Below are 55,297 nucleotides of genomic sequence, written 5' to 3' on the forward strand. Positions count from 1 at the left end.
TTGCATGTGTTAAGCACGCAGCCAGCGTTCGTCCTGAGCCAGGATCAAACTCTCCATAAAAAACTTTATGTTGCGTAAGAATCCCAGCAAGACAGCCAACCCCTCACGGGGTGAGAAGGTTGACCCATAAAAAACACGACCAAACACCACAACGGCACCCACCCGGCGAGGGGTCGGCACCAAATGTTTGATCATGTGGTTGTCTTACCAGAAATAATATAATTATCTGGCATCACTAATTGTTCAAACAAACACGCTATTGGATTCTCAAACCACAAACACACACCCATCACCGAACCACACAAAAGGCGGCACGTTCACTGGGGGTATCGGTTGCGCACTTTCTGCCTTGCGGCCCGCCGTACCAGCGGATGTTCACTCTACATCGTTGTTCTGCCCTGTGCAACTCGAAGTTCATCATCGCGTTACCGGATCAGTCACTGATCAGATTGGCTGTTGCCTGTCCTTGCGGCCTGGCAACCTGGTACACATTACACACTTCTGAGGGAGCGTGCAACACGGCCTCGAATTCATCTTCGGAGACGGACGAAAGCCTCTCCGATCAGGCCACGGGGCGGGCGAGTTCGGGCCGATCATTGCGGACGTTTCCGATCTCCTTGCCCACCTTGTGACGGTCCACCCCGGCGGGATCCACCTGCCCCAGGACCGAGTCGAGCAGGGCCGGGACCTCACTGCTGGCAGTCGCGGGATCGATCCACTCGTCGATGTGCTCACGGGAGAGGAATACCGGCATCCGGTGGTGCACACCCTGCAGGTGTCCAGCCGACTCCATGGTCATGATCGTCGTCGACACCAGCCAGGACTGATCCGGCTGCTTCCAGAACTCGAACAGCCCAGCCATGAAGAGCGGGCCGTCGCCGGCGGAGGTCATCATCCACGGCTGCTTCCCGTCGTCGGTGACCTCCCATTCGTAATAGCCGGGAATCGGCAGGGCGCAGCGACGTCGTTTGATCGCCTGCCGGAACATGGGCTTCTCCAACACCGTCTCGGATCGAGCGTTGAAGGCCTTGAAGCCGATCTTCGTGTCCTTCGCCCACGCGGGCACCAGACCCCAGGACGCAGTCTCCAGACGACGGTTCAGCTGTCCGTCCTCGTCGAGTCGCTCGACGACGATAGGGACGAAGGACCCGGGCGGGACGTTGTAGCGGGGAGTGAAGTCGTATGACACGACGTCCAGGCGAAGCTCATCGGCGAGATCCGCAGGGTCGAGGGACATATTGAGTCGGCCGCACATGCGATCATCTTCTCACTTCACTACACTGTCGACAATGGCGGCGGAAAAGACAGCAGCGAACAGAATCGACCCGATCGAAGAGTCACGACGTCAGTGGCTCGCCCATGGATGGGACGATGCGGCTGAGGGCATGAATACCGTCATCTCGGTGATGCGGGTCCACCAGCTCTTCCTGGCTCGGGTCGACTCCGCGCTCAAACCCTTCGCGCTGACATTCTCGCGCTATGAGGTGCTCACTCTCCTGTCCTTCACGAAGTCAGGCACGCTGCCGATGTCGAAGATCTCCGCGCGCCTGCAGGTCCATGCCACCTCGACGACCAATTCCGTCGATCGCCTCGAGAAGGCGGGACTGGTCGAACGGCGCAGCCACCCGGACGACCGCCGCACCACACTCGTCGATCTCACCGACGCGGGCCGCGAACTCGCCGCCCGCGCGACCACCGCCCTCAATGAGCAGGTCTTCACCTCCTCAGTCTTCGCCCGCACCGACCTCGGCGGCCTCCTCCCCCATCTCGAGTCCCTGCGGACCGAGCTCGAGGGCAGCGCTTGAACCGACCGATGCCGACTCCGTTCGGCCGCGCGGCACCGCCTCGGCGAAATTAGTTGGACGTCCTAGTATTTTCTCCGTATCGTGGTGCCTGTCACCACATACGCGTCCGATTCCCTTCCTGGAGGAACCATGTCCCGCAGCACGGCCGCTGCCCTGCCATTCGGTCTGACCGAAGAACAACAGACCATCTCCGGCATGGTGCGCGAATTCGCCGATTCCGAGATCGCTCCCCATGCCCTGGAGTGGGATGCCGAGCATCACTTCCCCGTCGACGTCATCAAACGCTCGGCAGAACTCGGCATGGGCGGCATCTACGTCAGCGAGGAATCCGGCGGCACCGGCATGGGTCGCATGGATGCGGCTCTCGTCTTCGAGGCGATGTCGACCGCCTGTCCCTCCGTGGCCGCATACATCTCCATCCACAACATGGTCGCCTGGATGATCGACAAGTACGGCAATGCGGAGCAGAAGGAGAAGTACCTCGTCCCGCTGGCCGGAATGGACCACCTCGGCAGCTACTGCCTCACCGAACCCAACGCCGGGTCCGATGCCGCGGCACTGCGGACCTCCGCCCGCGAGGACGGCGATCACTATGTGCTCAACGGCGTCAAGCAGTTCATCTCCGGCGCCGGCACCTCGGAGACCTACCTCGTCATGGCCCGCACCGGCCAGGAGGGTTCCCGCGGGATCTCCGCATTCATCCTCGAGAAGGGCATGGAAGGCCTGAGCTTCGGCCCGAACGAACAGAAGATGGGCTGGCGCGCTCAGCCGACCCGGCAGGTCATCATGGAGAACGTCCGCGTGCCGAAGGAGAACCTCCTCGGCGAACCGGGGCAGGGCTTCAAGATCGCGATGTCCGGGCTCGACGGCGGACGCCTCAACATCGGCGCCTGCTCCCTCGGCGGCGGACAGGGCGCGCTGGAGAAGGCCATCGACTATATGGGCGAACGACAGGCATTCGGCTCCGAACTCTCCGGCTTCCAAGCTCTGCGCTTCGAGGTCGCCGAGATGCAGGCGAAGCTCGAAGCTGCCCGGTCGCTGCTCTGGAGGGCCGCGAACGCCTATGATGCCGGCGACCCGAACACCTCGCTGCTCTCGGCCATGGCCAAGCTCACCGCCACCGACACCGGCTTCGACGTGGCCAATCGGGCACTCCAGTTGCACGGCGGCTACGGCTATCTGACAGAGTATGGAATTGAGAAGCTGGTGCGCGACCTGCGCGTCCACCAGATTCTGGAAGGCACCAACGAAATCATGCGCGTGATCATCTCGCGCAAGAGCACAGGAGTGGGCTGATATGACGACAGACACCGCGGCGCCGCCGACGGAAGCATCCGTGATCACCTCGACCGCCGATGGCGTGGGACGGATCGAACTGAACAAGCCGAAGCTGATCAATGCGCTGGGCCTGGACATGGTGGGCGCCATCGACGACGCCCTCAGCTCCTGGCGCGAGGACGACTCGATCAGGGCCGTGCTCGTCACCGGCCGCGGAGAGCGCGGGCTGTGCGCCGGCGGCGACATCAAAGCCGTCTACAACGACATCGTGGCCGGCACGAATGAGAACGCGCGGTTCTGGAACCGCGAGTACAAGATGAACCACACCATCTCCGAATACCCCAAGCCCTACGTCGTCATCATGAATGGCATCACGATGGGCGGCGGTGTGGGCATCTCCGGACACGGCTCGCATCGCATCGTCACCGACTCGACGAAGGTCGGCATGCCCGAGACCGGCATCGGCCTGTTCCCCGACGTCGGCGGCACCTACCTGCTGGCCAACGCCCCCGGCGAGCTCGGCACCCATCTCGCCCTGACCGGGCAGCCTGTCGGTCCCGGGGCGGCCCTGGCCCTGGGCCTCGCCGACTACTATGTGCCCGACACCGAGGTGGCCGAGCTCGTCGCAGAGCTGAGCGCCGGCGGCGATGTCGAAACCGTCATCGACCGCTATGCGGCGCAGGCTCCGGCGAACGAACTCGCCGAGGCAGCTGCCTGGATCGACGAATGCTACCGCCACGATTCGGCCGAAGACATCGTCGCGGCCCTGGCCGCGCACGAGAGTCCCGAGGCGCGCGCCGCCGCCGAGCTCATCGGCACCAAGGCACCCACCTCGGTGAAGGTGACCTTGGCCGCCATCCGCAAGGCCGCGGGCATGACCCTGGCCGAAGTCCTCGAACAGGACTACCGAGTGGCCGTGGCGCTGACCCTGCGCCCGGACCTCAAGGAGGGCATCCGCGCTCAGGTCATCGACAAGGACCGCAATCCGCAGTGGACTCCGGCTACCCTGGCCGAAGTCAGCGACGAAACCGTCCAGGACATCCTCACCACCGACCGCGAAGACAAGGTTTTCTCATGAGCGAATTCGACACCATCCTCACCGACGTCGAGCAGGGCGTCGCAACCATCACGATCAACCGTCCGGACGCACTCAACGCCCTGAACATGCAGGTGCTCACGGACATCACCGATGCCGCCGCCGCGTTCGACGCCGACGACGAGATCAAGGCGATCATCATCACCGGAACCGGGAAGGCGTTCGCCGCGGGCGCCGACATCAAGGAGATGTCCTCCCTCGACTTCTCCACCGCCTTCAAGGCCGACTGGTTCGCCGGGTGGACGCGCCTGACCGACGTCCGCAAGCCGGTCATCACAGCGGTCAACGGCTTCGCCCTCGGCGGCGGCTGTGAGCTGGCGATGATGGGCGATATCCTCATCGCCTCGACGAAGGCGAAGTTCGGTCAGCCCGAGATCAACCTCGGCGTCCTGCCGGGGATGGGCGGATCTCAGCGTCTGACCCGGGCGATCGGCAAGGCCAAGTCGATGGACCTGTGCCTGACCGGGCGGATGATGGACGCAGAGGAGGCCGAACGTTCGGGTCTCGTCGCTCGCGTCGTCGAACCGGACGAGCTGCTGGCGACGGCCAAGGAGATTGCGCAGACCATCGCCGCGAAGTCGCGGATCGCCTCGGCGATGGTCAAGGAAGCCGTGAATACGGCCTTCGAGACGACCCTCGAACAGGGCCTGCGCTACGAACGCCGCCTCTTCCACTCCTCCCTCGCCACCGCCGACCAATCCGAGGGCATGGCGGCCTTCGTCGAGAAGCGGGATCCGAACTTCACGGATTCCTGATCGACTCCCCGTGCGGGAGGGAGCAGCTGCCTCCCACCGACGCGGACAGATAGCCGGAACCAGCCGATGGCGCGAACGAGACCACACTCGTTCGCGCCATCGGCGTTTTCGCCCACGACCCGACATTTAACAATCGTTCAGTTAGAGTGGAATCGTTCATCACCCAAAGGAGACACAATGAATTCTTTCGCGAACCTGCTCCCTCAGCTGCGACTGCCCGTCCTCGGCTCCCCGATGTTCATCGCTTCGGGTCCTGAGCTGGTCAAGGCCCAGTGTCAGGCAGGCGTCATCGGCTCGTTCCCCACGCTCAATGCTCGTCCTGCATCCATGCTCGGCGACTGGCTCGATGAGATCAGCGAATCCAACGCCGCTCACACGGCGGCCCATCCCGACCGACCGGCAGCGCCCTTCGCCGCCAACCTCATCGTCCACCGGTCGAACAACCGCCTCGAGGAGGACCTCACCGAGGTGGTCCGCCACCAGGTGCCCATCGTCATCACCTCGCTGGGAGCACGCGAAGAGGTCAACCAGGCGGTGCACTCCTACGGCGGCATCGTCCTTCACGACGTCATCAACAACCGCTTCGCCCACAAGGCGGTCGAGAAGGGCGCCGACGGCGTCATCGCCGTGGCGGCAGGCGCCGGCGGGCATGCGGGCGCGCTCTCCCCCTTCGCGCTCGTCCAGGAGATCCGGTCCTGGTTCGACGGTCCGCTGCTCCTCTCGGGCGCCATCGCGCACGGCCGCTCGATCCTCGCCTCCCTCGCCGCCGGTGCCGACTGCGCCTACGTCGGCTCCGCGTTCCTCTCCACTGCCGAAGCGAACATCACCGAGGACTACAGGCAGATGATCGTCGACTCCGGGGCCGAGGACGTCGTCTACTCGAACTACTTCACCGGCGTCAAGGGCAACTATCTGCGCGGATCCATCACCGCCTCGGGGCTGGATCCGGACAACCTGCCCGATGCCGATCCGACGAAGATGGACTTCAGCACCCGCGACAAGTCCGATTCCAAGGCGTGGAAGGACATCTGGGGCTCGGGTCAGGGCATCGGCGTGCTCGATGCGCAGCGGACGACCGCCGAACTCGTCGACGGCCTCGTCGAGGAGTTCCAGTCCGCCCAGCGCGATCTCGCCGCCCGGGTGGGCACCGCCGCCCACATCGGCTGAGTCCAGATCAGGAAGACGTGGGCTCAGGTCAGCAAGACCCGGGTTCAGATCAGCAAGAGCCGGGCTCAGATCAGGGCGATCGGAGCTCAGATCGTGGAGATGATGCCCCGTTCGGTCAGCCGGGAGGACAGGCCGGCGCCGTCCGGGGCATAGATCCACGGCACCCCCTGCCCACGGCCGTGGCGCTTCGACCGACCACCGGCCCAGACGGCCTCGCCGACGGTCAGCTGCCGAATCGCGACGGCGGCGACGTTGTCAGGATGGTTCTCGACGAACTCGCCGTAGACCTCCTCGTCCTTCTGCCCGTCATCGCCGATGAGCAGCCACTTCATCCACGGGAACTCCCGCGACAGCCGCTCGAGGGTGTTGCGCTTGTGCTCCTTGCCGGACCGGAAGACCCGTGTGGTCGTCGGACCCCAGTCGGTGAGCAGCAGGGGCCCCATCGGGTAGAGATTGCGGGAGAGGAAGCGCTTGATCGTCAGCGCGGAGTTCCACGCACCCGTCGACAGGTAGATCATCGGCGTGTCCGGCCGCAGGTAGGTGATGCGATCGTAGAGGACCGCCATCCCGGCCACCGGCGAACGTGCATGCTCGCTGAGCACGAAGGTGTTCCAGGCGGCGAGGAACGGCCTGGGCAGCGAGGTCACCATGACCGTGTCATCGATGTCGGAGATGATGCCGAAGGTCGAGTCCTCGCCGATGATGCGCACCGCCGCGGAATCGACCAGGGACCCATCGGTCCAGAGTTCGATCTCCGTCTCCCCCGGCTGGAAGTCACCGGGAATGACCGTGTCGATGATGCCGCCGCGGTCCGAGGTGACCATGTGCTCTTCATCATTGACCCGCACCCAGGCGGTGTCATTGGGCAGCGGAACGCTGACGAAGGACTTCCAGCCGCGGATGCTCGCATGGATGTCCGCCGCGGGCTGGCCGCTGGGGGTGAGCACCAGCCGTCCGAGCACCCGCACCCAGCCGGTGCCGCCGTAGGTGTCATAGGCGATGACCGTGCGCTGATAGCTGTGATCGGTCGCCCGGTTCTGGATCCAGCCGTTGAACCGGTCTTCCACCCTGGCCGCGGTGTGCAGCATGTCCGGGGTGAGATTGAGCGGTCCCTCATCGGGTTTCTTCTTCGCCACGGTTCGTCCTCCACACTCGTCTGACGCCATACGGACTGTATCAGGGCCGATGCCCGACCGGTGGTCGAGCGTGATTCGGCTGGGGAATCAGATGAAGCCGACCTTGTCATAGACATCGCGCAGGGTCGCCTCGGCGATCTCCGAGGCCTTCGCCGCCCCCGCATCGAGGATGGACTGCAGCTGGGCGCGATCCTCAAGCAGCTCCGCGGTGCGTTCGCGCACCGGGGTCAGGGCTTCGACGGCCACCTCGGCGAGGTCGACCTTGAGGTGACCGTACATCTTGCCCTCGTACTCGGCCACGATGTCCTCAATGGGACGGCCGGTCAGGGAGGAGTAGATCGTGAGCAGGTTCGAGACCCCGGGCTTGGCCTCGGGGTCGAGGGCGATCTGGGTGCCGTCATCGGTCACCGCGGACTTGATCTTCTTCGTCAGCGCCTTCGGCTCGTCGAGGAGGTCGATCCGGCCCTGCGGGCTGGGCTGCGACTTCGACATCTTCGCCCCAGGATTCTGCAGGTCGTAGATCTTCGCCGTGGCCTTGAGGATCTGCGCCTCGGGGACGACGAAAGTCTGCCCGAAGCGGTAGTTGAAGCGCTCGGCGAGGTTGCGGGTGAGTTCGAGGTGCTGACGCTGGTCCTCGCCGACGGGCACGAGCTGCGGGTTGTAGAGGAGGATGTCGGCGGCCATCAGCGCCGGATAGGTGAGCAGGCCGAGCGAGACGTGCTCCTGTTTGGCCGACTTGTCCTTGAACTGCGTCATCCGGCTCGCCTCACCCATCGAGGTGGTGCACTCGAGGACCCAGGACAGCTGCGGGTGCGCGGGCACCTGCGACTGGACGAAGATCGTCGACTTCTCGGGGTCGAGGCCGGCGGCGATGAACTGGGCCGCGGTGCGCAGGGTGCGCTCGCGCAGGTCCTGCGGATCCTGTTCGACGGTGATCGCATGCATGTTCGCGATGAAGAAGAACGCGTCGTGTGATTCCTGATGTGCCACGAACTGCTGCAGGGCTCCGATGTAGTTGCCCAGATGGAGGGAGTCGGAGGTGGCCTGAATGCCTGAAACTGTGCGCGGCTGAGAGGAGATCGTCATGACTCTATGATGCCACCTCGGTGCGGATCGCCTGGCCCCCGCCCACATCGCAGGCATCGCGCCTCAGCTAACGATTGGGACAAGGTGGGATGCGGGGGTGACCGGCATCATGTCCCCCCCCGCCGGCAAACGGTATAGTGACGATGCAGATCACATGATTCACCGAGGTTCCTCACACGTTTCGGTCAAGCGACGTGGGCAGACGGCCTCCCGTGAACATGGAACAACCCGACGATGCACTGGCATCGCGCTCAACGAGGAGGAAATCTTGTCGGTTGAATACGTCAAGACCGAAGAGGGGATGCCGCCGGTCGCCGTGGTCGAACGACCCCGCTGGACACCGGCGAAGATCGTCCTGTGGGTGGTCATCGCGCTGATCGCGGCCGCCGGCTGGACGATGGTCGCGTTCGTCCGCGGTGAGGAGATGTCGGCGAGCTGGTTCGTCGCCGCCGCCGTCGGCAGCTATCTCATCGGCTTCCGCTTCTACGCCAAATTCATCGAATGGAAGATCTGCCGGCCCGACCCGAAGCGGGCCACGCCGGCGGAGCTCAACGACAACGGCCGCGACTTCGCCCCGACCGACCGCAGGGTGCTCTTCGGCCACCACTTCGCCGCCATCTCCGGTGCCGGTCCGCTCGTCGGACCGATCCTCGCCGCCCAGATGGGCTACCTGCCGGGAACCCTGTGGATCATCCTCGGCGTGATCGTCGCCGGCGGCGTGCAGGACTACATGGTGCTGTTCTTCTCGATGCGGCGCAACGGCCGCTCCCTCGGACAGATGACCCGCGACGAGCTGGGCCGCACCGGCGGCATCATCGCCTCGCTCGGCATCATCCTCATCATGGTCATCCTCATCGCAGTCCTCGGCGTCGTCATCATCAACGCCCTGGCCGAGAGCCCCTGGGGAGTCTTCTCGATCGCGATGACCATTCCGATCGCCGTCTTCATGGGCATCTACATGCGCTACCTGCGCCCGGGCAAGGTCATCGAGACCTCGGTCATCGGCATCGTGCTCCTGGTCCTGGCGATCATCGCCGGCGGCTGGGTCCACAACTCCCCCGTCTGGTCGGAGTTCTTCCACCTCGACAAGGTCACCCTGGCCTGGTGCCTGATGATCTACGGCTTCCTCGCCGCCGTGCTTCCTGTCTGGGTACTGCTGGCCCCGCGTGACTACCTCTCGACCTTCATGAAGATCGGCACCATCGTCCTGCTGGCCGTCGGCATCCTCATCGTCAACCCGAGCGTGCAGATGCCGGCCGTGACCGAATTCGCGTTTAACTCCGCCGGCCCGGCCTTCGCTGGAGCTCTGTTCCCATTCCTCTTCATCACCATCGCCTGCGGGGCGCTGTCGGGATTCCACGCCCTCATCTCCTCGGGGACCACCCCGAAGCTGATCGAGAAGGAATCCCAGGCGCGCCTCATCGGCTACGGCGGCATGCTCATGGAATCCTTCGTCGCGATCATGGCCCTGGTGGCCGCGATCTGCCTCGACAAGGGACTGTACTTCGCAATGAACGCTGCGGAGCCGCTGACCGGCGGGACCGTGCAGGGTGCCTCGGACTTCATCAACAACACGCTGGGCATGTCCGGTGTCGAGACGAGTCCGGAGATCCTCGATCAGGCCGCCCGCGACGTCGGTGAGGAGAGCATCGTCTCCCGTACCGGCGGCGCGCCGACCCTGGCCATGGGCATGGCCCACATCCTCCACAATGTGTTCGGTGGGCCCGCGTGGATGTCCTTCTGGTACCACTTCGCGGTGATGTTCGAAGCCCTGTTCATCCTCACCACCATCGATGCCGGCACCCGCGTGGCCCGGTTCATGCTCAGCGATGCCCTCGGCAACTTCTCGAAGAGGTTCCGTGATCCCTCGTGGACTCCCGGTGCCTGGCTGACGACGGCGATCATGGTCGCTGCGTGGGGCTCGATCCTGCTGATGGGTGTGACCGACCCGCTCGGGGGCATCAATACGCTGTTCCCGCTGTTCGGCATCTCCAATCAGCTGCTCGCAGCGATCGCCTTGGCGGTGATCTTCGCGATCGTGTGCAAGATGGGCCTGGCCAAGTGGGCCTGGATCCCGGGCATCCCACTGGTCTGGGACCTTGTGGTGACGATGACGGCCTCCTGGCAGAAGATCTTCTCCTCGGATCCGCTGCTCGGCTACTGGGCTCAGCACTTCGCCTACAAGGACGCGCTGGCCGCCGGCGAGACTTCCCTGGGCAACACCGAGGGTGTCGAGGCGATGAGCGCGGTCGTGCGCAACACCTTCGTCCAGGGCACCCTGTCGATCGTCTTCGCGCTGCTCGTGGCCATGGTCGTCGTGATGGCGGTGTGGAAGTCGATCGAAGCCATCCGGAAGGGCTCCCTGCCGACCACCGAGGAGCCGTTCACCGAGACGAAGATCTTCGCCCCCGCCGGCCTCATCGCCCGCAAGCCCGAGCGTGAGGTCCAGGCGCAGTGGGACGAGCATCGGTCAGCGGGACGCTCATGAGTGCGGCACATCCGCTCGAGGACGCCCTGCGCAACCCGTGGACGACGCTGCGCCGAGGCGGGGCCTGGCTGCACTGGTATCTCAAGGAGATCATGGGCGAGAACGCCTACCTCCACTACATCGAATCCTATGAGCGCCGCCACGGCACTCGCGAGGGGGCGATGGGTGAGCGGGAGTTCTGGCGCGATCACACCGACGAACAGGATCGCAACCCCAAGGCCCGGTGCTGCTGAAACACCGAGCCAGGGTGTTCGACCCTGACACAGCGGCCCGCGGCGAATCTCGCCGCGGGCCGCTTCGTCTCTCTGTTTCGTCTCTGTGTTTCGTCTCTGTGTTTCGTCTCTCTGCTGTGTCGCTCCGCCTCGTCCCTCTGCCTCGTCGTTCTGCCGAGGCGGAGGCTTCACCTGGGTCGAGCGCTCACTTCGCCTGAGGCAGGTCGTAGTCGATGACCAGCGGGGCGTGATCGGACCACCGTTCGCCCCAGCTGTCGGCCTTGTCGACGGTGGCCTTGACCGCCGCCGCGGCCAGCGCCGGGGTCGCCATGTGATAGTCGATCCGCCATCCTGCATTGTTGTCGAAGGCCTGGCCGCGCATGGACCACCAGGTGTAGGGCCCGTCGACGTCTCCGCTCAGGCTGCGATGGACATCGACGAAGCCGAGGTCGCCGAAGAACCCGTCGAAGTAGGCGCGCTCCTCAGGCAGGAAACCGGCCTTCTTCCGGTTGGCCTTCCAGTTCTTGAGGTCCCGTTCGGTGTGGCAGACATTGAGATCGCCGGTGATGAGAACGTGGTCGGCGTGCTGCGCGAGCTCCGGCATCCGCACGGTCATCCGGTCGAGGAACCGGTACTTGTCCTCCTGCTTGGGGGTGTCGACCTCACCCGAGTGGACGTAGGCGGACACGAGCGTGAGCAGCGATCCGTCGCCGAGGCGGTAGTCGGTCTCGAGCCAGCGTCCGGCCCGGTCGAAATAGCCGTCCGAGCCCAGCCCCTCACGGACCTCGACCGGGGCGGTGCGGGCCATCACAGCGACTCCGGCGCGGCCTTTCGCCTCGGCGTCGTGGCTGACCGTGGTGTACCCCGTGTCCTCGAGAACCGAGTGTGCGATGTCGTTGGCGGCGCGGACCTCCTGGAGGGTGATGAAGTCGGGCTGCGAAGCATCGACCCAGGTGGGCATCCCCTTTCTCCACGCGGCGCGAACTCCGTTGACGTTGACTGATGCGATCCGAATCATGTGTCCTATCATGGCATGAGCGCACTACTCTTACGGGACAGGGCGTTATAGAGTGATGGAAAGAAGAGATATTTCAGGAGGCGCAATGGCTGATGACGAGACATTCGATCCCGAGCAGCTGAGCATCAGCCCGCTCGACGAAGTCGACGCCCGCGAGATGCGGGAATTCCTGCTGGGTGCGCAGAAGAACTTCTGGGGAGATCGCGACCTCAGCGGCGACCACGACGCCTACTGGTTCCGCCAGTTCGTCACCTCGGGACTGGTCGCACGCTATCGGTCGGAGATCGTGGGCTACCTGCTCGGTGTGATTCCCCACGACGGGCCCGCCTACATCCACTTGGTGGCCGCGCGGACGGACTTCCGCCACCGCGGCATCGGGCGGCACCTCTACCAGCACTTCATCGATCACGCCCGCAATCTAGGTGTGGCTTCGGTGCAGGCGACGACGCTGCCGGACTCCTCCGGAGCGATCTCCTTCCACTCCTCGCTCGGGTTCAGCGGTGAACTCATCGAGGGCTATGCAGGGGAGAACAATCCGCGGGTCTTCTTCGAGCTCAAACTGGCCGAGGAGTAGCCTCCACAGAGCGCGAAAAGACGGCGGCTCGGTCACCACTCATGGTGACCGAGCCGCCGTCTTTTCGCGCAATGCCGAATGCGGGAGTGCGGGTGGAGTCCTCAGGACCCGCTGGCTGCCCTCTCCGCCGAGTCCACGACGTTCTTGAGCAGCAGCGCCCTGGTCATCGGGCCCACTCCCCCGGGGTTCGGTGAGACCCAGGCCGCCACCTCGGCGACTCCGGGATCGACGTCGCCGACGATTCTCGACTTGCCGGTCTCGGGGTCGGTCTCGCGTGAGACGCCGACGTCGAGGACGATCGCACCGGGCTTGACCGCCTCGGCGGAGACGATCCGGGCGGACCCTGCGGCGGCGACGATGATATCCGCCTGAGCCAGCAGCTCATCGAGGTTCCGAGTCCCGGTGTGGGTCAGCGTCACCGTCGCGTTGTACTCGCGACGGGTCAGCAGGGCTCCGATCGAACGGCCGACGGTGACGCCGCGGCCGATGACCACGACGTGCTTGCCGGCGAGTTCGATGCCGTTGCGGATCATCAGCTCGATGACCCCTCGCGGGGTGCACGGCATCGGGGTCGTGATCTCGGCGCTGACGTTGAGCATGAGCCGGCCGAGGTTCGTCGGGTGCAGCCCGTCGGCGTCCTTGGCCGGGTCGATGGCTTCGAGGATCGTATCGGTGTCGATGTGATCGGGCAGGGGCAGCTGCACGATGTAACCCGTGCACTCGTCATCGTTGTTCAGTTCGTCGATGACGGCCAGGAGCTCCTCCTGGGTGACGGTCTCGGGCAGGTCGCGGCGGATCGAGTGGATGCCCACCTCGGCGCAGTCGCGGTGCTTGCCGGCGACGTACCACTTCGAACCGGGGTCCTCCCCCACCAGCACCGTGCCGAGTCCGGGCACGACGCCGTTTTCGGCGAGCTTGGCCACCGCGGTGGTCAGCTCGTCCTTGATCTCCTTCGCGCAGGCCTTGCCGTCGAGGATCTGAGCACTCATCAGTACTGCTCCAATCCTTGGTAGAGGGGGAATCCGTCGCTGAGCTTCTTCACGCGCGCGCTCAGCGAGTCGACGTCGGCACCGGGCTTGAGCGCCTCGGCGATGACATCGGCGACCTCGGTGAACTCGGCCGCTCCGAAGCCGCGGGTGGCCAGGGCCGGGGTGCCGATCCGCAGACCGGAGGTGACCATCGGCGGCCGCGGGTCGAAGGGAACGGCGTTGCGGTTGACGGTGATTCCGACCTGGTGGAGCAGGTCCTCGGCCTGCTGTCCGTCGAGAGCGGAGTTCCGCAGGTCGACGAGCACGAGGTGGACGTCCGTGCCCCCGGTGAGCACGCTGGCTCCGGCCTGGGCCACGTCGTCGGCGAGCAGTCGCTCGGCGAGGATCTTGGCACCCTCGACGGTGCGCTCCTGCCGGGCCTTGAACTCCGCAGACGCCGCGAGCTTGAATGCCACGGCCTTGGCGGCGACCACGTGCATGAGCGGTCCGCCCTGCTGACCGGGGAAGACGGCGGAGTTGAGTTTCTTCGCGTACTCCTCTTTGGCGAGGATGAAACCGGAGCGGGGACCGCCGATGGTCTTGTGCACGGTCGAGGACACGACATCGGCGATCGGCACGGGGCTCGGGTGCAGATCTGCGGCGACGAGTCCGGCGAAGTGGGCCATGTCGACCCACAGCTTCGCACCGACCTCATCGGCGATCGACCGGAAGGCCTCGAAGTCGAGCTGCCGAGGGTAGGCGGACCAGCCGGCCACGATGACCTCGGGACGATGTTCGAGGGCGCGCTCACGCACCTTGTCCATGTCGATGCGGTGGGTGTCGGGATCGACCTCGTAGGAGGCGACATCGTAGAGGCGTCCGGAGAAGTTGATCTTCATGCCGTGGGTGAGGTGACCGCCGTGGGCCAGCGAGAGGCCGAGCATCTTGTCGCCCTGGCGGGCGAGCGCATGCATCACCGCGGCGTTCGCCGAGGCGCCGGAATGCGGCTGCACATTCGCGTAGTCGGCGCCGAAGAGGTCCTTGGCGCGCTCGATGGCGAGGTTCTCGGCGACATCGACGTATTCGCAGCCGCCGTAGTAGCGCTTACCGGGGTAGCCCTCGGCGTACTTGTTCGTCAGCACCGAGCCCTGTGCCTGCAGCACTGCCCGAGGGACGAAGTTCTCCGAGGCGATCATCTCCAGCGTCGAACGCTGGCGACCCAGTTCGAGATCGAGCACTTCGGCGATCTGCGGATCGATGTCTGCAAGCGAAGCCTGCATCGAGTTTTCGGTCATTCATTCACTCCTGTGGCATCCAAAGTGGCGAGTGGGACAGCTCTCTCGGCTGCCGCGAACACCCGCTGACCATGCTAACAGCGAACCGGAGGCCGCTCCGGGAGTGTCCGCGGATAGAATCGAGCGCATGAGTCGAGAATGGATACTGTCCGTCACCTGCCCCGATGCGACCGGAGTCGTCCACGCCGTGACCGGTGCGCTGGCCGGGCTCGGAGCCAATATCACCGAGTCCCAGCAGTTCTCCTCTCCCGATTCCCGGCAGTTCTTCCTCCGCCTGCAGTTCACCGCCGAGGACCCGGTCGGCACCGCCGAGGATCCGATCGGCACCGCGGCCGGCCCCCTCGAGTCCGCTCTCGCCGAGGCGGCTGTGCGATTCGACATGACCGTGAGTCTGCAGCCGGTGGAGAAGAGAACGCGGACGCTCATCCTCGTGTCCAAGGCCGCCCACTGCCTCAACACCCTGCTGTTCCAGCACAGTTCGGGCCAGCTGCCCATCGACATCGTCGGCATCGCCGGCAATCATGAGACCCTGCGTCCGCTGGCGGAGTTCCATGACCACGAGTTCCACCACATCCCGATCACCGCCGAGACGAAGGACAGCGCCGAAGCCGAGCTGAGCCGCCTCGTCGAGGACCTCGATGTCGAACTCATCGTGCTCGCCCGGTATATGCAGATCCTCTCCCCCGAGCTGTGCGCCCGGCTGGAGGGCAGGGTGATCAACATCCACCACTCGTTCCTGCCCAGCTTCAAGGGCGCCCGCCCCTATCATCAGGCGCATGCCCGCGGAGTGAAGATCATCGGCGCGACCGCCCACTACGTCACCCCCGACCTCGACGAGGGACCGATCATCGAGCAGGATGTGGCTCGGGTCGACCACAACCGCAATATCGCGGACTTCGTCCAACGCGGACAGGATGTCGAGGCCGCGGTGCTCGCCCGAGCGGTGCGCTGGCATGCCGAAGGCCGCGTGCTCATGGACGGCCACCGCACGGTCGTCTTCAACTGATCCGAGCGCCTCGGCGGATCGTGGTGCGATTCTGACACAACTTCTCCGCTGCCCACCACAGATGAAATGACCTGGGTTACTGTCGTGCTATGAGCACTGACCAGCCACCCGAATCATCCGCTCTCCGTCGCCTGCCGATCCCCCGCGGGCCTGTGAATCTGGCCAGGCAGACCGTGCTCCGGCTGGCCAACCTCGGGCTCACCACCGCCTACGGCGCCTACCGGCTGCATCCGGCGATCTGGCGGTTCACGGCCAAGCACTACCACCCCGGTCTCGAGCCCTTCGCGAAGCTCAACGCCTGGATGATCTGTCAGCAGGCCTCACTCGATGTCCCGGCCTATCAGGACTACCTGGCCCGCACCGGGTTCACCTTCCGGTGGTGGGACCTCGAGTCCTACACCCCGACCTCGAAGGACGAATTCGTCCGCCGCTACAGCGAGGAGCACCGCTGCTGGGGCGGTCGGATCGACCGGGTCGGCACCGTCGTCGACGAATCCTCCGGATCCTCGGGGACCCCCTTCAACTGGATGCGCTCGAAGCGTGAGCTGGGTACCGTCCACAAGAACGTCGCGGGCTATGTCACGATGCTCTTCGACCAGCAGGACCTGTTCGCCATCAACGCCTTCTCGATGGGCGCCTGGGCGACCGGAACCAACACCGGCTTGGCGATGGCGAAGGTCGCGATGGTCAAGAACACGGGACCCGACCTCGAGAAGATCCTCGACACGATGCGGCACTTCGGGCCCGGTCACTCCTATCTCATCAGCGCCTATCCCCCTTTCCTCAAACACCTCGTCGACCGGATGGACTCCGAGCCAGGTGTCTGGGACGACTACCGCCTCAACGGCTTCGTCGGCGGCGAGGCGATGACCGAAGGCCTGCGTGACTACGTGGAGCAGCGGTTCGATCGCGTCTACTCCGGTTACGGAGCGAGCGATCTGACGATCGGGATGGCCGGAGAGTCCGATCTCTCCGTGGTGATCCGGCGAGCTCTGGCCACAGACCTCGACTTCCGCGCCGAGGTGCTCGGGCCCGAGGAGTCGCGGGTCCCGATGGTCTTCCAGTACAACCCCCTGGAGACCTTCCTCGAGACCACCGACGAGGGCGAGCTGGTGGCCACGATCAACTCGGCGTCGGTGATGAGTCCCAGGCTGCGCTACAACATCGGCGACGAAGCCATGCTCATCGACTTCCCCCGCATGGTCGAGCTCACCCGCGCCCATCCCGAACTGGCCCGAGCCTGCTCACAGGCATTCGCCGGCAATGGGATGAAGCTGCCGTTCGTGCTCCTGTTCGGTCGCGCGGACTCCACGATCTCCTATATGGGGGCGAATATCTACCCGCTCGACATCGAGAACGGCCTCTACCGCGACAACCCGCAGGCCCACCTCATCGAATCCTTCCGGATCGAGCTGCTGGAAGGCGAGGCCCACGAACAGCGACCGGCCCTGCACATCCAGATGCGCGAGGAGGCCCCCGAGCTTAGCGACGCCGATCGCTCCGAACTCGCCGGCACCATCCGACGCGGAGTGCTCGACCACCTCGCCTCGGTCTCCCGCGACTTCGCGCAGAGCATGGAGGAGGATCCGAGCACCGCAGAGATCCACATCGAGATCCACGACCACGCCACCGGCCCGTTCGCCGAGGCCACAACGAAGATCAAGAACGTGTACGTGCAGAAGAGTCGAGTCAAGGAGTCCATCCATGAGATCGAATGACTTCTCCCAGGCCCCACCGCAGGCCCGCGCCGAGGCGGTGTTCCTCGGCGCCAACAGGTACCGCAATCCCGTGGTCATGCTGGGTCAGCTGCGTCGGTGGCCCCGGTTGGCGAAGGCGCTGCGGCGGGCCCCCGGATATCTGTGGCACCGCAGCTACTACGAGTTCCCGGACCGGATCGGTCTGTTTGTGGCGTTCGCGACCCGCGATGATCTGATGCGGTTCGCACGCACTCCCGAACACGTCGAGATCATGGAATGGCTGGTCGGGAAGGGTGAGACCTCACCGGCGCGAGGCGGCTTCATCCGCATCCTCAGCGCCGAGGAGTGGGGCTACACCAACGGCGAGTTCCGTGCCGAGGACGGCCGACTGGGCATGATCGACGAGTTCACGAGGCTCAGCTCGGAATGAAGGCCACACGCGTTCGCAGCCGCCGGGAACTCGAGGCGTTCATCGAACTCTCGTCCTATCTGGCGGCGCAGCGGGACGAGAGCGAGCACTTCGTCCCGCTCTTCGCCTCCGACATCAGGAACTGGCACACCGGGCACGGCTGGTTCGCGGAGCCGGTCGAACTGTGGCTGATCGAAGACGATGCCGGACGGCCCGTCGCTCGCACCATCTGCCACCGCTGCCCACAGCTGGCCGCCCGCCTCACCGAGTCCGAACCCACTGGCGACGGGAATGAGCAGGTGCTCTTCTTCGGCGCCCTCGAAGCGGCCGACCGCGCGGCCCTCGACAAACTCATCGTCTTCATCACCAAGCGCGCGCGGGACCTGCGGGTCCGACGCATCTTCGGTCCCGTCTCTCCCCTGCCCAATGCCACCGGCGGCCTGCTCGTCTCCGGTGAGGACAAGCCCGGCTTCTTCGACACCGTGTGGAACCCCGAGTTCTTCGCCGAGGCCTTCCGTGACGCCGGCTTCGCGCCCTGGGGGCCCGCCCACACCTGGGAGGTCGAGGTCGGAGCGATCCCGGCTCCTCGCGCCACCGCGGTCACCGCAGAAGAGTGGGCGGCGAAGGGATTGCGTCGGCGTCCCGTCTCCCGGTGGCACATGGGGACCTTCGCTCGGCGGCTCCTCCCCACCCTCAACTCCGCGTTCTCCGCCTTGCCCTACTACACGCAGATCTCTCCCGCCCAGCTCAAGGGGCAGATGCAGGGATTGTCCGCTCTGATGGACCCCGACCTCATCGTCGACGTCGCCACCGCCGATGATGACGAGGAGGCCCCATCCCGCTGCTTCGCGCTCGTCATCCCCGATCCGCTGCCTGTCCTGCGACGACACGGCGGCCATCTGGGACCGAAGGCGCTGCTCGACCTCCTCCGCGATCGGCGCCGCCTCCGCGACGCCGTGCTCATCATCCAGGGCACAGATCCCCGCTGGCAGGGCCGAGGCATCCTGTCCCTCGTCATCCGCGACCTCAACGCCGCTCTCGTCGCCGGAGGCTACCGGCGCCTGCAGGTGACCTTCATCGCCGAGGACAATCCCGCCTCGGCGGCGGTGTTCGAACGCTCCGGGGGCAGAGCACTGCACGAGCTCAGCTTCGTCGACCTCCGCCTCGACGCCGGAGAGCAGGGCTGACGATGAGGCTCGATCCCGAGCGCGTCGGCGAGCTCTTCGCTCTTGCCGCGAGTGCACCTTCGGCTCACAACACCCAACCCTGGGTGCCGGAACTCGCCTTCGCCGGAGATGCCGACTCCCCCGCCGAGGTGATTCTCACCGTCGATCCCGGTCGGACCCTGCCCTTCGGCGATCCCCGCTCCGAGGACCTCCACTTGGCGATGGGGTGCTGGGTCGAGTCGTTTGCGATCGCCGCCGCCGAGGTGGGACTGCGCACCCGGATGATCGCCGTGACCGGGCGGGGTGAGACGCTGCGGATCCAGCTCTGCCTCGGCCCCGAGGATGTCATGGGCTCGGACGCGACACCGGCCGGTGAGGTCGACGCCGCTGCGGGACTCACCGACTTCGGCACCTCCGATCTTCGCCACCGGCAGGTCGATCGGGGACGACTGGCACGCGGCGAGGCGAGCTTCGCCGAGGTGCGGGAGCGGATCGAGGCCGAGCTCGCCGCTCATCGGGTGCACCTGATCGAGGTGCCCCACGCTCTGTGGACGCGTCTGCAGGCTCGGGCCTCCCGCTCGTCGCTCTCGTCTGCGCCGATCGTCGAGGAGACCCTCGACTGGCTGCGCTTCGACCCGCGGGATCCGCGCTATCTCGTCGATGGCCTCAACGCCGAGTGCCTGCGCGTGCCGCCGATCCCGGCACGCATCGCCTCCGGACTCAGCCGGCGCGCACTGCGTCCCCTGCTCGCACAGCTCATCGCCGCGACGCTGCGGCCCGTGCGCTTTGTCGACAGGCACCGGCAACTGCCTGGTGGAGCCGATGAAGCCGACGGTGCCCACGGATCGGCGCCTCAGCATGTCGTCCTCGCGGTCTCCGCGGATGAGCACGACGCCCCTGCGAGCCGGACGGGACGCGAAATCGACCTCGGTCGCCTGCTGCTGCGGACCTGGCTGCTGCTCGACCGGGCCGGCCTGCGCGTCGACGTGCACTCGGAGATCAAGGACTGTGCAGAGACCCAGGAGGTCGTGGCGCGACTGTGTGAGAGGCACCTTGAACCAACTCGGGACAACCTGGCCCGGGAAGAACTGATTCGGGAGAATCCGCTCCGGGTATTCTCCGCCTTCTCACTCGGCCGTTCGATGACCGCAGTGCCGAGATCTCATCGACGGCACGCTGATCGGCCGCGCAGCTGATTCACACCCCATGCACAATCTCAGGTAGGGTCGCCGGGGCCGAGAATAAGGAGACTCACTGACAATGACGGAAACCACCTTCCGCACAATCGCCATCATCCTCTACTTCGCGGGGATGCTGGCCATCGGCTGGTTCGCCTATCGCAAGACCAAGAACAGCCTCGACGATTACATGCTGGCCGGCCGCGGTCTGCGCCCGAGTGTCGCGGCTCTGAGCGCAGGGGCCTCCGACATGTCGGGATGGCTGTTGATGGGTCTCCCGGGAGCCATCTACCTCTCTGGCCTCGTCGAAGCCTGGATCGCCGTGGGACTCACGGTCGGTGCCTGGGTGAACTGGAAGTTCGTCGCTCCTCGACTGCGCGCCTTCACGGAGCAGGCCGGTGATTCGATCACCATTCCCAGCTTCTTCGAGCAGCGCCTCAAGGACAATACGCGCCTGCTCCGCATCGTCTGCGGAGTCATCATCCTCGTCTTCTTCACCTTCTACGTCTCCTCGGGCATGGTCGCGGCCGGGAAGTTCTTCGAATCGAGCTTCGGTCTCAACTATCTGGCCGGGATGCTCCTCGTTGCGGCGATCACGATGGTCTACACCCTGTTCGGCGGTTTCCTCGGCGCCACGCTGACCGATGTCGCGCAGGGCCTGCTCATGTTCGCAGCGCTCATCGCCGTGCCGATCGTCGCGGTGTTGAACGCCGGTGGTCCCGCAAACGTCATCTCGAATGTCCGGAACATCGATCCGAGCCTGCTCAATCTGGCCGGCAGCGGACCCTTCTGGGCCGGCGGCACCTACTTGGCTGTCATCTCAGCACTGGCGTGGGGTCTCGGCTACTTCGGTCAGCCGCACATCATCGTCCGGTTCATGGCGCTGCGCTCACCGGCCGATGCCAGAGTCGCCCGTCGGATCGGCGTGGGCTGGATGGGCATCTCGGCTCTCGGTGCGATCGCCACGGCGATCGTGGGCATCTCCTACTTCTCCGAACATGCCGACATGGAGCCCGCAGACCCGGAGACGGTGTTCCTCGACCTGGCTCAGATCCTGTTCCACCCGTTCATCGCCGGTCTGGTGCTCGCCGCCGTCCTCGCTGCGATCATGTCGACGGTGTCCTCCCAGCTGGTCGTCACCTCGTCCGCGCTCATCGAGGATCTGTTCAAGATCGTGGCGCTGCGCACGGGCTCGACCAGGACCCTGCAGGACAAGACCTATGTCCTCCTCGGTCGCCTGGGGATTCTCGTCGTCGCCGTCATCGCCGTCCTCTTGGCGATCTCACCGTCGAACAGCATTCTCGACCTCGTGGCCTTCGCCTGGGCCGGCTTCGGCGCGTCCTTCGGCCCGGTCGTCCTGCTCACGCTGTTCTGGAAGCGGCTGAGCAACTGGGGCGCCCTGTTCGGACTGCTCTCGGGTGCCGTCGTCGCCTTCGTCTGGGGACAGGTGAGCACCCCGCTCACCGACGCTGTCTACGAGATCATCCCAGGCTTCGCGGTCAACCTCATCGTCGCCGTCATCGTCAGCCGGTTCACCTACCGACCGGATGCTCAGGCCGATGCGGAGTTCGACGAGTCCGTGAAGCTCTCGCGGGTCCGCTGACCCCGGACCGCCCGCTGTCACCCTGACACACTGCGGCGCCTCCTCTCCCAGGAACATTGGGAGAGGGGGCGCCGTTCTCTGTCTCTGCTTCCACCGATGAGCGCTCTCACCGATGTGTGGTCCTACCGCAGCGCCGTCCGCACCTCACCGCTCTCACACCCCACCGCAGCGCGGTCCTACTGCCGTGTGAATGCACTTCGGGCGGGCGCCCGTGGTGGGTGCCCGCCCGAAGTGTGCGAGAGCGTCAGCGCTGCGCGAGTACGACCTTACTTGGTCTCGTCGGCGGCTTCCTCGTCAGCGGCAGCCTCTTCGGCCGGAGCCTCAGCGACGACCTCTTCGGTCTCGACGACCTCGGACTCGACGGCGTCGGCGTCAGCCTCGGCGGTCTCGTCGGCAGCCGGTGCTGCGGCAGCGGTCTCGGTGGCCTGCTCGGCTTCCTTGACCGTGGCCTGCTTCGGCGAGTAGGGCTCGAGGACCAGTTCGATGACGGCCATCGGCGCATTGTCGCCGGGGCGGGGTCCGATCTTGGTGATGCGGGTGTAGCCACCGGGACGCTCGGCCATGGTCTCGGCGATCGAGGTGAAGAGCTCATGCACGATCGACTTGTCGGTGATCTGCGTGAGCACGCGACGACGCGAGGCGAGGTCGCCCTTCTTCGCCGAGGTGATCAGACGTTCCGCCACCGGACGCAGGCGCTTGGCCTTGGTCACGGTCGTGGTGATCTGCTTGTGCTCGAACAGCTGGGCGGCCATGTTGTTGAGCATGAGCCGCTCGTGTGTGGGGGAACCGCCGAGACGCGGACCCTTGGTTGGGGTTGGCATAGTGAGTTACTCCTAGGTCTAAATCAGTACTGTTCGTCTTCGACGTAGGACTGGTCCTCATCAACGAGTCCGGGTTCGAACCCGGCAGGACTGTCCTTGAGGCTCAAGCCCAGCTCGTTGAGCTTGGCTTTGACCTCGTCGATCGACTTCGAACCAAAGTTGCGGATATCCATGAGGTCGGCTTCGCTGCGAGCAACGAGTTCGCCGACGGTGTGGATGCCTTCGCGCTTGAGGCAGTTGTAGGAGCGCACGGTCAGATCGAGGTCTTCGATGGCCAGCGCCAGGTCGGCAGCCAGGGCTGCGTCCACCGGCGAGGGTCCGATCTCGATGCCTTCGGCTTCGACATTGAGTTCCCGAGCCAGGCCGAAGAGCTCGACCAGTGTCTTACCCGCAGATGCGATGGCATCGCGCGGGGTCATCGACGGCTTGGTTTCGATGTCGAGGACCAGACGGTCGAAGTCGGTGCGCTGCTCGACACGAGTAGCCTCGACCTTGTAGGTGACCTTGAGAACCGGAGAGTAGATCGAATCGACCGGAACCCGGCCGATCTCTGCATCCGCGTTCTTGTTCTGCGCGCTCGACACGTATCCGCGTCCGCGTTCGATGGTCAGTTCCATGTCCAGACGACCCTCGCCGTTCAGCGTGGCGATGTGCAGATCCGGGTTGTGGATCTCGACCCCGGCGGGGGCCGACACATCGGCGGCGGTCACGGTGCCCGGGCCCTGCTTGCGCAGGTAGGCGACGACCGGTTCGTCGAATTCGGACGAGACGACCAGGGACTTCAGGTTGAGGATGAACTCGGTGACATCCTCTTTCACTCCCGGCACGGTGCTGAATTCGTGGAGCACTCCGTCGATGCGGATCGAGGTGACGGAGGCGCCAGGGATCGACGACAGCAGGGTGCGGCGAAGAGAGTTTCCGAGGGTGTAGCCGAATCCGGGCTCGAGCGGTTCGATGGCGAACCGTGACCGGTTCTCGGAGACGACTTCTTCCGTGAGCGTTGGGCGCTGTGCAATGAGCACGTGGGCTTCCTTTCAGCGAACATCCGCTATATGACGTTCGCACTGCACGTCATGGCCTTGAGCCATGAAGAACGGTTCGGGTTATCTGGGAATCCGTTCTGCGACCGATGCCGGGCGATTGCCCGACATCCGTTGCAGATCCACGGAAGGATCAGCCGCGGCGGCGCTTAGGGGGACGGCAGCCGTTGAACGGAACCGGGGTGACATCCTGAATGGTGCCCAGTTCCAGGCCGGCGGCCTGCAGGGAGCGGATCGCGGTTTCGCGGCCCGAGCCCGGTCCCTTGACGAACACGTCGACCTTCTTCAGGCCGTGTTCCTGCGCGCGGCGGGCGGCGGATTCCGCAGCCATCTGCGCGGCGTAGGGCGTCGACTTGCGCGAACCCTTGAAGCCGACCTCACCTGAGGAGGCCCAGGAGATGACAGCACCGGTCGGATCGGTGATCGACACGATGGTGTTGTTGAAGGTGGATTTGATGTGAGCCTGGCCGGCGACGATATTCTTCTTCAGCTTGCGGCGAGGCTTACGCGCTGTTGCGGCGCGTGACTTGGGAGGCATGTGTTTTTACTCCTGATCGAGGTGGTTGACCATGGTCAACCGGGTGAGCATGTTACTTCTTCTTACCGGCCACGGTGCGCTTCGGTCCCTTGCGGGTACGCGCATTCGTCTTGGTCCGCTGTCCGCGAACCGGGAGACCGCGGCGGTGACGCAGGCCTTCATAGCTTCCGATCTCGACCTTGCGGCGAATATCGGCGGCCACCTCACGACGGAGGTCACCCTCAACCTGGAATGTGCCCTCGATGTAGTCACGCAGCTGGACGAGCTCCGCGTCGCTCAAGTCCTTCACACGGGTATCAGGGCTGATTCCCGTTTCGGTCAGGGTCTGGCGCGCACGGGTGCGGCCCACACCATAGATGTAAGTCAAGGCGACTTCCACGCGCTTTTCGCGTGGAATGTCGACTCCGGCAAGTCGTGCCATAGGTACTAGCTCCTGTTGTTGTTTCGGAGGTGCTGATGCAGACCTGTCCTTGGCGAACCAAGGTCCTCGGCCCCCGACCGAAGGTATCGTCCTGCCTGTGCCTCAGAGGCACGTGCAGGTGGCGAGGTCTGCGCGGGTGTGGTGCTGCTGAAGCCCCTCACGGGTGCTTCGATCTGCTCGAAGAGCTGCTCAACCCTGGCGCTGCTTGTGGCGCGGGTTGGAGCAGATGACGATGACCCGACCGTGACGGCGGGTAATCTGGCAATTTTCGCAGATCTTCTTGACGCTGGGCTTAACCTTCATCGTTATTCCTTCTTCCGGCCCCTACTCCCTCTCGGGAGTACGACTCGAATGATCGAAGATCTTTACTTGTAGCGGTAAACGATTCGTCCACGCGAGAGATCGTATGGAGACAGCTCCACGATGACCCGGTCCTCGGGCAGGATTCGAATATAGTGCTGCCGCATCTTTCCGGAGATGTGAGCGAGCACCTTGTGCCCGTTGCTCAGCTCGACCCGAAACGATGCGTTCGGGAGAGCCTCGACAACGGTGCCTTCGATCTCAATGACCCCTTCTTTTTTGGCCATATCGTTCGCAAACCTCGTATTCCCGCGAAACCTTCGCGTTCGACGTAATCGTGTATCACCGACTCAATGCCGATGACCCCATGGACTGTGTTCTCCCCACCACATGAAAAGTTGCGGATGGCAGATGCCGCCCACAACTGAAAAGGGGTGAGTTGAGTGAGAACAGACCAATCATCAACCCTACACGATCTGTGAAAGATCTTCCACACGGTCCTGGCTTCCCGACGTGAAGTCCCTTACAATCGTCCTTCACCGTCGCCGAGGCGGTCCTCGCTCGGCCGCGTGCGCCGGGTCCCGTACCCCGCCCGCAGGCTGGCGATGACGGCGATCGCGAGCACCGTGAAGCCCACAGCGGTGATCCAGGCGAAGCCCCCGACGGCCAGCAGCGGACCCGCCGCGGCCGCGAGTCCGGCGGCCCCGATGTTCATTCCCGCATCGGAGAGGCCCTGCACCGCCACCCGGTGCTCCTCGTCGATCTCCTTCGTCAGCAGCGTCGACCCGGCGATGAGGCAGGCCGACCAGCCGACGCCGAGGAAGAACAGGGCGATCGAGAGTCGGAGGAACGAGGACTCGCCCAGAGCGTCGATGAGGCCGAGCACGAGCGAGACGGCGAAGAGTCCGTGTCCGAGGAGAATCACCCGTCCGGGCGAGTACCGGTCGCTGAGGAGGCCGAACACCGGTGAGAGCCCGTACATGCCGAAGATGTGTCCGCCGATGGTGATGCCGATGAGTCCCAGCCCCAGACCGTGATGGTCCATGTGCAGGGGCGTCATCACCATCGTCGCGACCATGATCATGTGTCCGGTGATGACCGTGAGCAGTCCCATCAGCGCACTCGGCGAGGAGCGGATGGCCGCCCAGGTACCGCCTCGGCGAGGCCGGTGCGCCTCCCCCGATCCGCTCTCTGCCCGGACCACAGGGGAGACCCTCCGCAGGAACAGCACGCTGAGCAGGGACAGCAGGAAGGCGAGAATGGCGATCGCGAAGGGACCGGCGAGAGGATCGATGCCCAGGGCCGCGCCGAGGCGGGTCCCGGGTTCCGAGAGGTTCGGCCCGGCCACCGAGCCGATGGTCGTCGCCCACACCACCACGGACATCGCCGATCCCTTGAGGTGCTCCGGTGCGGCGTCGGTGGCGGCGTATCTGCCTTGGAGTCCCGCGGCGGTGGCGGCGCCGAAGCAGGCCATGCCGAGGAAGAAGACGATGTCATGGGAGCCCACGATCGCAGAGACGATGAGCACCGCTCCGGCCAGCGCGATCCCATAGCCGCAGCCGAGGGCCAATCGGCGGCTGTGCCGGGCTGCGAGCCTGGCCAGCGGGACGGCGAGGAGGCCTGCGCCGAGGATGGACGCCGTCTGCGCGAAGCCGGCCAACTCCGTCCGTCCGGTCAGCCGCTCGGCGAGGATGCCGCCCACGGCGAATCCGGTGGCGATGCCGATGCCCGAGAACAGCTGGGCGAGACTGAGCGACCACTGGTTGCGGCGGAAGGTCGAGCGCGGCGTCGGAGACATCGTCGTCCTCCTGTTGACTGAGCGAGAGAGCCGGGAGCGGACGGTGATCCGCTCCCGGCTCTCGTGTCCGGTTCTACTCTATGGCCTCAGCGAACCGCGCCTGCGGTGTCGCTGGGGATCAGTGCGCTGCGACCCTGCGCCGCGAGGCCCGATAGACGAGTCCGCCGGCGGTGAGCAGGGCCAGCGCCCCGGCGAGCAGCGGCCAGATCTCGGCACCGGTGCGGGGCAGGCTGCCTCCGCCGGAGCCGTTGCCGTTGTTGTCCTCACCATCGGATGAGCCGTCCGAGGATCCGCCGTTTCCGCCGTCGGAGGCGTCACCGCCGCCCTTCGGATCGTCATCGTCGCCGTCCTTGCCGCCGTCGTCGCCCTTGCCGTCGTCGCCCTTGCCGTCGTCCTCACCGACGACCGTCAGCATGGTGTTCGCCGCGGTCTTGGAGTCAGCGTCGAGGACCTGGACGACGTAGGTGCCGGGCTTGGCATCGGCGGGCACACTCACGGTGCCGGAGGCGTTGCCGCCGTTGTCGGTGGACAGCGTTCCCAGCGTGCCCCCGGTCTCGAAGGCCACGGTGTAGCTCTGCTCGGAGCCGAGGTGTTCGACCGTGGCCGTCAGGTCGTCGCCGGCACGGACTTCGTTCTTGGACAGGGTGAAGTCGTCGGCGCGGAAGGTGTCCATCTTGCACCGGTTGGGCAGAGTGATGGTCTCCCCGCGGTCGTCGACGGCGGTGTCCGGTTTCGGCAGCTTCGGTCCGAAGTCGCCGAGCTTCGGCAGCGTGCCCTTGAACAGGAAGTTGTTCACCGTATCGTCGGTGCACGCCTTGTTCTCATCATTCGACATGTACGAGGTGTGCGAGGCACCGGAGACCGAGAGCAGGCTGCCGTCGATCGTGCGAGCCAGCTTGACTCCCGAGGCATACGGCGTGGCCGAGTCGTGTGAAGTCGAGACCACGAGGATGTTCGGCACCGCGGTCAGCTTCTCCGGCTTGGGCAGGGTGCCCTTGAACTTCCAGAAGTCGCAGTAGTCGTAGACTCCCGGCGAGACCGAAGCGGACTGGAAGGGACCGGCCTCGTCGTAGCGCTTGGCGAGGTCGCGGAGTGCGTCGATGTCCGGCTTGTCCCCGAAGCTGTTCTCATCCGTGCAGCGGATGTTCGTGAACGCCTGGAGCATCGGATCGTAGTGGCCCGACTCCGGATTGCGTTCGTTGTAGGCATCGGCGAGGGTCATCAGCGCTCCGGCGGACTCCCCTTCCTTGAGTTCGCTCAGCCCGTAGGCGAGATCTGCCCACAGGGACTCGGAGTACAGGGCCTGGATAACACCCGTGCGGGCGTCGCCGAAGGTGACCTGACGGTCATCGCCGTCGATGCCGGTGGGCACCGGACTGCCCTCGAGGGATCGCAGGATCGTCTGCACCGCGGTGGTGAGTTCCTTGCGGTCGGAGATCCCGTCGCCGAGGGCGCAGGTGAAGGCCTCGGACTTGAGCTCAACGGGCAGCTTCGCATTCGGGTAGGCCTCGCCCCAGGTGATTCCCTCGGCGCCCTTGGCCGAGCAGTCGAGGGCGAATTCTTCGAAGGTGCCTTGGAACCCGGCGATCTGGTTGACCGAATCGTCCGCGTCCTCTTCGGCATCCTCGGCCGCCACGATCTTGCCGCTGGCGTCGAGGTAGGCCTGCGGGTCTTTGTTGATGTCTTTGAGTGCCTTGTAGGCGGAGACGTTGCCCGGGTCGACGGCACCGTCGAGGACGAGGCGGCCGACGCTGTTCGGGAACTTCTGGGCGTAGACGTAGCCGAGGCGAGTGCCGTAGGAGAAGCCGATGAAGTCGAGCTTGTCGTCCTGGCTGGTCGAGCGGATGAGGTCGAGGTCGCCCACGGCATCCCAGGTGCCCAGGTGCTTCATCAGGTTCTCCTGGCCGCCTGCACCGAGGTCGAAGAGCTTGCCGGTGTTCTCGATGCAGTCGTTGGCGAAACGCTCGGCCTGGTCGTTGAGCACGTCCTCGGCGTCGTCGCGGTCTCCCGCCCAGGCGTCCTCGGCGCGGTCGGCGTCGATCTGCTCATCGGTCGAGCACTGCGAGAACGGCATCGAGCCGCCGGTGCCGCGGGGGTCGAAGCCGACGAGGTCGAAGTTCGCGGCCAGGTCCGGCTCGTAGAGGGCACCCGCGACTCCGAGGGTCATGCCGGAACCGCCCGGTCCGCCGGGGTTCCAGGCCACGGTTCCCTGGGACTTCGTCTTGACGAACTTGCCGTCGACGATCTTGCCGGCCGGGACCTTCATCATGGCGATGGCGACATTGCCCGCCTCGGGGTTCTTCGCGTCGATGGGGGCGATGACGTACCCGCACTCCGGGGCGCGTCCGATGCGTTCAGCAAACCCAGTCTCTTCTTCGGGGTAGCCGAGCTTTCCGCAGTTCTCCGCGCTGAGGTCGACGTCCTGGTTGTAGTACGTGCCGAGTCCGGAGGGAATGTTGCCGGCGCCTTTGCCGCCGCCCTTCGGGTCGGAGATCTTGTAGGTGCCGTCGTCCTGGCCGAACAGCTCCTTCGCAAGCTCCGGGTAGTACTCGTCGAGGCCGCCGGGCACCGCGGCGGGGTCCTCACTCGGGCCCTCACTCGGCTCGTCGGTCGCGGCCGGTGACTCGCCGGGCCCGGCGGTCTCCTCGCCGTCTCCGGGTTCGCTCGGACTCGGGGTGCTGCTCGGTGACTCACTCGGGGTTTCCGGTGCGACGACGGTGAAGTCCTCGCTGCTCTTGAGATCGTCGTCGGACTTGATGATGTAGGTGCCGGGTTCGAGGCCGGAGCCGTCGAGGTCGCCTGCCAGCGTTCCGTTCTCCGCGTCGAGTTCGGTCTCGCTGCCCGCAACGGTCTCGTTGTTCGAGGCGTGGACGATCTTCACCGTCGTGGCTTCGCTGCCGCGGACGGTGATGGGGATGGTGAGTTCGGTCGAGGCCTCCACCTCGGCGTCGATGCCGAGTGTGATCTCGAGTTCGTCCGCGGGATGCTCGGACTGAGGTTCGGGGGAAGTCTGCTGGGTGGACTGGGTCGGCTCCGCTGAATCCGTGGCGAGGGCGGGCGAACCGCCTGCCAACAGCATCGAAGCGCCGATGACCGACGCTCCGAGAACACGCGAAGACCCCTTGAATGTGATTCGGGTCATAGCGGCTATAGTAACGCACAGATAACGTTCAGCGAGTTTTCAAACTTTTCGTTATCTGTTCGTGACCTCAGCGCGTCCATGCAGGAGTGACGCCGGAAGTCATTCCCCGCCTCGACGTGTGTCCGTCTCCTGCTAGCGTGAGCATCGGAGCAGCCGCCTCGACCGTCCCGAGGCGTCCCGATCACACCACCGCGACCGTCGAAGGAGAATGAGCATGCTGGACCTGGACTCGATCACACAGGAATCCCTCGTCGCCAAGGGCGGCCGCAAATGGTCGAGCTTCCCCGGATCCATCGGCGCCTTCATCGCGGAGATGGACTTCGGAGTCGCCCCTGCCGTCCGGCAGGCTCTGCGCGAGATCGATGACCGCGACCTCTTCGGCTATGCGCCCTACGACGTCACCGCCGACCTCAAGTCGGCCACCTCGACGTTCTATGCCGGGCACTGCGGCTGGGCCGTCCCGGCCGAGCACATCGAGCTCGCCAGCGACGTCATCGCCGCCTTCATCGGGGTGCTCACGCATCTGACCCCGGCCGGCACCCCGATCGTTCTGCCGACCCCCGCGTACATGCCCTTCTTCGAGGTCGCAAAGGTGACCGACAGGGAGCTCATCGAAGTGCCGATGATCCGCTCGGAGACCGGCTGGGCGATCGACTACGAGGCCATCGACGCGGCTCTGGTGCCGGGTGCGACGCTCGTCCTGTGCAATCCCCACAACCCGATCGGCAAGGTCTACGGCGAGGATGAGCTGCTTCGGCTCGCCGAGGTGGTCGAGGCCAACCGGGCACGCGTGTTCTCCGACGAGATCCATGCACCGCTCGTCTTCGATCCCGCCCGGCATCTGCCCTATGCCGGCCTCAATGAGACCACTGCCGCGCATACGACGACCGCGACCGCCGCATCCAAGGCCTTCAACATCCCCGGGCTCAAGTGTGCGCAGCTGATCCTGACCAATCCCGAGGACCGCGCGGTCTGGGCCCGGCGCGGCGGCTTCGTCTCCGGAGCGGCGTCGAACCCGGGGATCCTGGCCACCACGGCCGCCTACACCCAGGGAGCCGACTGGCTGGCCGAGATCACCGCGTACCTGAAGGGCAACCGCGATCACCTCACCGATCTCATCGGCACCCTCCTGCCCAACGCCACCTACCTGCCTCCCGAGGGCACGTACCTCGCCTGGCTGGACCTGCGCGGATACGGGCTGAGTGAAGGCCTGGCCAAGCACTTCAACGACCGGGCCGGGGTGGCCGTCACCGAGGGGCGCCTGTGCGGGGAGGTCGGGTCCGGGCACATCCGGCTCAATTTCGCTCTCCCCCGCCCGCTGCTCACCGAGGCGGTCGAGCGGATCGCCCAGGCCCTGTGAACTCAGCTCACCGGCAGCCATTCGATGAGATCGAATGAGGAGGAGGCCCCGGCGATCTCCAGCACCCTCTGATCGAAGCGCAGAAGATATTCGAGATTGCACCGGGACATCAGTTCGCGGAAGCGTCTCGCGGGCTGGTCGGCGCCGACCAGCTCCGTGGGCAGAATCGGGTGCGCGAGAACCGCGCGGGCCACGGCGAAGTAGAGGTCGAAGAACTTCGTGATCGACATCTCCGGGACTCCCCCGCCCGGAGTGGCGCCGCCGCAGCTGAGCTCGGACAGCTGTGCTTCGAGACCGGGCAGCTCCTGGAGCGCGGCGGCGAGTTCGAATGCCGGCGCGCTCATGCGTCGGGCGGAATCCACATTCTCGGGTGCGATCGTGAAGGTCTCGAACCAGCTCGGGGCCGCGACGAGCGGAAGCTGGGCATGGAGCTGTGCCGAGCCGTCGGCGAAGCCGATCATCAGCCCCGGTCGCAGCTGTCGGTAGCCGAGGTAGCGCGCCGTGTACTGGAAGCGGTCGCGCAGCAGCCGCTCGGTCTCGGGGATCGAGTAGGCGGCCGCGTGGAGGCGGCCCTCGTATCCCGGGGCCGTGCTCTCGCCTGAGATGTCCATGAAACCGGACAGGAGCTGTTCGCCGAGGCGGTAGACGCCGACCCGTCCGTGCCGACGGCTCGTGATGATCCCGCGGTTGACCATCCGCACGAGCTGGTTGTGCACGCTGGATGACGAGTAGCCGTGTTCGGCCAGGACCGCGACGATGACAGGGCCGGGCAGGGCACGCGCGCGCAGGCAGCCGAAGGCCGAGACGACGTCGAAGGCGCTGCGCGTGAGCCGATAGCGATCACCCACATCTGGCCGACGTTTCGTATCGTGTTGGACACCTGTCATGGGCAGATCATAACGTGAATCACAAGGCCCCGTGCCGGGCACCTGCATCGCTCAAGCTCGACTCAAGGAGTTGCGTCATGGATGACGAGAAGTACGAACTCGACCGTCGGACCTACCACTCTGCCAAGGTCTCAGGAGTCCTGGCGGCTGCCATCACGGCATTCCTCGCCTTCTGCGTGTTCGAACTCTTCGGATTCGAGATCGTGGAGACCGCCACCTGGATGTTCGCACTCAGCCTGATGGCCGGTTCCGGAACATTCGTCGCCGTCTACATCGTGACCAGGTCGCGCCAGCGGAATCTGCGCTCCGCCGTCTAGTCGGCAGTCGGCGCCACCGGGGTGATCCCGAAGGGTGCCAGACCGGCCACTCCCCCATCCTCAGCAGTGAGTACCCAGACTCCCCCGTCATGCCTGGCCACGCTGTGCTCCCAATGGCTGGCCCGTGACCCATCGGCGGTGACGGCGGTCCAGTCGTCGGCCAAGGTCACGGTCTCGGAACCGCCGGCGGTGAGCATCGGTTCGATCGCCAGGCACATCCCCGGCTTGATCTTCGGACCGTTCGACTTCGCACGGTAGTTGAGCACCTCGGGCGTCATGTGCATGGAGGTGCCGATCCCGTGTCCGGTGAATTCCTCGACCAGCCCGAGTTCCGGGTGGGCTTCGGACACGAAATCGTCGATCGCATCGCCGATGTCGCTGACCTTCGTCCCCGTGGCGAACGCGGCGATCCCCGCCCACATCGCTGCCTCAGTGGCACGGGACAGTGCGAGATCGGCGGCCGAGGCGCATTGCTCACCGCCGACGATCATGGTGATCGCCGAGTCTCCGTGGAAGCCTTCGACGATCGCGCCGCCGTCGATGGAGACGAGGTCTCCCTCTTCGAGCACTCGCGACCCGGGGATCCCGTGCACGATCTCCTCATTGACGGAGATGCAGACGACGGCGGGGAAACCCTGATAGCCCTTGAAGTTCGGAGCGGCTCCGGCCGCGTCGATGACGGCCTCGGCGGCGGCGTCCACCTCGGCGGTGGTGGCACCCGGGACCGCGGCTGCCCGTGCTGCGTCGAGCACAGCGTGTGTGACCAGGCCCGCCTTGCGCATGCTCAGCAGCTGCTGAGCGGTCTTGAGTTCGATCCGGGGACCGAAGATCATCGAATGGTGTCGAGGATGCGCTCGGTGATCTCGGAGACCTCGCCGAGCCCGTCGACCTGACGCAGGAGACCGCGTTCGCGGTAGATGTCGGTCAGCGGCTGAGTCTGTTCTTCGTAGACGTCGAGGCGGTGACGCACCACGTCCTCGCTGTCGTCGCTGCGTCCCTCGGTCTGTGCCCGGGCCAGCAGACGGGCGACGACCTCGTCGGTGTCGGCGGTGAGCTCGACGACGTGTTCGATCTCCTTGCCCTCCGCTGCCAGCATCCGATCGAGTTCGTCGACCTGGGCGCTGGTGCGGGGGTATCCGTCGAGCAGGAAGCCCTCGGCGGCATCATCCTGGGCGAGTCGATCGGCGACCATGGAGTTCGTCACCTCGTCGGGGACGTATTCTCCGGCGTCCATATACCGCTTGGCGAGTGTGCCGAGTTCAGTCTCACCCTTCACGTTCGCCCGGAAGATGTCACCGGTCGAGATCGCCGGGACGCCGAGCGCCTCGGAGAGTCGGGCAGCCTGGGTGCCCTTGCCGGCGCCGGGAGGGCCGATCAGGATGATGCGTGAACTCATGAGTGTCCTTCTTCCAATGGATTTCCGCGGTCTCTGGGTGACTGCGTCAGATCAGCGCAGCAGACCTTCGTAGTGGCGCTGCTGCATCTGCGCGTCGATCTGCTTGACGGTCTCGAGCCCGACGCCGACGACGATGAGCAGTGAGGTGCCGCCGAACGGGAAGTTCTGGTTCGCGTTGATGAGCACCAGCGCGATCAGCGGGATCAGCGCGACGAACGCCAGGTACAGGGAGCCCGGGAAGTTGATGCGGCTGAGCACGAAGCTCAGGTAGTCCGCTGTGGGGCGTCCCGCGCGGATGCCCGGGATGAAGCCGCCGTACTTCTTCATGTTGTCCGCGACCTCTTCGGGGTTGAACGTGATCGCCACATAGAAGTAGGCGAAGAAGATCGTCAGCAGCGCATAGACCGTGATGTAGAGCGGGTGGTCACCGCGGGTGAAGTAGGTGTTGATCCATTCGACCCACGGGCTCTCCGGATCGCCGAACTGCGAGACCAGGCTGGGCAGGTAGAGAACCGAGGAGGCGAAGATCACGGGGATCACGCCGGCCATGTTGACCTTGATCGGGATGTAGGTCGAGGTGCCGCCGAACATTCGCCGGCCGACCATGCGCTTGGCGTACTGCACGGGCACGCGTCGCTGCGACTGCTCGACGAAGACGACGAGCGCGACGAGGACGAGTCCGACCGCGAGGACGATGATGAAGATATCGACGCCCTGCTCGCGGAGGATGGCTCCCAGCGAGGACGGGAAGGCCGCGGCCACCGAGGTGAAGATGAGCAGCGACATGCCGTTGCCGACTCCGTGTTCGGTGATCTGCTCGCCGAGCCACATGATCAGGCCGGTGCCGGCGGTGAGGGTGAGGACGAGGACCGCGATGCCCCACCAGGTGTCATTGACGATGAGGTTGTCACAGCCTTCGATGCCGCCGAACAGCGCGCCCGAACGGACAGTGGCGATCAGCGTCGTCGAGTTGAGCACGGCGAGGCCGATGGTCAGGTAGCGCGTGTACTGCGTCAGCTTCGCCTGACCGGAGGCGCCTTCTTTGTGCAGGGACTCGAAGCGCGGAATGACCACGCGCAGGAGCTGCACGATGATGCTGGCGGTGATGTAGGGCATGATGCCCAGAGCGAAGATCGACAGCTGCAGCAGCGCGCCGCCGCTGAAGAGGTTGATCATCGCGAATCCGCCCTCGTTGAGCTGCGGGGACGCAACGCATTCCTGGACCTGGGTGTAGTCGATGCCGGGGGAAGGGATGAACGATCCGAGTCGGAAGATGACAAGAATGCCCAGGGTGAAGAGGAGTTTGTTCCTCAGGTCGGGCGTTCTGAAAGCCCTCCGGATTGCGCCGATCAAGCGTCCTCCTCGTTGGGGGATGGAAAGTCAGGGTCGCGGCCGCGACCTGGCGAATGAGACAAATACCTGCAAAAGACTACCAGGATCAGGGGCCTGGACCGAAACCGGCGAGCTCTGCGAGACGGCACGCAGAAGGGGACGGCCACAATGTGGCCGTCCCCTTCTTCAGAGAAACCTCAGACCCGCTGTGCGGGAGCTGTTCAGGCTCCTGTGGCGCTTCCGCCTGCTGCCTGGATCTTCTCGACGGCAGAGCCCGAGAACTTGTCCGCAGTGATGTTCAGGGCCACGGTGATCTCACCGGTGCCGAGAACCTTCACAGGCTGCTTGGGACGCACGGCACCCTTGGCCACGAGGTCGGCGACGGTGACGTCTCCGCCCTCGGGGAACAGGGATGACAGCTTGTCGAGGTTGACAACCTGGAACGTCACCTTGGCCGGGTTCTTGAATCCGCGCAGCTTCGGCAGACGCATCTGCATGGGTGTCTGTCCACCCTCGAAGCCGGCAGGGACCTGGTAACGGGCCTTGGTGCCCTTGGTTCCGCGACCGGCCGTCTTGCCCTTCGAAGCCTCACCGCGACCCACACGGGTCTTCGCGGTCTTGGCTCCGGGGGCGGGACGGAGGTCGTGGAGCTTCAGTGAGTCGTTGTTCGACATATCAATCGACCTCTTCCACAGTCACGAGGTGACGCACGACGTTGATCATGCCCCGGATCTCCGGGCGATCCTCGTGCACCACGACGTCGTCGATCCGCTTCAGCCCAAGCGAACGCAGCGAATCACGCTGGTTCTGCTTGCCGCCGATTTCGGATTTGCGCTGAGTAACTTTGAGCTTTGCCATCAGGACTTCGCCCCGCTTTCTGCCGCTGCGCGAAGCAGCGCGTGCGGTGCGACCTCGTCCACGGGCAGTCCACGGCGAGCCGCGACTTCCTCGGGACGCTCAAGGCTCTTGAGAGCAGTGATGGCCGCGTGCACGATGTTGATTGCGTTCGACGAACCCAGCGACTTGGACAGGATGTCCTGGACGCCTGCGGCATCGAGCACCGCGCGGACGGGTCCGCCGGCGATGACACCGGTACCGGGGGCAGCCGGACGCAGCAGGACGACGCCGGCTGCTTCCTCGCCCTGGACCGGGTGGGGAATGGTCTTCTGGATGCGGGGAACGCGGAAGAAGTTCTTCTTCGCCTCCTCGACACCCTTGGCAATGGCTGCAGGAACTTCCTTCGCCTTGCCGTAGCCCATTCCGACCATGCCGTCTCCGTCACCGACGACGACGAGTGCCGTGAAGGAGAACCGACGTCCGCCCTTGACGACCTTCGACACGCGGTTGATCGTGACGACGTGCTCGATGAACTGGTTCTTCTCTTCACGGTCGCCGCGTCCGCCGCGACCGCCGCGTCCGCCGCCTTCGCCGCGTCCGCGACCCTGGCCGCCCTGTCCACCCTGGCCGCGGCCACGGGAGGAGCGGTCACCGCTGTTGTCGGTGCGGGTCTCGGCAGATGCCTGCTGTTCGTTGTTCTCTTCAGTGCTCATAGGGCCAATCCTCCTTCACGGGCACCTTCGGCGATCGCCTGCACGCGACCGTGGTAGGCGTTGCCCCCGCGGTCGAACACGACGGCTTCGATTCCGGCGTCCTTGGCGCGCTGAGCAACCAGCTCGCCGACCTTGCGGGCCTTGCCGGTCTTGTCACCGTCGAATGTCCGCAGATCCGCTTCCATGGTGGAGGCCGAGATCAGGGTCTTGCCGACGGTGTCGTCGATGACCTGGACAAAGACGTGGCGCGTTGAACGAGTCACTGAGAGACGAGGACGTTCGGCCGTACCGCTGACATGCTTGCGCAGACGTGCGTGACGACGCTTGCGAGCCGCAGCCCTGCCCTTGCCGTAGCTTTCCTTCTTGCCAAAGGCCATCTTTACTTACCAGCCTTTCCGACTTTGCGACGGACATTTTCGCCGGCGTAGCGCACACCCTTGCCCTTGTAGGGTTCAGGCTTGCGCAGCTTCCGGATGTTGGCAGCGGTCTCTCCGACCAGCTGCTTGTCGATGCCGTGGACCGCCAGCTTGGTCTGTCCGTCGACGCTGAAGGAGATGCCCTCAGGAGGTTCGACGGTGATCGAGTGGCTGTAGCCGAGAGCGAACTCGAGGTTCGATCCCTTGGCCAGCACACGGTAACCGGTGCCGACGATCTCGAGGGACTTCGAGTAGCCCTCGGTCACACCGACGACCATGTTGTTGATCAGGGTGCGGGAGAGGCCGTGCAGGGAACGCGATTCGCGCTCCTCGTCCGGACGCTCCACCGTCACGACGCCGTCTTCGAGCGATACGGTGATCGGCTCGGCGATGGTGACGGACAGTTCGCCCTTCGGTCCCTTGACGGCGACATCCTGGCCGTCGACCTTGACCTCGACGCCGCTGGGAACGGAGATCGGGTTCTTGCCAATGCGTGACATACTTCTCTCTCCTTCCTTACCAGACGTAGGCGAGGACTTCCCCACCCACACCTTTCTTTGCGGCCTGTCGGTCCGTCAGGAGACCTGAGGAGGTCGACAGGATGGCGATGCCGAGTCCACCGAGGACCTTGGGCAAGTTGGTCGACTTCGCGTAGACGCGGAGTCCGGGCTTCGACACGCGGCGGAGGCCGGCGATCGAACGCTCACGGTTGGGACCGAACTTAAGGTCCAGGAGCAGGGTCTTGCCGACCTGAGCGTCTTCGACGCTCCAGTCGGTGATGTAGCCCTCGCTCTTGAGGATCTCAGCGATATTCGACTTCAGCTTCGAGAACGGCATGCTGACGTCCTCGTGGTAAGCCGAGTTGGCGTTGCGCAGACGTGTCAGCATGTCTGCGACTGGATCAGTCATTGTCATTTGGGCTCCAGCCCTTCCTCGTTACGGTTTCCGCCCACATTCGTGCTTGGACCTGCAACGTAGCGATTATTTTGTCTTGAACGGGAACCCGAGGTGACGCAGCAGTGCACGTCCCTCATCGTCGGTCGCCGCCGTGGTCACAACGGTGATGTCCATACCACGGACACGGTCGATGCGATCCTGGTCGATCTCGTGGAACATCGACTGCTCCGTGAGACCGAAGGTGTAGTTTCCGTTGCCGTCGAACTGACGATCCGAGAGGCCGCGGAAGTCGCGGATTCGCGGAAGTGCCAGCGAGATGACACGGTCGACGAATTCCCACATCCGAGCTCCGCGCATGGTCACGTGGGCGCCGATGGGCTGACCTTCGCGCAGCTTGAACTGTGCGATGGACTTGCGGGCCCGCGTCACGACCGGCTTCTGACCGGTGATCAGGGTCAGGTCGTTGACGGCGCCTTCGATCAGCTTGGAATCGCGTGCTGCGTCTCCCACACCCATGTTCACGACGACCTTGGTCAGACCGGGAACCTGCATGGGGTTGGCGTAGTTGAACTCGTCCTGCAGCTTGCTCACGATCTCTTCGCGGTAGACCTGCTTGAGACGTGGCGCGGGACGGCTGGTGGTTGTTTCCGTCATCAGATCTCCTCCCCGGTGCGACGCGAGTAGCGAACCCGAACGGTCTTGGTGCGACCGTCGCGCTCGACGCTCTCCTCGCGGTATCCGACGCGGGTGGGCTTGTTGTCCTTGGGATCAACGAGCGCCACGTTGGACACGTGGATGGGGGCTTCGTGAGTCTCACGACCGCCGGCGGTGCCGCCGGCCTGAGTCTGCGTTGCCTTCTTGTGCTTGATCACGCGGTTGACGCCCTCGACGAGGACGCGGTTGCGCTCGGGGTAGACGGCAAGGACCTTGCCCTGCTTCCCCCGGTCGCCGCCCCGTGACTCACGAGCGCCTGCGATCACCTGGACGAGATCGCCCTTCTTGATCTTGAGCTTGTCCGCCATGCTCACAACACCTCCGGTGCCAGGGAGACGATCTTCATGAACTTCTTATCGCGCAGTTCGCGCCCCACGGGTCCGAAGATACGGGTTCCGCGCGGTTCGCCGTCGTTCTTGAGGATGACAGCTGCATTCTCGTCGAACTTGATGTACGAACCGTCGGGACGGCGACGCTCCTTGGCCGTGCGAACGATGACGGCCTTGACGACGTCACCCTTCTTCACGTTTCCACCAGGGATAGCGTCCTTGACGGTGGCCACGATGGTGTCACCGATCGAGGCGTAGCGCCGACCGGAGCCACCCAGGATCCTGATGGCCAGGATCTGCTTGGCGCCAGTGTTGTCGGCGACTTTGAGTCGCGACTCTTGCTGAATCACTATTTTCTCCTGTCGTCGCGCTGGTTCTCACGCGTGATATGCATGAGCCTTGCGGAACGGATTCATTGACATTTCGCCCCATTCCCGGTGGCCGCCCGCGACCCTGGGACAGGGCCGCGGGCGGGACCGGGTGGGAGGGACGGCGTTGGCTTACTTGGCGCGTTCGATGATCTCGACGAGCCGCCAGCGTTTCGCGGCCGAAACCGGCCGCGTCTCGGCCACGAGGACGAGGTCGCCGATGCCGGCGCTGTTCTCCTCATCGTGCACCTTGTACTTGACCGACTTGCGCAGGACCTTGCCGTAGAGGCGGTGCTTCATCCGCTCCTCAACCTCGACGACGATGGTCTTCTGCATCTTGTCGGACACAACGTATCCACGCACAGTCTTGCGGGTGTTGCGCTCCGCAGCCGCGGACTCCGGCTTCGTGGTCTCCGCCATCACTTGTCCTCTTCCTTAGCGTCGGCGGGGTTCGGACGGATGTCCAACTCCCGCTCGTTGAGCACGGTGTAGATACGAGCGATGTCGCGACGCACTGCCTTGAGTCGGCCGTGGCTCTCCAGCTGGCCGGTGGCCGACTGGAAACGCAGGTTGAAGAGCTCGGCCTTGGCCTTCTTGAGCTCCTCGAGCAGACGCTCGTTGTCGAAACCGTCCAGTGCGTCGATGGAAAGGTTCTTCGAACCGATTGCCATACTCACTCACCACCTTCGCGGGCCACGATGCGGGCCTTGAGCGGAAGCTTGTGAATCGCGAGACGCAGGGCCTCACGAGCAACTTCCTCGGACACACCGGCGAGTTCGAACATGACCCGTCCCGGCTTGACATTGGCGACCCACCACTCCGGCGAACCCTTACCGGAACCCATGCGGGTCTCGGCAGGCTTCTTCGTCAGCGGCTGGTCTGGGTAGATGTTGATCCACACCTTGCCACCGCGCTTGATGTAGCGCGTCATGGCAATACGTGCGGCCTCGATCTGCCGGTTCGTGACATAGGCGGGCTCGAGAGCCTGGATGCCGTAGTCACCGAATGACACCGTGGTGCCACCCTTCGCTGCGCCGCCCCGCTTGGGGTGGTGCTGCTTGCGGAACTTCACTCGACGAGGGATCAACATGGCTCAGCCCTCCGATCCGGCCTCAGCCGCGGGGGCTTCGGCGCTGTTCTCAGTGTTACGGGCCTGGTCACCTCGGCGCGGTGCGCCTTCCTGACCACGTCCGCGGCCACCACGACCACGCCCACGGCCCTTGGGGCCACGAGCAGCAGGAGCCTTGGCCTGCTCGGCGGCAAGCTCCTTGTCGGTCATGTCGCCCTTGTAGATCCACACCTTGACGCCGATGCGTCCGAACGTGGTGTGGGCTTCGTGGAGACCGTAGTCGATGTTCGCGCGCAGGGTGTGCAGGGGCACACGGCCTTCGCGGTAGAACTCGGAACGGCTCATCTCAGCACCGCCGAGGCGGCCCGAGCACTGCACGCGGATGCCCTTGGCACCGGCACGCTGAGCGCTCTGGATCGCCTTGCGCATCGCGCGGCGGAAGGCCACACGGCTGGCGAGCTGCTCGGCAACGCCCTGAGCGACGAGCTGCGCGTCGATCTCGGGGTTCTTCACCTCAAGGATGTTGAGCTGAATCTGCTTGCCGGTGAGCTTCTCGAGCTGACCGCGGATGCGATCGGCTTCGGCTCCGCGGCGTCCGATGACGATGCCCGGACGTGCGGTGTGGATGTCCACGCGGACACGATCACGTGTGCGCTCGATGTTGACCTTCGAGATGCCGGCCCGTTCGAGGCCCTTGGTCATCAGTTCGCGGATCTTCACATCTTCGAGCACGTAGTCCTTGTAACGCTGACCCGGCTTCGTCGAGTCAGCGAACCACTTGGACTTGTGATCCGTGGTGATTCCGAGACGGAATCCGTTCGGATTGATCTTCTGGCCCATTAGCGGTTCCCCTTCCGGCTCTTGCGCTGAGGCAGGTCGTCACCGCTGGCCAGGACCACGGTCACGTGGCTTGTGCGCTTCTCAATGCGAAAAGCGCGACCCTGAGCACGCGGGCGGAACCGCTTCATGGTCGGTCCCTCGTCCACGAATGCTTCGGAGATGACCAGTTCGTTCTCGTCGAACGCAACGCCTGTCTCGTCGGCCCGGACACGCGCATTGGCGATGCCGGAGGCAACGAGCTTGTAAATCGGATCTGATGCCGACTGTTCTGCAAACTTCAACACTGCAAGTGCTTCGGTCGCCTGCTGACCACGAATGAGGTCGACGACGCGCCGAGCCTTGCGAGGCGTGACGCGCAGGTAACGCGCCTTAGCCTTGGCTTCCATCGCTTCCTTCTCTCTTGTCTAGGATCGCTCGAGTCCCCCGCCTCAGCGGCGGCGACCCTTGCGATCGTCCTTTTCGTGGCCACGGAACGTCCGTGTCGGTGCGAACTCGCCAAGCTTGTGTCCGACCATCGATTCGGTGATGAAGACAGGGACATGCTTGCGTCCGTCATGTACTGCGATGGTGTGTCCCAGGAAGTCCGGGATGATCATCGAGCGACGAGACCATGTTTTGATGACGTTTTTGGTGCTCTTCTCGTTCTGGCGAGCCACCTTCTGGTAGAGGTGTTCGTCGACGAAAGGACCCTTTTTGAGGCTACGAGGCATAAGTCAGTACTCCAATCAGCGCTTCTTGCCGGTCCGGCGACGGCGCACGATGTACTTGTCGCTCTCTTTGTTCGGCCGGCGTGTGCGGCCTTCTGGCTGACCCCACGGGCTGACCGGGTGACGACCACCCGAGGTACGGCCCTCGCCACCACCATGCGGGTGATCGATCGGGTTCATGACGACACCACGCACGGAGGGGCGCTTGCCCTTCCAACGCATCCGGCCTGCTTTGCCCCAGCTGATGTTCGACTGCTCGGCATTGCCGACCTCGCCGATCGTGGCACGGCAGCGCGCATCGACGTTGCGGATTTCGCCCGAAGGCATCCGCAGCTGAGCGAAACGGCCGTACTTCGCCACGAGCTGCACGGACGAACCGGCAGAACGGGCGATCTTGGCTCCGCCACCGGGACGCATCTCAACTGCGTGCACCACGGTGCCGACGGGGACATTGCGCAGGGCGAGGTTGTTGCCCGGCTTGATGTCTGCACCCGGTCCGGCTTCCACCTGTGCGCCCTGCTTGAGGTTCTGCGGGGCGATGATGTAGCGCTTCTCTCCGTCTGCGTAGTGCAGCAGAGCGATCCGCGCGGTGCGGTTCGGGTCGTATTCGATGTGTGCCACCTTCGCCGGAACGCCATCTTTGTCATGGCGGCGGAAGTCGATGACACGGTACTGACGCTTGTGACCGCCGCCCTGATGGCGAGTGGTCACGCGTCCCTGACTGTTGCGGCCGCCGCGCTTGGGCAGCGGACGCAGAAGCGACTTCTCCGGTGTAGACCGGGTCACTTCGACGAAGTCGGCGACCGACGAGCCACGGCGGCCCGGAGTCGTCGGCTTGTGCTTACGGATTCCCATGAGTCTTGTCCTTCTTTGACGAAGGATCGCTTAGAGCGATCCACCGAAGATGTCGATCGATCCGTCCTTGAGGGCGACAATGGCACGCTTGGTGTCCTTGCGCTTTCCCCAACCGGTGCGGGTGCGGCGGCGCTTGCCCTGGCGATTCAGGGTGTTGACCTTGGCGACCTGCACATCGAAGATCGATTCAATGGCGTGCTTGATCTCGGTTTTGTTCGAGTTCTGGTCGACGATGAAGGTGTACTTCCCCTCATCCATCAGACTGTAGGTCTTCTCCGAGACGACCGGTGCGACGATGATGTCGCGCGGGTCCTTGAAGTTCAGACTCATGATGCGTCCTCCGATTCGCGGTTTCCGCCCAGGAACGACTGCAGCGCGGCCTCGGTGAACACGATGTCATCGGCGAGCAGCACATCATAGGTGTTGAGCTGATCGGAGGTGAGCACGTGGACGTGAGGCAGGTTGCGCACGCTCAGGTAGGTGAGCTCGTCGTCACGGTCGAGCACCACGAGGGTGTTCTTACGGTCGGACAGGCCGGCCAGTGCGGCCTTCGCCTGCTTGGTCGACGGCGCATCGCCGGAGATCAGGTTCTTCAGCACGAAGACCTGATCGAGGCGTGCACGATCGGACAGCGCACCGCGCAGGGCGGCGGCCTTCATCTTCTTCGGCGTCCGCTGCGAGTAGTCGCGGGGCACCGGTCCGTGGACGATTCCACCGCCGTTGTACTGAGGAGCGCGGATCGAACCCTGACGGGCGTTGCCGGTTCCCTTCTGACGGTAGGGCTTGCGGCCACCACCGCGGACCTCGGAGCGGGTCTTGGTCTTGTGCGTTCCCTGGCGGGCTGCTGCCAGCTGGGCGACGACGACCTGGTGGATCAGCGGCACGTTGGTCGGCACACCGAAGACCTCGGCGGGCAGATCAACGGAACCGGCCTTGGCACCGGCGGCGTCGAGGACGTCGACTGTCTTGACATCAGTCATATCGTTCAGGCCTCCTTCACGGCCGAGCGAACGAGAACGACTCCACCCTTGGGGCCGGGAACGGCACCCTTGATGAGCAGGAAGTTGTTCTCGGTGTCCACGGCGTGGATGGTGAGGTTCTGGGTGGTGTGCTTGACCGCGCCCATCCGGCCGGCCATGCGCATGCCCTTGAACACGCGACCAGGTGTCGCGGCTCCGCCGATCGAACCCGGCTTGCGGTGGTTGCGGTGCTGACCGTGCGAGGCGCCGACGCCGTGGAAGCCGTGACGCTTCATGACGCCTGCGGTGCCCTTGCCCTTGGTCTTGGCGGTCACGTCGACCTTGATCCCGGCGTCGAAGGTCTCGACTCCGAGTTCCTGGCCGAGTGCGTAGTCAGCAGCATCTGCCGTGCGCAGCTCGACGAGGTGACGGCGTGGGGTCACGCCGGCCTTCTCGAAGTGGCCGGCAGTCGGCTTGTTGACCTTGCGCGGATCGATCTCGCCGAACGCGATCTGCACAGCGGGGTAACCATCGGTTTCCTCGTTGCGGACCTGCGTCACGACGTTGTTCCCGGTGGCCACAACGGTCACCGGCACGAGCTTGTTCTGCTCATCCCACACCTGGGTCATGCCCAGTTTGGTTCCCAGAAGGCCTTTGACCTTGCGGGTGGTCGGGAGAGCTGAGGAACGATTGTTCGCCATGTTTCCCTCCCTTAGAGCTTGATCTCGATGTTGACGTCGTCGGCGAGGTCGAGACGCATGAGCGAATCGACTGCCTTCGGCGTCGGATCGACGATGTCGATCAGACGCTTGTGCGTGCGCATTTCGAAATGCTCACGGCTGTCCTTGTACTTGTGTGGCGAACGGATGACGCAGTACACGTTCTTCTCCGTTGGCAACGGCACGGGGCCCACTACAGTCGCACCTGCGCGAGTGACGGTGTCCACGATCTTTCGTGCGGCACTGTCAATCACAGCGTGGTCGTACGACTTGAGCCGAATGCGGATCTTCTGTCCCGCCATGGCGTCGTCTCCTTCTTTAGTTGCTTCCGGCCATCAACCGACAGTCGATCTGGGATGACTGTGGTCTGTGCCGGCTGACCATGACCGACCCCCGAGGTCGGGCGTGTCGGCTAATCCTGGCGGAGAATCTCGCGATTCCTCCGTCAAGGCCGACGGCGCTTTCTACTCATTGGCTGCTCGGTCCGAACCCGCTGATTCGCAGATTCATCGATCCGATAGTGTTTCGGGCTGTTCGCGGCATTTCTGCCGCAGTGCAGGGGTCAACGCCCAAAACGCAACTTCACTATCTTGTCACATACCACTTCATCCGCGCAATTCCGGGCCTATGGGCTGTGAGCGATCTCTCAGGCGCGCTGCTGCTGCTCCCGTGCGCGGTCAAGTGCCCGGCGGCGGGCGGCTTCGGAGGCCTCGGCGAGTCGCTGCGCATTCTCCGGGTCCCGGGTCAGATTCTCCCCCGTTTCGGGATCGAAGACCATCACCTTGGCGGGGTCGAACCACAGTTGGACCTCATCGCCCTCGGCCACGGCGGTCGAGGGATCGAGTGCGGCCACCACCTGGGTGCGGGTGCCTTCTCCGTCGAGATCCCGGTCCAGCTCCTCGAGTGCCTTCCTGATCTCGGGCGCGGCTTCGAACGGGAGGTAGGCGTAGACCTCGTTGCCCAGCCACTCAGTGACGTCGACCTCCGCGGTCAGCAGCGCACCGCTCGCACGCTTGGCTTCGTCGAGGGCCGCGGCATCGTGGAAGTCCTCCGGCCGGATTCCGGCCACGAGGTAGCGCGGGGCCTCGCGCAGCTTCGCCGATCGTGCCTCGGGCAGGGAGAACGTCCCGAACGGCGAATGCAGCGCGCCGTCGACGTTCTCCACCGGCAGGAAGTTCATCGGCGGAGAGCCGATGAAGCCGCCGACGAACAGGTTGACGGGCTCGTCGTAGAGCTCCTGCGGACTCGCGTACTGCTGGAGCACGCCCTTCTTCAGCACCGCCACCTTGTCACCGAGGGTCATCGCCTCGGTCTGGTCGTGGGTGACGTAGACGGTGGTGACGGCCAGGTTGCGCTGCATCCGCGAGATCTCCGTGCGCATCTGGATCCGGAGCTTGGCGTCGAGGTTCGACAGGGGTTCGTCGAACAGGAAGGCGTTGGCGTCGCGGACGATCGCCCTGCCCATGGCGACGCGCTGGCGCTGGCCCCCGGAGAGGTTCGCCGGCTTCCGATCGAGGTGATCGCCGAGCTCGAGCAGCGTGGCGGCACGGTTGACCCGCTCGTCGATCTCCGCCTTGCTGTACTGGCCTTTGGTCAGCATCAGCGGGAAGGCGATGTTCTCCGCCACACTCAGGTGCGGATAGAGCGCGTAGTTCTGGAACACCATGGCCAGATTGCGTTCACGCGGAGCGGCATCGTTGATGAGCTCTTTATCGATGCGGAGTTCGCCGTCGGTGATGTCCTCGAGTCCGACGATCATCCGCAGCAGCGTCGACTTCCCCGAACCGGAGGGGCCGACGAGGATGACGAACTCCCCCTCGGCGATGTCGAGGCTGACGTCGTTGATCGCGGGGTAGCCGTCGCCGTAGCGCTTGACGATGTTCTTCAGTTCGATCACGGACATGGCCGTTGACTCCGTTCGGATGGGTGCGGCGCGGACATGCTGCGGGTCTGCGGCGGGCTCGGTTGGCTGCGCATCGTCAGCCCTTGACCGCGCCGGAGGTGAGGCCGCTGACGATCTGGCGCTGGAAGAGCAGGACGATGATGATGATCGGGACGGTGACGACGATGGCGGCGGCGGAGATCGCTCCGGCTGGTTCCTCGAACTGGCTGGCCCCGGTGAAGAAGGACAGCGCCGCCGGCACCGGTCTGGCCGCCGAGGTCGAGGTCAGCGAGATGCCGTAGACGAAGTCGTTCCAGGCGATGAAGAAGGCGATGATCGCCGTCGTGAACACACCGGGCGCCGCCAGCGGGACGATGACCTTCCGGAAGGCTTGGAAGCTCGTCGCTCCGTCGACCTGCGCGGCCTGCTCGAGCTCCCACGGGATCTGCCGGAAGAAGGCCGCGAGCGTCCAGATCGAGATGGGCAGGGTCAGCGACAGATACGGGATGATCAGGCCCACCCAGGTGTCGTAGAGACCGATGGCCGACCAGATGCGGAACAGCGGGGTGACCAGGGAGATGACCGGGAAGATGGAGACCGCCAGGGCCATCGTGAGGATGAACTTCTTGCCCGGGAAGTCGAGACGGGCCACCGCATAAGCCGTGAGCGTGGCCAGCACCACGGCGATGAGCGTGGCGATGAGGCAGATGCCGATCGAGTTGACCAGCGCCGGCAGGAACAGGTCCTTGGCCGCTCCGGTGAAGATGAGTTCGTAGTTCGACCAATCCACCGTCGTGGGCCAGAACTTCCGGTTGGCGACATCCCCCGCGGACTTCAGGGACAGGGAGACGATCCACAGCACGGGGAAGAGCGCATAGACGGCGACGACGAGGCTGATGACGATCCACCAGATCGTGTGTCTGCGACCGGACATCGTCACTCACCCCTCGCCTGGGCCAGATCGACCTTGAAGATCTTGATGAAGATGAGGCAGATGAGCGCGACGCTGAGGAAGAGCAGCACCGACAGCGCCGAGCCCATGCCCAGCTGCAGCTGCCCGATCGACTGGTTGTAGGTGAGGAAGGAGACCGTGGCAGTGTCCTGGGCTCCTGCTGTCATGACGAACACGGAGTCGAAGACCCGGAAGGCGTCGAGGGTGCGGAAGAGGAGGGCGACCATGATCGCGGCCTTCATATTGGGAATGATCACCTTCGACATCCGCTGCCACCAGGTGGCGCCGTCGACGGTCGCCGCCTCGAGCATGTCACCGGGGATCTGGGCGAGCCCGGAGAGCAGGAGGAGGGAGATGAATGGGGTGGTCTTCCAGATCTCCGCTGCGCAGATGACGAGGAAGGACGACCAGAAGTCGCCGAACCAGTCGAATCCCGGCATCGACAGCCAGGTGCCGACGAAGCCGGTGCCGAGGTCGAAGGCGTACTTCCAGGAGAACGCTGCGACGACGGTGATGATGCCGTAGGGGATGAGGATCGCCGTGCGCACCCAGGGACGCACGGACTTCAGCGCATTGAGCATGACCAGCGCGAGGGCGAAGCCGAGGACGAGTTCGACGGCGACGGTGACGACTGTCAGCAGCAGGGTCACCCAGATCGTCTGCCACCACAGCGGGTCGGTGAGGATGACGAGGTAGTTGTGTCCCCAGTTGACGAACCGATTGTCGGGGTCCGTGAGGCGGTAGTTGAAGAACGAGTAGTACACGGCCTGCAGGATCGGGTAGCCGGTGACGGCCAGCAGGATGATTACGGCCGGCGCCGAGAGCAGCCACCCGAGCTTCATCTCGCCCTTGGCGCGGTTCGACAGACGCGTGCTCACAGCAGCCTCTCCCCTCGCAGGATCTCGAGGATGAACCGCTGGGAGCTCGCGGGCGTCCTCTCCGGGTCGACGCTGCCCGGCGGGTGCCAGGACTTCTGGATTCCGCCGGTCACCTCGTTGTAGTAGGGGGTCAGCGGACGTGCCGCCGAGCGTTTGAGGGATTCGGCGATGACCTCGGCGGCGGGGAATTCCTTCTGCACCTCGGGATCGTCGAAGGCTGCCAGGTTCGAGGGCGCATTTCCGTCGGAGAGGAAATAGGCGCTCTGTCGTTCCGGTTGGCGGATGCAGTCGACGGCCCGGTAGGCGAGATCCTGATGTTCGGAGAAGGCCCCGACGCCGAGGTTGATCCCACCCAGGGGCGGACTCGATTCCTCGGCCTCGTCGACCCGGGGGTAGAACGTCCAGCCGATGTCCTCGAGGAGGCTCTCCTCGAGGACTCCGTCATCGACCGAGGCCTTCGTCGCGGCGTAGATGAACGGCCAATTCACCATGAACCCGCCGTCGTCGCTCTGGAATTCGAGCATCGCGGCGTTCTCGTCGAGATTGCTCAGCTGGGGTCCGCCGACTCCGGTCTCGCCGATCTTCGCCATGATCGCGGCGGCCTTCTCCCCGGCTTCGGTGTCGATGCCCAGCTCCACCTCGGCGGCACCGTCGGAGTCGGGGTTCGTCACGATCGACCCGCCGGCGGACTCAATCATGGCGTTGAGCCACACGGTCAGGGACTCGGCTCTGATCCCCTGCACCCCGACGCGCTTGTCCTCCTGGGCCGCCGCGTCGATGATCTGATCCCAGGTGACCGGTTTCGACATGTCGAGGCCGGCGGCCTTCGCCACGGATTTGCGGTACCACAGCAGCTGCGTATTGGCCCAGAACGGGGTGGCGACGAGTTCGTCCTGACGGGTCGAGGACTCCACCGAGGAGGGGATCACACCGTCGGTGAACTCCGCGATGTAGTCTTCGGGGACCGGCGCCAGATATTCGGCATTGGCCATCTCGGCGACGTAGACCGGGTCGAGACTCATGATGTCGATCGAGGAATCCTCCGAAGCCAGGCGTCTGACCAGCTGCTCGCGCTGGCCCGGTGCGTCGTTGGGCAGCAGGCTCGTCGAGATCCGATAGGCGCCGTCGGCCTCCGCAGTGCAGTCTGCGGCGATGCTCGCCTGTCCCCCGTTGTCCGGGTTGATGTACCAGGTCAGCGTCGGTGTGGCGGCGTCCGCCGCGCAGCCGCTGGCGCCCACGAGTCCGAACAGGACGGCTGCGGCCATGACGGTGCGCCATCTTCCCCGGGTTCTTGCCGTGTGCTTCATTCCACTGTCCGCCGGTCTTCTCTGACTTCGGGTTTCACTCGCTTGTGACTCAGGTTACCCCGGATTGCACAGAAAATTCTCAGTCGAGCGCCCACCAGATTGCGGCGGCTGCTGCGAGCACCGGATCCTGCAGGCTCCCGGGCCGGCTGGAGGTGAGGATCCGCCCGTCCGGCAGCTCCGCGATCGTGCGCGCCCCGTCGCCGAGGTTGGCGATGACGAGCGTCTTCGCCTCACCGGCCGTCACGGCGAAGGCCAGCAGACCGTGGTCGGGGTCGTTGAGATCGTGCCAGGCGAAGCTTCCGCGACCGAGTCCGCGTCTCCGGCGGATCTGCAGCAGGCGACGGTAGAGATGGAGCATCGAGTTCGATTCGGCCTCCTGCCGATCGACGGCGAACTCGCCGAAGCCCTCCGGTTGGGGCAGCCATGTCGGTGTCGCCGGGGAGGTACCGAAGCCCAGGTGCGGTTCCCCGGCCGACCAGGGCAGAGGAATACGAGCCCCGTCACGGCCGAGCTCGGTGCCCTGACTGCGGACGAACACCGGGTCCTGCCTCTGCTCGGGTTGCAGCTCGGTGTGTTCGGGCAGGCCGAGCTCGTCTCCCTGAAAGACGTACGCCGAGCCGGGAAGACCGAATTCGATGAGCGCGAGTGCCGCGGCGCGCTGTCGTCCGAGCTCCCGGTCGGGCTGCGGATCGTCCGGACCGATCCCCCGCTGGTGGGCAGGCGCCGATTCGAGGCCGAAGCGGCTGGCGTGTCGGACGGTGTCGTGGTTCGAGAGCACCCAGGTGGGCGCGCTCCCGACCTTCTCTGCCGCAGCATAGGTCTCGTCGATCGTGGTGTGGAGTCCGGGAGCTCTGTACCCGGCCATGAGGAAGGTGAAGTTGAAGGCCTGGTCCATCTCCCCCGGGCGAACGTAGCGGAAGAGTCGTTCGAGCGGTTCGACCCAGGCCTCGGCCACGAGGATCCGCTGCCCGGGATAGTCGTCGAGAACCTGCCGCCAGGACCGGTAGATCTCGTGCACGCCCTCCTGGTCGAAGAACGGCGAGTCATCGGACTGCGCCGGAGATGCGGACTGCGCCGTCGCAGCGGACTGACCCGACGATGCGGACTGTGCCGACGATGCGGCTTCAGGGCCCGCCTCGGCGAGGGTCTGATCGGGCAGCCCTGCTGCCTTGACGAGACCGTGGGCGACGTCGACGCGAAAGCCGTCGACGCCGCGGTCGAGCCAGAAGCGGAGGACTTCCTCGAACTCGGCGTGCACGGCGGGATCGGTCCAGTTGAGGTCCGGTTGGCTGGGGTCGAAGAGGTGCAGGTACCACTGACCGTCCTCGTCGGTGCGTGTCCATGCGGGTCCGCCGAAGACCGAACGCCAGTTGTTCGGCGGCAGTTCTCCGTCGGCACCGCGACCGGGACGGAAGTGGTAGCGGCTCCGGGCCGCGGACTCCCCCGCACCCGCTGCCAGCGCTTCCCGGAACCAACGGTGTCGTGAGGAGGTGTGGTTGGGCACGAGGTCGACGATGACCTTCTGCCCGAGTGCGTGGGCCCGACCGAGCAGTTCGTCGAAGTCGGCCAGGCTGCCGTAGAGAGGATCGACGTCGCAGTAGTCGCTGACATCGTAGCCGGCGTCGTTCTGCGGTGAAGGGTAGAACGGTGAGAGCCAGAGGGCGTCGACGCCGAGTCGCTCGAGATGGTCGAGGTGGGCGATCACGCCGCGCAGATCGCCGCTGCCATCCCCGTTGCCGTCGGCGAAGGATCGCGGGTAGATCTGATAGATCACTGCGTCCCGCGCCCAATCCTGTGCGGGACTCCGTTCTCCTGTGCCCATCGAAGACTCACCTGTGCTCATGGACCGTCGTTCTCCTTCTCACCGCCGGGACGTCGAGCAGCGTGTGCTCCGGAGTTTCAGGATACAGATGCGGCAAGGGCCGCAATCGAATCGATTGCGGCCCTTGCCGGTGGAACTGGTGAGTCAGATCAGGCGACGATCTTGGTGACTCGACCGGCGCCGACGGTGCGTCCACCCTCGCGGATAGCGAAGCGGAGGCCGTCCTCCATGGCGATCGGCTGGATCAGCTCGACCGACATGTCGGTGTTGTCGCCGGGCATGACCATCTCGGTGCCTTCGGGCAGCGTGATGACGCCGGTGACGTCCGTGGTCCGGAAGTAGAACTGCGGACGGTAGTTCGAGTAGAACGGGTTGTGGCGTCCACCCTCGTCCTTGCTCAGGATGTAGACCTGGCCTTCGAACTTCGTGTGCGGGGTGATCGAACCCGGCTTCACGATGACCTGGCCGCGCTCGACGTCTTCGCGCTTGGTGCCGCGAAGCAGCAGTCCCACGTTCTCACCTGCACGTGCGTCAGGCAGAGTCTTGCGGAACATCTCGATGGCGGTGACGGTCGTCTTCGACGACTTCTCCTTGATGCCGACGATCTCGATCTCATCGTTCGGCAGGAGGACGCCGCGCTCGACACGACCGGTGACGACGGTTCCACGACCGGTGATCGTGAAGACGTCCTCGACGGGCATGAGGAACGGCTTGTCGACGTCGCGCTCCGGCTCGGGAACGTTGTCGTCGACCTGCTGCATGAGGTCTTCGACGCTCTTGACCCACTTCTCGTCGCCTTCCAGCGCCTTGAGAGCGGACACCTGGACGACAGGAGCGTTGTCTCCGTCGAAGTCCTGGCTCGAGAGCAGGTCGCGAACCTCGAACTCGACGAGCTCGAGGAGCTCCTCGTCATCGACCATGTCGGACTTGTTCAGTGCGACGACGATGTAGGGAACGCCGACCTGGCGAGCCAGCAGAACGTGCTCGCGGGTCTGCGGCATCGGACCGTCGGTGGCGGCGACCACGAGGATCGCGCCGTCCATCTGAGCAGCACCGGTGATCATGTTCTTGATGTAGTCGGCGTGACCAGGGGCATCGACGTGAGCGTAGTGACGCTTCTCGGTCTGGTACTCAACGTGCGAGACGTTGATGGTGATGCCGCGCTCCTTCTCCTCAGGTGCGTTGTCCACCTGATCGAAGGCGCGAGCTTCGTTGAGATCTGGGTACTTGTCCGCGAGCACCTTGGTGATCGCTGCGGTCAAGGTGGTCTTTCCGTGGTCAACGTGGCCGATGGTGCCGATGTTGACGTGCGGCTTAGTCCTATCGAAACTAGCCTTTGCCACTGGGTTCCTCCTCGTGGTTGTCAGAAGATATGCGGTTCATATCTTAGACCTTTGTTGGTTATCTTTCATGCCGATGACCATGTTCTTGGTCACCGGTTCGACCGGGGACCGGAGATTACTCTCCGCCACGCATCTTCTGGACGATCTCCTCGGCAACAGCCTTGGGGACCTCCGCATAGCTGGAGAAGGTCATCGAGTACACCGCACGACCCTGGGTCTTCGACCGCAGATCCCCGATGTAACCGAACATCTCCGACAGCGGGACCATAGCCTTGACGACCTTCACACCGGAAGCATCGTCCATGGACTGAATCTGGCCACGCCGGGAATTCAGGTCGCCGATGACGTCACCCATGTATTCCTCAGGGGTGCGCACCTCGACGTCCATGACTGGTTCAAGCAGAACCGGGTTCGCCCGCTGGACAGCCTCTTTGAAGACCATCGAACCGGCGATCTTGAATGCCATCTCCGAGGAGTCGACATCGTGGTAGGCGCCGTCGACCAGGGTGGCCTTGACGCCGACCATCGGGTAACCGGCGAGGACACCGAGCTGCATGGCGTCCTGGATGCCGGCATCGACGCTCGGAATGTACTCGCGCGGAACGCGTCCGCCCGTGATGGCATTCTCGAACTCGTAAATCGTATCGCCTTCGACCTCAAGGGGTTCGAAGGTGACCTGGACCTTCGCGAACTGTCCCGATCCACCCGTCTGCTTCTTGTGGGTGTAGTCGTACTTCTCGACAGTGCGGCGAATGGTCTCACGGTAGGCGACCTGCGGCTTGCCGACGTTGGCCTCGACCTTGAACTCGCGACGCATGCGGTCGACGAGGATGTCGAGGTGAAGCTCGCCCATTCCGCGGATCACGGTCTGGCCGGTCTCGGGATCGAGTTCGACCTGGTAGGTCGGGTCCTCTTTGACGAACTTCTGGATGGCTGCCGACAGCTTCTCCTGGTCGCTCTTCGTCTTCGGCTCGATGGCCACGGAGATCACAGGCTCCGGGAAGGTCATCGACTCGAGGGCGATCGGGTTCGCAGGGTCGCTGAGCGTATCGCCGGTCGTCGTGTCCTTGAGACCGATGAAGGCGTATATGTGGCCGGCGAAGGCCTCTTCGACAGGGTTCTCCTTGTTGGAGTGCATCTGGAAGAGCTTGCCGACGCGTTCCTTCTTGCCCGAGGTGGTGTTGAGCACCGGCTCGCCGGACTTGACGTGACCGGAGTACACGCGCACATAGGTCAGCGCACCGAAGAACGGGTGCGTGGCGACCTTGAAGGCCAGGGCCGAGAACGGCTCGTCCTTGGACGGCTTGCGGGTGAGCTCCTCTTCCTCGTTGCTCGGGTTGTGTCCGATCATCGGAGGCACGTCGAGCGGCGAGGGGAGGTAGTCGATGACCGCGTTGAGCATGGGCTGGACGCCCTTGTTCTTGTACGCGGAACCGCACATCACCGGGAAGGCGGAGGAGTTGACGACGAGCGCACGGATGCCCGACTTGATCTCGTCGATCGTGAACTCTTCACCCTCGAGGTACTTCTCCATGAGCTCTTCAGTGCTCTCGGCGACATCCTCGACCAGCTGAGCCCGGTACTCCTCGGCCTTGGCCTGGAGGTCCGCCGGGATCTCGATCTCGGTCATGTCCTGACCCTTCTTGGACTCATCAGGCCACACGTAGGCCTTCATCTCAAGCAGGTCGACGACACCTTCGAAGTCGTTCTCGGCACCGATGGGCAGCTGGATGACCAACGGCTTCGCACCGAGGCGGTCCTTGATGGTCTGCACGGTGAAGTAGAAGTCCGCACCGAGCTTGTCCATCTTGTTGACGAAGCACACACGCGGCACGTCGTACTTATCGGCCTGGCGCCACACGGTCTCGGACTGCGGTTCAACGCCTTCCTTACCGTCGAAGACAGCAACTGCACCGTCGAGGACGCGCAGCGAGCGCTCCACCTCGACCGTGAAGTCGACGTGACCCGGGGTGTCGATGATGTTGATCTGGTTGTCGTGCCAGTAGCAGGTGGTGGCGGCAGAGGTGATCGTGATGCCACGCTCCTGCTCCTGCTCCATCCAGTCCATCGTCGAGGCGCCGTCGTGGGTCTCGCCGATCTTGTAGTTCACACCGGTGTAGTAGAGGATGCGTTCGGTCGTAGTTGTCTTACCGGCATCGATGTGCGCCATGATGCCGATATTGCGGACCTTGTTCAGGTCGGTGAGCACGTCAAGTGCCACGGTGTCTCTCTCTCAATCGATGATTTGTTCGACTCCCCCGGCAGCCCGGCCGGCAGATCTCGCGGACGAGATCCGCCGAACGGGTAGCGGAGCAGACGATTACCAGCGGTAGTGAGCGAAGGCCTTGTTGGACTCCGCCATCTTGTGAGTGTCCTCGCGACGCTTGACAGCGGCACCGAG

At 64.7% G+C, this 55,297-nt stretch carries 62 protein-coding genes and 1 rRNA gene (1 of these 63 cut by a window edge); 16 read left to right on the forward strand and 47 right to left on the reverse strand.

The window, feature by feature from the left end:
* Together CV023_RS13930 and CV023_RS13935 are read right to left on the reverse strand one after the other, a co-directional pair.
* Positions 1-60: ribosomal RNA gene (locus tag CV023_RS13930) — 16S ribosomal RNA — on the reverse strand; the annotation flags it as partial.
* 502 nt (positions 61-562) lie between these two features.
* The gene (locus CV023_RS13935) at positions 563-1,255 is read right to left on the reverse strand and encodes an SOS response-associated peptidase (protein ID WP_230746579.1); all 693 of its coding nucleotides are present in this window, start codon (positions 1,253-1,255) and stop codon (positions 563-565) included.
* A gap of 34 nt (positions 1,256-1,289) precedes the next feature.
* On the opposite strand from CV023_RS13935, the gene CV023_RS13940 reads away from it, so the two are divergent.
* From CV023_RS13940 to CV023_RS13960, 5 genes are all read left to right on the forward strand, one after another.
* Complete coding sequence (locus CV023_RS13940; RefSeq protein WP_230746582.1) at positions 1,290-1,805, forward strand: MarR family winged helix-turn-helix transcriptional regulator; 516 nt, start codon at positions 1,290-1,292, stop codon at positions 1,803-1,805.
* 129 nt (positions 1,806-1,934) lie between these two features.
* The gene (locus tag CV023_RS13945; protein ID WP_230746591.1) at positions 1,935-3,101 is read left to right on the forward strand and encodes an acyl-CoA dehydrogenase family protein; all 1,167 of its coding nucleotides are present in this window, start codon (positions 1,935-1,937) and stop codon (positions 3,099-3,101) included.
* A 1-nt stretch (position 3,102) separates the two neighbouring features.
* Positions 3,103-4,161 carry an enoyl-CoA hydratase/isomerase family protein gene (locus CV023_RS13950; protein WP_230746592.1) on the forward strand — a complete coding sequence of 353 codons (1,059 nt, stop codon included), beginning with the start codon at positions 3,103-3,105 and terminating at the stop codon, positions 4,159-4,161.
* Positions 4,158-4,934: an enoyl-CoA hydratase gene (locus tag CV023_RS13955; protein WP_230746593.1), complete on the forward strand. Its 777-nt coding sequence runs from the start codon at positions 4,158-4,160 to the stop codon at positions 4,932-4,934. The genes CV023_RS13950 and CV023_RS13955 overlap by 4 nt, the downstream gene beginning before the upstream one ends.
* A 177-nt stretch (positions 4,935-5,111) precedes the next feature.
* Complete coding sequence (locus CV023_RS13960; RefSeq protein WP_230746596.1) at positions 5,112-6,101, forward strand: NAD(P)H-dependent flavin oxidoreductase; 990 nt, start codon at positions 5,112-5,114, stop codon at positions 6,099-6,101.
* A gap of 86 nt (positions 6,102-6,187) precedes the next feature.
* On the opposite strand, the gene CV023_RS13965 is transcribed toward CV023_RS13960, so the two are convergent.
* Together CV023_RS13965 and trpS are read right to left on the reverse strand one after the other, a co-directional pair.
* The gene (locus tag CV023_RS13965; protein ID WP_230746598.1) at positions 6,188-7,237 is read right to left on the reverse strand and encodes an App1 family protein; all 1,050 of its coding nucleotides are present in this window, start codon (positions 7,235-7,237) and stop codon (positions 6,188-6,190) included.
* Between the two features lie 87 nt (positions 7,238-7,324).
* Positions 7,325-8,323, reverse strand: a complete 999-nt coding sequence (gene trpS / locus CV023_RS13970; protein ID WP_230746600.1) for a tryptophan--tRNA ligase — start codon at positions 8,321-8,323, stop codon at positions 7,325-7,327.
* A 301-nt stretch (positions 8,324-8,624) separates the two neighbouring features.
* On the opposite strand from trpS, the gene CV023_RS13975 reads away from it, so the two are divergent.
* Both CV023_RS13975 and CV023_RS13980 read left to right on the forward strand, forming a co-directional pair.
* Entirely contained in the window at positions 8,625-10,811 is a 2,187-nt protein-coding gene (locus CV023_RS13975; protein ID WP_230747229.1) for a carbon starvation CstA family protein, read from the forward strand.
* Positions 10,808-11,044 (forward strand): CstA-like transporter-associated (seleno)protein, encoded by a 237-nt coding sequence (locus CV023_RS13980; RefSeq protein WP_230746602.1) that lies wholly within the window; start codon positions 10,808-10,810, stop codon positions 11,042-11,044. The genes CV023_RS13975 and CV023_RS13980 overlap by 4 nt, the downstream gene beginning before the upstream one ends.
* 184 nt (positions 11,045-11,228) lie before the next feature.
* Here the strand turns inward: CV023_RS13980 and CV023_RS13985 are convergent, their stop codons facing one another.
* Positions 11,229-12,041 carry an exodeoxyribonuclease III gene (locus CV023_RS13985; protein ID WP_230746604.1) on the reverse strand — a complete coding sequence of 271 codons (813 nt, stop codon included), beginning with the start codon at positions 12,039-12,041 and terminating at the stop codon, positions 11,229-11,231.
* Between the two features lie 85 nt (positions 12,042-12,126).
* Here CV023_RS13985 and CV023_RS13990 point away from each other — a divergent pair, with 85 nt between their 5' ends.
* Entirely contained in the window at positions 12,127-12,615 is a 489-nt protein-coding gene (locus CV023_RS13990) for a GNAT family N-acetyltransferase (protein ID WP_230746606.1), read from the forward strand.
* A 101-nt stretch (positions 12,616-12,716) separates the two neighbouring features.
* Here CV023_RS13990 and CV023_RS13995 read toward each other — a convergent pair whose 3' ends face one another.
* Positions 12,717-13,604 carry a bifunctional methylenetetrahydrofolate dehydrogenase/methenyltetrahydrofolate cyclohydrolase gene (locus tag CV023_RS13995; RefSeq protein WP_230746609.1) on the reverse strand — a complete coding sequence of 296 codons (888 nt, stop codon included), beginning with the start codon at positions 13,602-13,604 and terminating at the stop codon, positions 12,717-12,719.
* Positions 13,604-14,878 carry a serine hydroxymethyltransferase gene (gene glyA / locus CV023_RS14000; protein ID WP_230746611.1) on the reverse strand — a complete coding sequence of 425 codons (1,275 nt, stop codon included), beginning with the start codon at positions 14,876-14,878 and terminating at the stop codon, positions 13,604-13,606. The genes CV023_RS13995 and glyA overlap by 1 nt, the downstream gene beginning before the upstream one ends.
* Before the next feature lie 127 nt (positions 14,879-15,005).
* Between glyA and purU the strand changes: the two genes are divergently transcribed.
* The 6 genes from purU (at position 15,006) to putP (ending at position 21,937) form a co-directional block, all read left to right on the forward strand.
* Positions 15,006-15,884, forward strand: a complete 879-nt coding sequence (purU, locus tag CV023_RS14005; RefSeq protein WP_230746623.1) for a formyltetrahydrofolate deformylase — start codon at positions 15,006-15,008, stop codon at positions 15,882-15,884.
* Positions 15,885-15,973: 89 nt separating this feature from the next.
* Positions 15,974-17,602, forward strand: a complete 1,629-nt coding sequence (locus tag CV023_RS14010; RefSeq protein ID WP_230746624.1) for a phenylacetate--CoA ligase family protein — start codon at positions 15,974-15,976, stop codon at positions 17,600-17,602.
* On the forward strand, positions 17,589-18,011 hold the full coding sequence (locus CV023_RS14015; protein WP_230746626.1) for a hypothetical protein: 423 nt from the start codon (positions 17,589-17,591) through the stop codon (positions 18,009-18,011). The genes CV023_RS14010 and CV023_RS14015 overlap by 14 nt, the downstream gene beginning before the upstream one ends.
* Entirely contained in the window at positions 18,008-19,177 is a 1,170-nt protein-coding gene (locus CV023_RS14020) for a GNAT family N-acetyltransferase (protein ID WP_230746627.1), read from the forward strand. The genes CV023_RS14015 and CV023_RS14020 overlap by 4 nt, the downstream gene beginning before the upstream one ends.
* 2 nt (positions 19,178-19,179) lie before the next feature.
* Complete coding sequence (locus CV023_RS14025) at positions 19,180-20,352, forward strand: hypothetical protein (RefSeq protein WP_230746628.1); 1,173 nt, start codon at positions 19,180-19,182, stop codon at positions 20,350-20,352.
* A 64-nt stretch (positions 20,353-20,416) separates the two neighbouring features.
* Positions 20,417-21,937: a sodium/proline symporter PutP gene (putP, locus tag CV023_RS14030; RefSeq protein ID WP_230746629.1), complete on the forward strand. Its 1,521-nt coding sequence runs from the start codon at positions 20,417-20,419 to the stop codon at positions 21,935-21,937.
* A gap of 266 nt (positions 21,938-22,203) precedes the next feature.
* Here the strand turns inward: putP and rplQ are convergent, their stop codons facing one another.
* From rplQ to CV023_RS14070, 8 genes are all read right to left on the reverse strand, one after another.
* Positions 22,204-22,758 (reverse strand): 50S ribosomal protein L17, encoded by a 555-nt coding sequence (gene rplQ / locus CV023_RS14035; RefSeq protein WP_230746631.1) that lies wholly within the window; start codon positions 22,756-22,758, stop codon positions 22,204-22,206.
* A gap of 23 nt (positions 22,759-22,781) precedes the next feature.
* On the reverse strand, positions 22,782-23,780 hold the full coding sequence (locus CV023_RS14040; RefSeq protein ID WP_230746633.1) for a DNA-directed RNA polymerase subunit alpha: 999 nt from the start codon (positions 23,778-23,780) through the stop codon (positions 22,782-22,784).
* A 151-nt stretch (positions 23,781-23,931) separates the two neighbouring features.
* On the reverse strand, positions 23,932-24,336 hold the full coding sequence (gene rpsK, locus CV023_RS14045) for a 30S ribosomal protein S11 (protein WP_230746638.1): 405 nt from the start codon (positions 24,334-24,336) through the stop codon (positions 23,932-23,934).
* Positions 24,337-24,388: 52 nt separating this feature from the next.
* A complete protein-coding gene (gene rpsM, locus CV023_RS14050; protein ID WP_025777905.1) occupies positions 24,389-24,757 on the reverse strand; it encodes a 30S ribosomal protein S13 in 369 nt (122 codons plus the stop codon).
* A 189-nt stretch (positions 24,758-24,946) separates the two neighbouring features.
* The gene (gene rpmJ / locus CV023_RS14055; RefSeq protein WP_009884960.1) at positions 24,947-25,060 is read right to left on the reverse strand and encodes a 50S ribosomal protein L36; all 114 of its coding nucleotides are present in this window, start codon (positions 25,058-25,060) and stop codon (positions 24,947-24,949) included.
* A gap of 62 nt (positions 25,061-25,122) precedes the next feature.
* The gene (gene infA / locus CV023_RS14060) at positions 25,123-25,344 is read right to left on the reverse strand and encodes a translation initiation factor IF-1 (protein WP_009379245.1); all 222 of its coding nucleotides are present in this window, start codon (positions 25,342-25,344) and stop codon (positions 25,123-25,125) included.
* A gap of 236 nt (positions 25,345-25,580) precedes the next feature.
* Positions 25,581-26,855, reverse strand: coding sequence for an MFS transporter (locus tag CV023_RS14065; RefSeq protein WP_230746641.1), 1,275 nt, complete (start codon positions 26,853-26,855; stop codon positions 25,581-25,583).
* A gap of 118 nt (positions 26,856-26,973) precedes the next feature.
* Positions 26,974-29,997 (reverse strand): alpha/beta hydrolase, encoded by a 3,024-nt coding sequence (locus CV023_RS14070; protein ID WP_230746644.1) that lies wholly within the window; start codon positions 29,995-29,997, stop codon positions 26,974-26,976.
* Positions 29,998-30,205: 208 nt separating this feature from the next.
* On the opposite strand from CV023_RS14070, the gene CV023_RS14075 reads away from it, so the two are divergent.
* Entirely contained in the window at positions 30,206-31,357 is a 1,152-nt protein-coding gene (locus CV023_RS14075) for a MalY/PatB family protein (protein WP_230746655.1), read from the forward strand.
* A 2-nt stretch (positions 31,358-31,359) separates the two neighbouring features.
* Here CV023_RS14075 and CV023_RS14080 read toward each other — a convergent pair whose 3' ends face one another.
* Positions 31,360-32,244, reverse strand: a complete 885-nt coding sequence (locus CV023_RS14080; RefSeq protein ID WP_230746657.1) for a PaaX family transcriptional regulator — start codon at positions 32,242-32,244, stop codon at positions 31,360-31,362.
* 77 nt (positions 32,245-32,321) lie between these two features.
* Here CV023_RS14080 and CV023_RS14085 point away from each other — a divergent pair, with 77 nt between their 5' ends.
* Entirely contained in the window at positions 32,322-32,561 is a 240-nt protein-coding gene (locus tag CV023_RS14085; protein WP_230746659.1) for a hypothetical protein, read from the forward strand.
* Here CV023_RS14085 and map read toward each other — a convergent pair.
* From map to rpsG, 31 genes are all read right to left on the reverse strand, one after another.
* Positions 32,558-33,394: a type I methionyl aminopeptidase gene (gene map / locus CV023_RS14090; RefSeq protein WP_230746668.1), complete on the reverse strand. Its 837-nt coding sequence runs from the start codon at positions 33,392-33,394 to the stop codon at positions 32,558-32,560. The genes CV023_RS14085 and map overlap by 4 nt on opposite strands.
* Positions 33,391-33,957 carry an adenylate kinase gene (locus CV023_RS14095; protein ID WP_230746670.1) on the reverse strand — a complete coding sequence of 189 codons (567 nt, stop codon included), beginning with the start codon at positions 33,955-33,957 and terminating at the stop codon, positions 33,391-33,393. Before CV023_RS14095 ends, map begins: the two co-directional genes overlap by 4 nt.
* Before the next feature lie 51 nt (positions 33,958-34,008).
* Positions 34,009-35,310, reverse strand: coding sequence for a preprotein translocase subunit SecY (gene secY, locus CV023_RS14100; protein ID WP_230746678.1), 1,302 nt, complete (start codon positions 35,308-35,310; stop codon positions 34,009-34,011).
* Positions 35,311-35,510: 200 nt separating this feature from the next.
* Positions 35,511-35,963: a 50S ribosomal protein L15 gene (rplO, locus tag CV023_RS14105; protein WP_230746687.1), complete on the reverse strand. Its 453-nt coding sequence runs from the start codon at positions 35,961-35,963 to the stop codon at positions 35,511-35,513.
* A gap of 1 nt (position 35,964) precedes the next feature.
* Complete coding sequence (gene rpmD / locus CV023_RS14110) at positions 35,965-36,147, reverse strand: 50S ribosomal protein L30 (protein WP_230746697.1); 183 nt, start codon at positions 36,145-36,147, stop codon at positions 35,965-35,967.
* On the reverse strand, positions 36,147-36,839 hold the full coding sequence (gene rpsE / locus CV023_RS14115) for a 30S ribosomal protein S5 (RefSeq protein ID WP_230746702.1): 693 nt from the start codon (positions 36,837-36,839) through the stop codon (positions 36,147-36,149). The genes rpmD and rpsE overlap by 1 nt, the downstream gene beginning before the upstream one ends.
* On the reverse strand, positions 36,836-37,216 hold the full coding sequence (gene rplR, locus CV023_RS14120; protein WP_230746707.1) for a 50S ribosomal protein L18: 381 nt from the start codon (positions 37,214-37,216) through the stop codon (positions 36,836-36,838). Before rplR ends, rpsE begins: the two co-directional genes overlap by 4 nt.
* 2 nt (positions 37,217-37,218) lie before the next feature.
* A complete protein-coding gene (gene rplF / locus CV023_RS14125) occupies positions 37,219-37,755 on the reverse strand; it encodes a 50S ribosomal protein L6 (RefSeq protein WP_230746708.1) in 537 nt (178 codons plus the stop codon).
* A gap of 16 nt (positions 37,756-37,771) precedes the next feature.
* On the reverse strand, positions 37,772-38,170 hold the full coding sequence (rpsH, locus tag CV023_RS14130) for a 30S ribosomal protein S8 (protein WP_230746714.1): 399 nt from the start codon (positions 38,168-38,170) through the stop codon (positions 37,772-37,774).
* 66 nt (positions 38,171-38,236) lie between these two features.
* Positions 38,237-38,806: a 50S ribosomal protein L5 gene (gene rplE / locus CV023_RS14135; protein WP_230746724.1), complete on the reverse strand. Its 570-nt coding sequence runs from the start codon at positions 38,804-38,806 to the stop codon at positions 38,237-38,239.
* A complete protein-coding gene (gene rplX / locus CV023_RS14140) occupies positions 38,806-39,174 on the reverse strand; it encodes a 50S ribosomal protein L24 (RefSeq protein ID WP_230746726.1) in 369 nt (122 codons plus the stop codon). Before rplX ends, rplE begins: the two co-directional genes overlap by 1 nt.
* Before the next feature lie 2 nt (positions 39,175-39,176).
* On the reverse strand, positions 39,177-39,545 hold the full coding sequence (rplN, locus tag CV023_RS14145) for a 50S ribosomal protein L14 (protein WP_230746731.1): 369 nt from the start codon (positions 39,543-39,545) through the stop codon (positions 39,177-39,179).
* A gap of 150 nt (positions 39,546-39,695) precedes the next feature.
* Positions 39,696-39,983, reverse strand: coding sequence for a 30S ribosomal protein S17 (gene rpsQ, locus CV023_RS14150; protein WP_230746738.1), 288 nt, complete (start codon positions 39,981-39,983; stop codon positions 39,696-39,698).
* The gene (gene rpmC, locus CV023_RS14155) at positions 39,983-40,234 is read right to left on the reverse strand and encodes a 50S ribosomal protein L29 (protein ID WP_230747230.1); all 252 of its coding nucleotides are present in this window, start codon (positions 40,232-40,234) and stop codon (positions 39,983-39,985) included. The genes rpsQ and rpmC overlap by 1 nt, the downstream gene beginning before the upstream one ends.
* Before the next feature lie 2 nt (positions 40,235-40,236).
* The gene (gene rplP, locus CV023_RS14160; protein ID WP_230746746.1) at positions 40,237-40,653 is read right to left on the reverse strand and encodes a 50S ribosomal protein L16; all 417 of its coding nucleotides are present in this window, start codon (positions 40,651-40,653) and stop codon (positions 40,237-40,239) included.
* A 3-nt stretch (positions 40,654-40,656) separates the two neighbouring features.
* Complete coding sequence (rpsC, locus tag CV023_RS14165) at positions 40,657-41,472, reverse strand: 30S ribosomal protein S3 (protein ID WP_230746748.1); 816 nt, start codon at positions 41,470-41,472, stop codon at positions 40,657-40,659.
* On the reverse strand, positions 41,472-41,858 hold the full coding sequence (gene rplV / locus CV023_RS14170) for a 50S ribosomal protein L22 (protein ID WP_230746751.1): 387 nt from the start codon (positions 41,856-41,858) through the stop codon (positions 41,472-41,474). Before rplV ends, rpsC begins: the two co-directional genes overlap by 1 nt.
* A 42-nt stretch (positions 41,859-41,900) precedes the next feature.
* A complete protein-coding gene (gene rpsS, locus CV023_RS14175) occupies positions 41,901-42,182 on the reverse strand; it encodes a 30S ribosomal protein S19 (RefSeq protein ID WP_230746756.1) in 282 nt (93 codons plus the stop codon).
* Between the two features lie 15 nt (positions 42,183-42,197).
* Positions 42,198-43,034 (reverse strand): 50S ribosomal protein L2, encoded by an 837-nt coding sequence (rplB, locus tag CV023_RS14180; RefSeq protein WP_230746759.1) that lies wholly within the window; start codon positions 43,032-43,034, stop codon positions 42,198-42,200.
* Positions 43,035-43,064: 30 nt separating this feature from the next.
* Positions 43,065-43,364, reverse strand: coding sequence for a 50S ribosomal protein L23 (rplW, locus tag CV023_RS14185; RefSeq protein WP_166970643.1), 300 nt, complete (start codon positions 43,362-43,364; stop codon positions 43,065-43,067).
* A complete protein-coding gene (gene rplD / locus CV023_RS14190) occupies positions 43,361-44,014 on the reverse strand; it encodes a 50S ribosomal protein L4 (RefSeq protein WP_230746761.1) in 654 nt (217 codons plus the stop codon). Before rplD ends, rplW begins: the two co-directional genes overlap by 4 nt.
* Before the next feature lie 5 nt (positions 44,015-44,019).
* Positions 44,020-44,694, reverse strand: a complete 675-nt coding sequence (gene rplC, locus CV023_RS14195) for a 50S ribosomal protein L3 (RefSeq protein WP_230746763.1) — start codon at positions 44,692-44,694, stop codon at positions 44,020-44,022.
* An 11-nt stretch (positions 44,695-44,705) separates the two neighbouring features.
* A complete protein-coding gene (rpsJ, locus tag CV023_RS14200; protein ID WP_009379191.1) occupies positions 44,706-45,014 on the reverse strand; it encodes a 30S ribosomal protein S10 in 309 nt (102 codons plus the stop codon).
* 344 nt (positions 45,015-45,358) lie between these two features.
* Positions 45,359-46,615 (reverse strand): ABC transporter ATP-binding protein, encoded by a 1,257-nt coding sequence (locus CV023_RS14205; RefSeq protein ID WP_230746769.1) that lies wholly within the window; start codon positions 46,613-46,615, stop codon positions 45,359-45,361.
* Between the two features lie 76 nt (positions 46,616-46,691).
* On the reverse strand, positions 46,692-47,528 hold the full coding sequence (locus CV023_RS14210) for a carbohydrate ABC transporter permease (RefSeq protein WP_230746771.1): 837 nt from the start codon (positions 47,526-47,528) through the stop codon (positions 46,692-46,694).
* 2 nt (positions 47,529-47,530) lie between these two features.
* Positions 47,531-48,424 (reverse strand): carbohydrate ABC transporter permease, encoded by an 894-nt coding sequence (locus CV023_RS14215; protein ID WP_442859943.1) that lies wholly within the window; start codon positions 48,422-48,424, stop codon positions 47,531-47,533.
* Complete coding sequence (locus CV023_RS14220) at positions 48,421-49,689, reverse strand: extracellular solute-binding protein (protein WP_230746773.1); 1,269 nt, start codon at positions 49,687-49,689, stop codon at positions 48,421-48,423. The genes CV023_RS14215 and CV023_RS14220 overlap by 4 nt, the downstream gene beginning before the upstream one ends.
* A gap of 121 nt (positions 49,690-49,810) precedes the next feature.
* A complete protein-coding gene (locus tag CV023_RS14225) occupies positions 49,811-51,574 on the reverse strand; it encodes a glycoside hydrolase family 13 protein (protein WP_230746774.1) in 1,764 nt (587 codons plus the stop codon).
* A 128-nt stretch (positions 51,575-51,702) separates the two neighbouring features.
* Positions 51,703-52,896: an elongation factor Tu gene (gene tuf / locus CV023_RS14230; RefSeq protein WP_230746775.1), complete on the reverse strand. Its 1,194-nt coding sequence runs from the start codon at positions 52,894-52,896 to the stop codon at positions 51,703-51,705.
* Positions 52,897-53,011: 115 nt separating this feature from the next.
* Positions 53,012-55,117, reverse strand: coding sequence for an elongation factor G (gene fusA, locus CV023_RS14235; protein WP_230746778.1), 2,106 nt, complete (start codon positions 55,115-55,117; stop codon positions 53,012-53,014).
* 99 nt (positions 55,118-55,216) lie between these two features.
* Positions 55,217-55,297: the 3' end of a 30S ribosomal protein S7 gene (gene rpsG, locus CV023_RS14240; protein ID WP_230746784.1), read on the reverse strand. 390 nt of this gene lie beyond the right edge of the window; the window shows 81 of its 471 coding nt (coding positions 391-471); the start codon falls outside the window, past its right edge; it ends in the stop codon at positions 55,217-55,219.

The sequence above is a fragment of the Brevibacterium sp. CCUG 69071 genome (assembly GCF_021023135.1).
Taxonomy (GTDB): domain Bacteria; phylum Actinomycetota; class Actinomycetes; order Actinomycetales; family Brevibacteriaceae; genus Brevibacterium.

Coding starts and splice junctions, on each gene's coding strand:
- CV023_RS13935 (WP_230746579.1), bottom strand. CDS start 1,255: ATGTGCGGCCGACTCAATATGTCCCTCGACCCTGCGGATCTCGCCGAT.
- CV023_RS13940 (WP_230746582.1), top strand. CDS start 1,290: ATGGCGGCGGAAAAGACAGCAGCGAACAGAATCGACCCGATCGAAGAG.
- CV023_RS13945 (WP_230746591.1), top strand. CDS start 1,935: ATGTCCCGCAGCACGGCCGCTGCCCTGCCATTCGGTCTGACCGAAGAA.
- CV023_RS13950 (WP_230746592.1), top strand. CDS start 3,103: ATGACGACAGACACCGCGGCGCCGCCGACGGAAGCATCCGTGATCACC.
- CV023_RS13955 (WP_230746593.1), top strand. CDS start 4,158: ATGAGCGAATTCGACACCATCCTCACCGACGTCGAGCAGGGCGTCGCA.
- CV023_RS13960 (WP_230746596.1), top strand. CDS start 5,112: ATGAATTCTTTCGCGAACCTGCTCCCTCAGCTGCGACTGCCCGTCCTC.
- trpS (WP_230746600.1), bottom strand. CDS start 8,323: ATGACGATCTCCTCTCAGCCGCGCACAGTTTCAGGCATTCAGGCCACC.
- CV023_RS13975 (WP_230747229.1), top strand. CDS start 8,625: ATGCCGCCGGTCGCCGTGGTCGAACGACCCCGCTGGACACCGGCGAAG.
- CV023_RS13980 (WP_230746602.1), top strand. CDS start 10,808: ATGAGTGCGGCACATCCGCTCGAGGACGCCCTGCGCAACCCGTGGACG.
- CV023_RS13985 (WP_230746604.1), bottom strand. CDS start 12,041: ATGATTCGGATCGCATCAGTCAACGTCAACGGAGTTCGCGCCGCGTGG.
- CV023_RS13990 (WP_230746606.1), top strand. CDS start 12,127: ATGGCTGATGACGAGACATTCGATCCCGAGCAGCTGAGCATCAGCCCG.
- CV023_RS13995 (WP_230746609.1), bottom strand. CDS start 13,604: ATGAGTGCTCAGATCCTCGACGGCAAGGCCTGCGCGAAGGAGATCAAG.
- glyA (WP_230746611.1), bottom strand. CDS start 14,878: ATGACCGAAAACTCGATGCAGGCTTCGCTTGCAGACATCGATCCGCAG.
- purU (WP_230746623.1), top strand. CDS start 15,006: ATGAGTCGAGAATGGATACTGTCCGTCACCTGCCCCGATGCGACCGGA.
- CV023_RS14010 (WP_230746624.1), top strand. CDS start 15,974: ATGAGCACTGACCAGCCACCCGAATCATCCGCTCTCCGTCGCCTGCCG.
- CV023_RS14015 (WP_230746626.1), top strand. CDS start 17,589: ATGAGATCGAATGACTTCTCCCAGGCCCCACCGCAGGCCCGCGCCGAG.
- CV023_RS14020 (WP_230746627.1), top strand. CDS start 18,008: ATGAAGGCCACACGCGTTCGCAGCCGCCGGGAACTCGAGGCGTTCATC.
- CV023_RS14025 (WP_230746628.1), top strand. CDS start 19,180: ATGAGGCTCGATCCCGAGCGCGTCGGCGAGCTCTTCGCTCTTGCCGCG.
- putP (WP_230746629.1), top strand. CDS start 20,417: ATGACGGAAACCACCTTCCGCACAATCGCCATCATCCTCTACTTCGCG.
- rplQ (WP_230746631.1), bottom strand. CDS start 22,758: ATGCCAACCCCAACCAAGGGTCCGCGTCTCGGCGGTTCCCCCACACAC.
- rpsK (WP_230746638.1), bottom strand. CDS start 24,336: ATGCCTCCCAAGTCACGCGCCGCAACAGCGCGTAAGCCTCGCCGCAAG.
- rpsM (WP_025777905.1), bottom strand. CDS start 24,757: ATGGCACGACTTGCCGGAGTCGACATTCCACGCGAAAAGCGCGTGGAA.
- rpmJ (WP_009884960.1), bottom strand. CDS start 25,060: ATGAAGGTTAAGCCCAGCGTCAAGAAGATCTGCGAAAATTGCCAGATT.
- infA (WP_009379245.1), bottom strand. CDS start 25,344: ATGGCCAAAAAAGAAGGGGTCATTGAGATCGAAGGCACCGTTGTCGAG.
- CV023_RS14065 (WP_230746641.1), bottom strand. CDS start 26,855: ATGTCTCCGACGCCGCGCTCGACCTTCCGCCGCAACCAGTGGTCGCTC.
- CV023_RS14070 (WP_230746644.1), bottom strand. CDS start 29,997: ATGACCCGAATCACATTCAAGGGGTCTTCGCGTGTTCTCGGAGCGTCG.
- CV023_RS14075 (WP_230746655.1), top strand. CDS start 30,206: ATGAGCATGCTGGACCTGGACTCGATCACACAGGAATCCCTCGTCGCC.
- CV023_RS14080 (WP_230746657.1), bottom strand. CDS start 32,244: ATGACAGGTGTCCAACACGATACGAAACGTCGGCCAGATGTGGGTGAT.
- CV023_RS14085 (WP_230746659.1), top strand. CDS start 32,322: ATGGATGACGAGAAGTACGAACTCGACCGTCGGACCTACCACTCTGCC.
- map (WP_230746668.1), bottom strand. CDS start 33,394: ATGATCTTCGGTCCCCGGATCGAACTCAAGACCGCTCAGCAGCTGCTG.
- CV023_RS14095 (WP_230746670.1), bottom strand. CDS start 33,957: ATGAGTTCACGCATCATCCTGATCGGCCCTCCCGGCGCCGGCAAGGGC.
- rplO (WP_230746687.1), bottom strand. CDS start 35,963: ATGTCGAACAACGACTCACTGAAGCTCCACGACCTCCGTCCCGCCCCC.
- rpmD (WP_230746697.1), bottom strand. CDS start 36,147: ATGGCAAAGCTCAAAGTTACTCAGCGCAAATCCGAAATCGGCGGCAAG.
- rpsE (WP_230746702.1), bottom strand. CDS start 36,839: ATGAGCACTGAAGAGAACAACGAACAGCAGGCATCTGCCGAGACCCGC.
- rplR (WP_230746707.1), bottom strand. CDS start 37,216: ATGGCCTTTGGCAAGAAGGAAAGCTACGGCAAGGGCAGGGCTGCGGCT.
- rplF (WP_230746708.1), bottom strand. CDS start 37,755: ATGTCACGCATTGGCAAGAACCCGATCTCCGTTCCCAGCGGCGTCGAG.
- rpsH (WP_230746714.1), bottom strand. CDS start 38,170: ATGACAATGACTGATCCAGTCGCAGACATGCTGACACGTCTGCGCAAC.
- rplE (WP_230746724.1), bottom strand. CDS start 38,806: ATGACGGAAACAACCACCAGCCGTCCCGCGCCACGTCTCAAGCAGGTC.
- rplX (WP_230746726.1), bottom strand. CDS start 39,174: ATGGCGGACAAGCTCAAGATCAAGAAGGGCGATCTCGTCCAGGTGATC.
- rpsQ (WP_230746738.1), bottom strand. CDS start 39,983: ATGGCGGAGACCACGAAGCCGGAGTCCGCGGCTGCGGAGCGCAACACC.
- rpmC (WP_230747230.1), bottom strand. CDS start 40,234: ATGGCAATCGGTTCGAAGAACCTTTCCATCGACGCACTGGACGGTTTC.
- rplP (WP_230746746.1), bottom strand. CDS start 40,653: ATGTTGATCCCTCGTCGAGTGAAGTTCCGCAAGCAGCACCACCCCAAG.
- rpsC (WP_230746748.1), bottom strand. CDS start 41,472: ATGGGCCAGAAGATCAATCCGAACGGATTCCGTCTCGGAATCACCACG.
- rplV (WP_230746751.1), bottom strand. CDS start 41,858: ATGGAAGCCAAGGCTAAGGCGCGTTACCTGCGCGTCACGCCTCGCAAG.
- rpsS (WP_230746756.1), bottom strand. CDS start 42,182: ATGCCTCGTAGCCTCAAAAAGGGTCCTTTCGTCGACGAACACCTCTAC.
- rplB (WP_230746759.1), bottom strand. CDS start 43,034: ATGGGAATCCGTAAGCACAAGCCGACGACTCCGGGCCGCCGTGGCTCG.
- rplW (WP_166970643.1), bottom strand. CDS start 43,364: ATGAGTCTGAACTTCAAGGACCCGCGCGACATCATCGTCGCACCGGTC.
- rplD (WP_230746761.1), bottom strand. CDS start 44,014: ATGACTGATGTCAAGACAGTCGACGTCCTCGACGCCGCCGGTGCCAAG.
- rplC (WP_230746763.1), bottom strand. CDS start 44,694: ATGGCGAACAATCGTTCCTCAGCTCTCCCGACCACCCGCAAGGTCAAA.
- rpsJ (WP_009379191.1), bottom strand. CDS start 45,014: ATGGCGGGACAGAAGATCCGCATTCGGCTCAAGTCGTACGACCACGCT.
- CV023_RS14205 (WP_230746769.1), bottom strand. CDS start 46,615: ATGTCCGTGATCGAACTGAAGAACATCGTCAAGCGCTACGGCGACGGC.
- CV023_RS14210 (WP_230746771.1), bottom strand. CDS start 47,528: ATGTCCGGTCGCAGACACACGATCTGGTGGATCGTCATCAGCCTCGTC.
- CV023_RS14220 (WP_230746773.1), bottom strand. CDS start 49,689: ATGGCCGCAGCCGTCCTGTTCGGACTCGTGGGCGCCAGCGGCTGCGCG.
- CV023_RS14225 (WP_230746774.1), bottom strand. CDS start 51,574: ATGAGCACAGGTGAGTCTTCGATGGGCACAGGAGAACGGAGTCCCGCA.